Origin of the sequence: Streptomyces sp. NPDC088910, assembly GCF_044749865.1 — a bacterium.
GTDB lineage: Bacteria > Actinomycetota > Actinomycetes > Streptomycetales > Streptomycetaceae > Actinacidiphila.
Genome location: NZ_JBIVIV010000024.1, coordinates 1 through 54,959 on the forward strand (window position 1 = coordinate 1; position 54,959 = coordinate 54,959).

Sequence of the window (54,959 nt, forward strand, 5' to 3'; positions counted from 1 at the left end):
GGTGCGGCGGTCTCGGGTGACGCGCTGCCCTCGCCGATGCAGGGCACCATCGTGAAGGTCGCGGTCGAGGAGGGCCAGCAGGTCACCGCGGGTGACCTGATCGTGGTCCTGGAGGCCATGAAGATGGAACAGCCCCTGAACGCCCACCGGTCGGGCACCGTCATCGGTCTCAAGGCCGAAGTCGGCACCTCCGTCTCCTCCGGCGCCGTCATCTGCGAAATCAAGGAGTGAACGGGACTGCCCGACCCGCACCGGCTCAGAGCCAGCCGCGCCGCTTGAACAGGAAGTACAGGAAGGTCACCACCGACGCCATCAGGCCGAGCACCGCCGGATAGCCCCAGACCTGGCGCAGCTCCGGCATGTGGTCGAAGTTCATGCCGTAGATCCCGGCGATCATCGTCGGGGCCGCCGCCATGGCCGCCCACGCGGAGATCTTGCGCATGTCGTCGTTCTGCCGCACACCCACCTGCGTCAGATGCGCCGCCAGGATGTCGGACAGCAGCCGGTCGAGCCCTTCCTCCGCCTCGTTGACGCGCGCCAGGTGGTCGGCGACATCGCGGAAGAACGGCTTGGTGCGCGCGTCCACGAAGGGCGCGTTGCCGCCGGCCAGCCGGGCCATCGGCTCCGAGAGCGGACTGATGGCCCGGCGGAATTCCAGCACCTGGCGCTTGAAGGAGTAGATGACGCCCGCCACCCGCGAGGAGTCGCCGCCGGTGGGGGAGAAGACCTGCTCCTCCAACTCCTCCAGATCCACTTGCAGCTCCGCGGCGATGTCCAGATAGTCGTCCACGACCGCGTCGCAGATCGCGTAGAGCACGGCCACCGGACCGTGCCGCAGCACCTCGGGGGACTTCTCCAAACGGGAACGGGCGTCGGCGGCCGTCTTCGCGTGCCCGTGCCGCACCGTCACCACGAAGGAGTCGCCGATGAAGATCATCAGCTCGTCGGCCGTGACGCGGCTCTTCTCGTCGTCGTAGCGCAACGGCCGCACGACCGTGAACAGTGCCCCGTCGTACGCTTCCATCTTCGGCCGCTGACGGGCCTTGAGCGCGTCCTCGACGGCCAGCGGATGCAGGTCGAACTCGGTGGCGACCCGGTCGAACTCGCTCGTCGTCGGCTCGTGCATGCCGATCCAGACGAAGCAGTTCCCCGACGCGCGGGCCTCGGCGAGCGCGTCGGACAGGTCGTCCGGCGTCTTCTCGCGACGACCGTCCCGGTAGATGGCGCAATCCACGATCACGCGGTGATCCCTTCGGTGAACGTCCGCGGCCGTACCACCCACGCCCGCGCGGCTCCCAGGGCCCGTCCGGCCCTGGCCCGCTCCTGCCCGGAACGCGCCGCTTCATGGCCGGATCGCGCCTCCGCCGCGCCACGCCGCCGCGCGACCCGCCCGGTCGGCGCGGAACCCGGCGGCGCGGCTGACAGACTGGCCGCATGCAGGACACCTCCTTCTCGCTGACCCGTGTCCGGCTGCGGCAGTACCGCAGCATCCCGGAAGCCGACGTGGCGCTCGGCCCGCTCGTCTTCCTGATCGGGCCCAACGGCTCGGGGAAGAGCAACTTCCTCGACGCCCTGCGCCTGGTCTCCGAGGGACTGCGGACCTCCCTCGACGAAGCACTCGACCGGCGCGGCGGCGTCGCGCAGGTCCGCCGCAGGTCGGCGGGACACCCGACCCGCTTCAGCGTCGACCTCGACTTCCGCGGCCCGCACGGCGACGGCGGCTACGGAATCCAGGTCGCGGCCGAACGCGGCGGCGGCTTCCGTATCGTCCGCGAGCACTGCACCGTACGGGCCGCCGCCGCCCGCGACGGCGCGGGCACCGCACCGGCCGAGGCCGCCTACCGGGTGGACGACGGGGTGCTGACCTCCAGCACCGAGTCCGGTATGCCCGCGGCCGACCGTCACCGCCTGCTGCTCGCCGACCTCGCCACCCGCAAGCCCTTCAAGCACGTCCACGACGGCCTCGCCGACATCGGCGTGTTCACCCTCAACCCGGAGGCCATGCGCGAGCCGCGGACGCCCGGATCCGGTCAACTCCTCCAGCGCGACGGCTCCGACATCGCCGCGGTACTGCACCGGCTGGGCCGGAGCGCGCGCGGCCGGGAGGACAAGGCGCGGATCGAGAGCTATCTGCGGCAGATCGTGCCGGGCATCCACGGCGTGACCCGGCGCACGCGCGGGGGCCGCGAGATCCTGGAGTTCACCCAGGACGTGCCCGGCGCCAAGGCGCCCTGGCGGTTCGGCGCACCCTCCGTCTCCGACGGCACCCTGCGCGCACTCGGCGTCCTCACCTCGCTGTTCACCCCCGCGGGCGGCGCCTACAGCACGGCGGCCGTCGAGGAGCCCGAGACCGCCCTGCACCCCACGGCGACCGGCGCGCTGCTGGCCGCGCTGCGGGACGCCAGCGACCGCCGCCAGGTCATCGCGACCAGCCACAGCCCCGACCTCCTCGACACCGACGAGATCGACCCGGCGGAACTGCTCGCCGTCCGCGCGCCCGGCGGCCGTACCGTCATCGCCCCGCTCGACGCGCCCGCCACCTTCGCGCTCCGCGCCCAGCTCCACACCCCCGGCCAACTGCTGCGCGCCGACCAGCTCCTGCCGCACCCGTCCCCGCCCGCAGGGGAAGAGCGCGCGCGTGTGAGGTGAGACGGGCCGCCGTCCGCCCGCCCCGCGCGTCCACCGGTGAGCCGACGGCCGCCACGACGGAGTGAAGGACCGGTCGTGGCGCGCCGGGCGGCGCGGCGGCTGCCCTAGGGTGACGACGATGACTACCACGATCGTGTTCGACATCGGCGAGACCCTGATTTCCGACGCGCGGCACTGGGCGGGCTGGGCCGACTGGCTCGGCGTCCCGTCACACACCGTCTCGGCCCTGGTGGGAGCGGTCGTCGCCGAAGGGCGCGACGACGGCGACGCGCTACGGCTGATCACCCCCGGCCTCGACATCCCCGCCGCCTACGCCGCCAGGGAGGCGGCCGGGCGGGGCGAGCACCTGGACGAGACGGATCTGTACCCGGACGTCCGCCCCGCGCTGGCCCGGCTGCGGGAGGCCGGCATCAAGGTGCTCGCCGCCGGCAACCAGACCGCCCGGGTCGGGGAGCTGCTGCGCGGCCTCGACCTGCCGCTCGACCTGGTCGCCACCTCCGCGGAATGGGCCGTCGCCAAACCGAGCCCCGGCTTCTACGCGAAGGTCGTCGAGGTCGCGGGGGCCGAACCCGAAGAGATCCTCTACGTTGGCGACCACCCCGGCAACGACGTCTTCCCCGCGAAGCGCGCGGGACTGCGCGTCGCCCACCTGCGCCGCGGGCCCTGGGGCCACCTGTGGGCCGACGACCCCGACGTGGCCGCCGCCGCGGACTGGCGGATCAACTCCCTGACCGAACTCGTCGCCATCGCGTCCCGCTGACCGGCATCGGCACCGGCATCGGAACCGGCACCGGCATGGGCACCGGCATCGGAAGCCGTACCGCGCGCGGACCGCGACGGGATTGATCATCCGTTCCGTGGGGAGGCGGAGGAATGAGGAGAGAGGGCGGGGACATGAGCACGAGCTACCAGGACGGCTGGATCGAGTGCACACCTGACGCGCTCCGGATCCGCGGCTACTACTTCCCCTGGGGCACGAAGACGATTCCGTACGCGTCGATCCGCACGGTCACCCGCGTGAAGATGGGCGTGTTCAGCGGGCAGGGCCGCATCTGGGGCACCGCGAACCCCCGCTACTGGGCCAGCCTCGATCCGCGGCGGCTGTCCAAGACGGAAGGTCTCGTCCTGGACACCGGGAAATTCGTCCGGCCCTTCATCACCCCGGACGATCCGGCGGCCGTCGAGAGCATCCTGCGCGAGCGCTCCGGCGCCGGACCGGACGACCGGGCTTCCTAGGGCCTGTAGGGCCTGACCGATCCCGTACGCCTGTCCCCTGCGGGGGCCGGTCGTACGGAGGGCGTCAGCCGAGCGCACCCGCCACCGTCACGGCGGGCCCGGTCCGGCCGACGTCACCGGTCCCCGCCGCGATCAGCGCCGAGGCGGCGGCCCGGGCGGCGACGGCCGCCGAGGGGTCGCGGTCCATCCGGGCGGAGATCCCGGCGCCGTCGTAGAGCAGATGGAGCTGGCGGCCCAGCGACCGCGGGTCGGCGGCGCCCGCCTCACCGGCGAGGCGGGTGAACAACTCCCGCAGCCAGGCACGGTAGTTGTCCGCGGCCTCCTCCACGAGACTGCCGGGACCGGCCTCCGCGCCGGCCCGGACGAAGGCGCAGCCGTGGAAGTCCGGTTCCCCGAAGAGCGCGCCCTGCGCCTCGAAGACCGCCAGCAGCCGCTCGCGCGGAGTGTCGCGGCTGTCGACCGCGTCGGTGATCCGCTGGGTGATGCCCGCGTGGCGGCTGTCGAGGTAGGCCCGGATGAGCTGTTCCTTGCCGCCGAAGGTGTTGTACAGCGACGCCTTGGCCACGCCCGCGTGCTCGATGACCCGGTCGATGCCGACGCTCCGCACGCCCTCGGCGTAGAACAGCTCGTCCGCGGCGGCGAGCAGTCGCTCACGCGCCGACGGCTTCGTGGTGGTCCGGGAAGTCGCCATGGCCGTCACCTTTCGGACAGATCTGTCTGCATTATGCCCCGGCGGCGGGACAAGCCCGGGGGCGACGAGCCGGGACGGTCGGGGGGCGGTCGCGCCCGGCCCGGAGTCCGAGGTCACACGGCCGGCCGGGGGGACTGCTCGGAGGCGGCCCAGGTCAGTTGCTTGAGCTCCATCCGGGCGGCCGGAGCCGTTCCGGGCAGCGACGCCCAGTAGGGATGGGTGGAGATCCGGACGGAGAGCCTTTGCAGGCGGCGCCGGAGCACGGTGGTCTGCGTACCGGCGGGAGCGTCGGCGAGCAGGCGGTAGGTGATGTACCAGTCGCGCTGCGCCTCGATGAGATCAGCGGGGAAGTCGTGCTGCTTCATGGGGGCAATCCTGGCACGTGTTCGAATATTTGTGCGAGTCCATCTCGTCACGTTCGTACGACAGCCGCCCCTCCGCCGCCGGTGGCCGGGGACACGGCCGGGTGGAGAGGCGGTGGAGGGGCGGAGAATGGGGGAGAGGGGGACAATCGGGGTGTTCGCCCGCGTGTCGCGGCTCACGCGCCGCGGCTCGCCCCCGGTGGAGGAGGTCCGGACATGAACGAGGCAACGCGACGGCAGGGCGCGACCGTGTGGGACCCGGCGACGGAAGGCGGCACCGCGGGCCATGGCATGGGGGACCGGCCCAAGGGGCCGCACAACATCCAGAACCACTCCGAGGAGTTCGACCAGTCGGTCCGGGACGCGGAGACCGAGGCCGCCACCGCCGACCGGGCCCGCTTCCACGGCGTGTCCGTCCGGCTGCTGGAGTCGGGCACGGCGGTGCACGACATGATCCAGGCGCTGTTCAACAGGGAGACGACCGCCCCGGCCGATCTGCGGCCGGTGGCCGACGCCTTCCGTCGGCACTGCGCCGCCAAGGACGCCACGGCGGGGCGCGCGCTGGAGTCACACCCGCCGGTCGCCGAGGCGGTCAGGCGCGACCGCGAGGAGGGCGCGTACCTCCTCGCCCTCCTCGACGGCTCCATCGCGTCGCCGGGTCCGGCCGGAACGCGCGCCCAGACCGTCAACGGTGTGCTGGCCGACATCGACCAGTTCCTCGGCCACGAACAGCGCGACTTCATCCCGCTGATCGAGCGTGAACTCCCGGTCTCGCAGAGCAACCGCCTGGCCGCCTCCTTCGACGGCTGACGGCTGACTACTGACGGCCGGAGGACGACGCGTACGCCTGACGCCTGCGACGCCTGCGCCTCACACCTGCGCGGACGCCCGAACCCCGCGCTCCGACCGGCGGCCCCGCTGCGGCCTCACTACCTGCCCATCAGCTCCCGCGCCGCGGACGCGACCGCGTCCGCCGTCAGCCCGAAGTGCTCGTAGAGTTCGGCGGCCGACGCCGACGCGCCGAACTCCTGGACGCCGATCGACCGGCCGTCGAGGCCGATCAGGTCGTACCAGCCCTGACCGACGCCCGCCTCGACCGCGATCCGGCGGCGTACGCCCGGCGGGATGACGCTGTCGCGGTACGCCGCGTCCTGCGCGTCGAACCACTCACGGCACGGCATCGACACGACGCGCGCCCGTATCCCGTCCGCGGCCAGCGCCCGCGCCGCGGCGACGGCGAGCTGCACCTCGGACCCGGTGGCGATGACCACGACGTCCGGGTCGGCCGGACCGGCCGACGGGTCCGCGACGGGCGCCTCGTACCGTACGTAACCGCCCCTGACCGCCTCGGCGGCCGAGCCGAACCCGTCCGTGCCGTCGGGGAAGACCGGCAGGTCCTGACGGCTGAGGCTGAAACCGGTCGGCCCGGCGGACCCGGCCGCGCCGAGCACCTTCCACAGGGCGACGGCCGTCTCGTTGGCGTCACCGGGCCGCACGATGTCCAGGCCCGGAATCGCGCGCAGGGACGCCAGGTGCTCGACCGGCTGGTGGGTCGGGCCGTCCTCGCCGAGGCCGATGGAGTCGTGCGTCCACACGTAGAGCGTCGGCAGCTTCATCAGCGCGGCGAGCCGTACCGCCGGGCGCATGTAGTCGCTGAAGACGAGGAAGGTGCCGCCGTAGGGACGGCTGAGGCCCGACAGCGCGATGCCGTTCATCGCGGCGGCCATGAAGTGCTCGCGGATTCCCCAGTGGACGGTGCGTCCCGCCGGGTCGGCGCCGGGCTGCGCGCTCGACGCCGGAAGGAAGGACGAACTGCCCTCCACCGTCGTGTTGTTGGAGTCGCCGAGGTCGGACGAGCCGCCCCACAGCTCGGGCAGCTCCGCCGCCGCCGCGTTCAACGCCCGCCCGAACGCCTTCCGCGTGGCCACCTGGGTGTCCGCCGCGAAGACCGGACGCGCGTCCTCGAAGGCGGCGGGGAGCCCCTTGGCCGTCAGCCGGTCGAGCAGCGCCCGCCCGTCCGGATTTCCGCGCGCCCACGCGTCGAACGCCGCGTCCCACTCCCGGTGGGCCGCCGATCCCGCCGCGCGCGCCGCCGACGTCAGCCGGTCGTGGAGATCGGCCGAGACGTCGAAGGCGGTGTCCGGGTTCACGCCGAGGACGGACTTCGCCGCGCGGACCGCGTCCGCCCCGAGAGCGGAGCCGTGCGACTTCGCGGTGTTCTGCGCGCCGGGCACCGGCCAGGAGATGATGCTGCGCATCAAGACGATCGACGGCCGCGTCGTCTCGGCGGCGGCCTCCTCCAGCGCCCGCGACAGGGCGGACACGTCGATGTCGCCGTCGGCCGCGAGGCCGACCCGCTGCACGTGCCATCCGTACGCCTCGTAGCGGGCGCCGACGTCCTCGCTCGTGGCCAGGTCCGTGCTGCCCTCGATGGAGATCCGGTTGTCGTCGTAGACGACGACGAGGTTGCCCAGGCGCTGGTGCCCCGCGAAGGAACCGGCCTCGGCGCTGATGCCCTCCTGGATGTCGCCGTCGGAGCACAGGACGAACACCCGGTGGTCGAAGGGGCTTGTCCCCTCGGGCGCGTCGGGGTCGAGCAGGCCGCGCTCGCGGCGGGCGCCCATCGCCATCCCGACCGCGGTGGCGATGCCCTGGCCGAGCGGCCCGGTCGTGGTCTCCACACCCGGCGTGTGCCCCCACTCGGGGTGCGCAGGGGTGAGGCTGCCGCGCTTCCGGTAGGCGCGCAGGTCGTCCAGCGTGAGCGGATATCCGGCGAGGTAGAGCTGGATGTACAGCGTGAGGCTGGAGTGACCGCAGGACAGGACGAACCGGTCCCGCCCGCGCCACCGGGGGTCGGCGGGGTCGTGGCGCAGGAAGCGCCGGAATATCAGATGGGCGGCGGGCGCCAGGCTGACGGCGGTGCCGGGGTGACCGTGGCCCGCCTCCTGCACGGCGTCCATGGCCAGGACGCGGGCGGTGGTCACGGCCCGCTGGTCGTCCTCGGTCCAGGGTATGTGGGCATGCTGAACGTACGTGCTCGTCACGAGCGCTCCTTCGACACGAAAAGAGGGTGCGGGCGGGGCGGGGCCCGCCGGCTCACCAGAGGGTGTAGCCGCCGTCGATGACGAGGATCTCGCCGGTGACGAAGGACGAGGCGGGGCTGGCCAGGTAGAGCGCGGCCGGGGCGATCTCCGACGCCTGCGCGTACCGCTGCATGGGCACTTCGTCGATCCAGTAGTGCTTGTACTCGGGCAGGTCGATGTCCGAGATCTCGGTCTTCGTGTAACCGGGCGCGATCGCGTTGACCCGTACCGACCTCGGCGCCCACTCGGCGGCCAGGGACTTGGTCAGGTGGTGCACCCCGGCCTTGGACACGGCGTAAGGGGCGTGCCACTGCGGGCGGTTGATGATCATGCCGGACATGGAGCCGACGTTGACGATCGATCCGGTGCCGCGCTCGACCATCGACTCGCCGACGACCTGGCTGACCTTCCAGACCGCGTCGAGGTTGGTGGCCATCACACGGTCCCAACTGTCGTCGTCGATGCTCAGGGACTCGCCGTGGATGCCGATGCCCGCGTTGTTGATCAGGACGTCGACCGGGCCGAGCTCCGCGGTGACCAGCTCGTTCATGGCCACGATGTCCGCGCGGCTGGTGACGTCGGTCCTCGTCGAGATCGCGGTGGCGCCCAGCGCGGTGAGTTCGGCGACCGCCTCGGCGTTGCGCGCCTCGTCCCGGCCCGCGATGGCGACGGACGCGCCCGCTTCCGCCAGCGCGGTGGCGATGGCCTTGCCGATACCGCGGTTTCCGCCGGTGACGACGGCGACCTTGCCGTTCAGCCGGAACTGGTCCAGGACACTCATGCCGATTGCTCCTCGGTTGACGTCGGCGCTGACTGCGCGTCGGGCACCCGGACGATCCGGTCCGCGCGGGTGCGGGTTGCGTGAATGAGTTCTGCGTTGCGCTGGTCGGAGCCGTGCGACCGCTCGTACGCCTCCGCCGCCGACCGGCCGTACCGCATGTGCCGGGCGATCAGCCGTTCCATGCGCACGTCCTCGTCGGGGTCGACGTACCAGCACGCGTCGAGCAGCGGCTGTACGGCTCCCCACCGGGGCCCGTCGACCAGCAGGTAGTTGCCCTCGGTGACGACCAGCGGGACGTCACGGGGGACGGGCACCGCGCAGGCTATGGACTCCTCGATGGCGCGGTCGAAGAACGAGGCGTAGACGACCTCCTCGTCGCGGGCGCGCAGCCGGCGCAGGAGGTTGATGTAGCCGGCCGCGTCGAAGGTGTCGGCGGCCCCCTTGGAGGCGTGGCGGCCGAGCCGGTGCAGTTCGGCGTTGGCCAGGTGGAAGCCGTCGAGGCTGACGAGCACCGCCTGGTCACCGAGCGCGTTCACCAGGGCTTCGGCGAGAGTGGACTTCCCGGAGCCGGGCGCGCCCGTGATTCCGAGGATCCGGCGCTGCCCGGAAGTGATCAGCGCCCGGGCCGAGTCGATGAGGGCGTCGTAGTCCGCGCCGTCGGCCCCGGGATTGTGCTGGGGGTCGGCGGCCGGTCCTGGGGGGTTCAATTTTCGCCTTTCGAGAGATCCGTCGGTGCCGCGTGCGCGCCCTGCGGGGCGGAGTCCCCGGCGGGTGCTTCCACGCCCACGAGGGTGTCCGGCGCCTTGGCGCCGGTCATGACGGCGACGGCTTCTTCCATGCTGGTGTCGTTCTTGTCGACCAGGGCGATACGCCGCCCCAGCCGGTGGATGTGGATCCGGTCCGCGACCTCGAAGACGTTCGGCATGTTGTGGCTGATGAGCACCACCGGCAGGCCGTTGTCGCGAACGCGCAGGATCAGGTCGAGGACCTGGTTCGTCTCGCGCACGCCGAGCGCGGCGGTCGGTTCGTCCATCACCACGACGCGGGTCGCCCACGCGGCGACGCGCGCCACCGCGACGGCCTGCCGCTGCCCGCCGGAGAGCGTCTCGACCTTCTGCCGGATGGACTGGACGCGGATGCCCAGGTCGGCCATCTGCTGGGCCGAGCCGCGGCGCATGGCGCCCTTGTCCAACTGCCGGAAGACCGTGCCGAGTACGCCGCGACGGCGCTGCTCCCGGCCGAGGTAGAGATTCTGCGAGATGTCCAGGGCCGGGGCCACGCCCAGCTCCTGGTACACCGTCTCGATGCCCGCCCTGCGCGCGTCGAGCGGGCTGCGGAACTGCACTTCCTCGCCGTTCAGACGCAGGGTGCCGGAGCCGGGGACGACCGCGCCGGTCAGCGATTTGATCAGCGTCGACTTGCCCGCGCCGTTGTCCCCGATGACGGCCAGGATCTCGCCGGGCCGCAGGTCGAAGTCGGTGTTGTCCATGGCCACGACGTGGCCGTAGTGCTTGGTGAGGCCGCGGCCCTCCAGCACCTTCGGATGGGACCCGGACTCGGCGGGCTGGGACCCGGTGGGGGTGTACCTGCCGGGAGCGGACCCGTCGGGCAGGGATGCGGAGTGCGTCATCGCGACTGCCTCCTTCGTACGAGTTGGTCGACGCCGACCGCGACGACCACCAGGACGCCGGTGGCGACCTGCTGGTAGAGCGAGTCGATGCCGGCCTGGGTGAGGCCGTTCTGCAGCACGGTCACGATCAGCGCGCCGATGAACGTTCCGATGACGCCGCCGCGACCGCCGAACAGGCTGGTGCCGCCGATGACGACCGCGGTGATGCTGTCGAGGTTGGCGGTCGAGTAACCGCTCGGGTCGGCGGTCGGGGTACGGCCGAGCGCCTGCCAGGCGGCGAAGACGTAGACGACCGCGGCGACCATGTACACCCCGAGGAGCAGGCGCTTGACCTTGATCCCGGCGAGTTCGGCGGCCTTGTGGTTGTCACCGAGGGCGTAGACCCGCGTGCCCCAGGAGGTCTGTCCGAGGGCGTAGGCCAGGACGGCGGTGAGGCCGATCCAGAGCATCACGCCGTAGGTGATCGTCACCCCGCCGACCGTCACACCGTTGTTGAGGCAGGTCAGCAGGCTGGAGTTGATCGGGTACGTCTGCGACGAGGTGTAGAGCCTGGCCGCCGCGGCCACCACGGACATCACGCCGAGGGTGACGATGAACGGTGGCAGTCTCAGCAGCGAGACCAGCGCGCCGTTGACCGAGCCGACCGCCACGCACACCACCAGGCCGACCAGCAGCGCCAGGGCCGGGTTGTTGTGGACGGCGATCTTGCCGATCACGACAGAACCGAGCACCATGATCGCGCCGTTGGCCAGGTCGATCCCCGACGTCAGGATGATCAGGGTCTGTCCGAGGGCGAGGGTGCCGACCACGACGGACTGCTGGGCGATCAGCGACAGATTCTCCGAGTTGAAGAACGTGCTGGTCGACAGCGTGAAGACGATCACCGCGACGATCAGGGCGGCGAGCGGTCCGGCGATCTGGTTGCCGGCGAAGGCGCGGAGCAGGCTGCCGCGCGAGATCCCCGTCTCCAGCGCCTCCGCGTCCGCGTCATGCGTCGTCGTTCCTGTCACTTCGGACCCCAGCAGTGGTCGAGGCCCCAGGCGGAGGTCTCGGAGGCGATGCCCTTGACCGGCTTGTCGGTGATCAGGACGGTGCCCGAGTCGGTGACGCCGGCCTTCGGCTTGGTGCCGTCCTTGATGTAGGCGGCGGCGGCCTCGACGGCCATCTCACCCATCTTGCTGGGGAACTGCATGGCGGTGGCGCCGATGACGCCGTTCTTCACGTCCTGGACGCCGGAGCACGCGCCGTCGACCGAGACCAACGTGGTCTTGCCCGCGAGGCCCTTGTTCTTGATGGCGGTGTAAGCGCCGTGCGCGGTCGGCTCGTTGATCGTGTAGACGACGTTGATGTCGGGGTGGGCCGACAGCAGGTTCTCCATCGCGGACTGCCCGGTGTCGATCGTGCCCTGGGTGAGCGCGGTGCCCGCCACCTGCGGCGACTTGGCGGTGATGCCGTAGCCCTCGAGGAAGCCGTCGTGGCGTCCCTTGGCCGGACCGTCGGACAGGTCGAAGTCGAGCATCGCGATGTGCGGGTCCTGCGGCGAGGACGCCTTGGCCCACTGGCCGATGAGCTTTCCCGCGGCGACGTTGTCGGTCGCGTAGGTGGCGTCCGCGGCGCTCTCCGGCGACAGCGGCGAGTTGACGGTCATCACGAGGATGCCCTTGTCCCTCGCCTGCTTCACCACGCCGTTGAGCGCGGTCGCGTTGGCCGGGGTGAGCACGATGGCCTTGACCTTGTTGGCGATCATGTTCTCGATGGCGGTCACCTGGGTGGCGGAGTCACCGGGCACCTTGGCCTCGGCCTTCATGACCTTCCAGCCCTTGGCCTTGGCGGCGGCCTCGGTCGCCTTCTCCAGGGTGCCGAAGAACGGGTTGCTCAGGTTCAGCTCGACGATGCCGATCGTGACCGCTCCGCCGGAACTGCCGGTGGTGCTGCCGCTGCTCGAACTGCACCCCGCGACGGCGAGGGCACAGGTTCCGGCCAGGGCCATGACTCCGAGCTGTGCCGGTCTGCTGGCCCATCGGGTGATCTTCATGGGGTTCCTCCTGGATGCGGGGCCGTTAACTCGGCCAGTCGGCAGAGCACGGGGCGATGACAGAGATATTTCGCAATGTTTCACTGACTGTCAAGCAGAAATATTTATCTTTTGTCTTTCCATCGACAAAAGAACGTGCTTCACTAAGCTCTGGCCGACGTCCGAGACCGGGAGTGAGATGACTGCGACGACCAGTACGACGACAGGCGGCCCGTCACCGTGGCGGGCCGACGAGGGGCCTGGAAGAATCCTGGAACTCATCACCACGGGCCAGGCCCGCACGCGGTCCGCCCTCACCCAGGTCACGGGCCTGTCCCGGTCCACGGTCGGCCAGCGGCTCGACGCGCTGTTCGCCGCCGACCTGATCCGCGAGGGCGCGGAGAACGTGCCCTCGCGCGGCCGGCCGTCCAAGACGCTCCAGCTCAACCACGCGGCGATGCTGATGATCGGCGTGGACATCGGCGAGGAGCGGACCCGTATCGCGGTCACCGACCTCAACACCAACATCCTGGTCGACCGGGTCGAACGACTCGCCCTCGGTGAGGGCCCCGATGTCCTGCTCGACAAGATCACCGAGACCGTGCGCGACATGATCGTCCAGGCCGGACTGGGCGACATACCGGTGGCGGGCATCGGCCTCGGCCTGCCCGCGCCCGTGGACTACGACGCGGGCAAGGTGCTCGGCTGGTCGATCATGTCCGGCTGGGACGGCTACGACATCCGCGGCCACCTGCGCAGGACCTGGCAGGTCCCGATCCTGATCGACAACGACGTCAATCTGCTCACCCTGGCCGAGCACCGGCGGTTCTGGCGCGACGAGCCGCACCTGCTCTACATCAAGGCCGGTACGGGGGTCGGCAGCGGCATGGTGATCGGCGGCCAGATCAACCGCGGCGCCCAGGGCGCGGCGGGCGACATCGGCCACGCGCACATCGGCGGCTTCGGCGACCCCCAGTGCCGCTGCGGGAACCTCGGCTGCCTGGAAGCCCTGATCGGCGGCTGGGCCCTGGCCCGCGACCTGCGCAGCCGCCAGCACAGCGACAGCCACGACGCGCGCTATGTCGTCACCCAGGTCAAGCGCGGCGACACCGAGGCCGTCGCCAGCCTGCGGGCCGCGGGCCGCGTCCTCGGCGAGATGGTCGCCTACGCCACCAGCCTGCTCAACCCCGACGTCATCGTCCTCGGCGGCATGCTCGGCACCACCGGCGACCACCTGCTGGCAGGCGTGCGCGAGGTGATCTACCAGCGCTCACTCCCGCTGGCCACCCGGCAGTTGCGCATCGTGCCCACCCGCTACAAGTCCCGCGCCGGGATCGCGGGCGCGGGCTATCTCGTCCGCGACCACGTCCTGAATCCCGCGACCCTCGACATCACCCTGGCCGCCGGAGGCTCCCCGATCGCGGTGACGTGACCTCCGGCCCCCGCGGCTACGTGGTCGCCAGCAGCGTGGCGACCAGGCCGCGCGCCCATGCGCTGGAAGCGGGGCGGGCGCTGAAGATCGCGCGGTAGTACAGCGGGCCGAGCAGCGTGTCGACCGCGCGCTCCAAGGACGGGACCTTGCCGCCGCGCGCCTGCTCGCGCTCGATGATCGCGCGGAGCTGGTCGTGCCGGTCGGCCGTGCACGCGCAGCCGCCCTCCGGGCCCGAGCCGATCGTCGCGCGCATCAGGGCCAGCACGTCGGGGTCGGCGAGGTCGGTGGCGACGTCGCCCATCCACCGCTCCAGGTCACCGGCCAGCGAGCCGGAGTCGGGTACGACGATGTCACCGCTGAACCTGCTGGTCGCGACATCGGCCAGGAGCTGCGCCACCGAACCCCAGCGCCGGTAGACGGTGGTGGGGTGCACCCCGGCGCGCGCGGCGACGGCGGGAATGGTGAGCGCGTCGCCCGGTTCCGTGGCGAGCGATTCCTCGACGGCTCGGTGCACTGCGGCCCGTACGCGTGCGGAACGGCCACCGGGACGGGTCTGGACTGCTTCGGTCATGCGGAAATTATCGCACCAATCGCTGCGTTAGCATGAACGTCGCTAACGCAACGATCACTGCAATCGGAGAGTCGTATGACCGGAGCGCTGACGCCCCAAGAGAAGAGCCCCGCGTCCCCGGGTGTCACGTCCCGGGGCGCCGAGCCCGTGGCGATACCGGGCGCGGGGAACGGCTCCCGGCGGCGCGGCCTGAGCCGTCCCGTCGCCTTCGCCGCCATCGCCGCGATCTTCATCCTGTTCATGGCGGCGTCGAGCGCGCCGTCCCCGCTCTACGTCGTCTACCAGCACGAATGGAACTTCTCCGCGTCCATGCTGACCACCGTCTTCGCGGTGTACGTCGTCGGCATGATCGGCGCGCTGCTGGTGCTCGGGGCGCTGTCGGACCACATCGGCCGCCGCCCCGTCCTCGTCTCGGCCATCGCGCTCGAAGCCGTCGCGATGCTGCTGTTCATCGTCGCGGGAGACGTCTCCGTGCTGCTGGTGGCCCGCTTCGTCCAGGGCATCGCCACCGGCGCGGCCATGACGACACTCGGCGCGACCCTGGTCGACCTCAACCCACCGCACGCACCGCACCGCGCCGGAGTCATCAGCGGCGCGGCCCCCACCTTCGGCCTCGGCGTGGGCGCGCTCGGCTGCGGCTTCCTCGTGCAGTACGGCCCGCACCCGACCCGCCTGGTCTACGTACTCCTGCTCGCCGGTCTGGTGCTCGCGGGCCTGCTCGTCTCCCTGCTGCCCGAGACTTCGCAGCGGCGGCCCGGCGCGGCGCGTTCGCTGCAACCGCGCCTCGGCGTCGCCCCCCGGCTCCGCGCCGACCTCGTCGGACTCGTGCCGATCCTCGTCGCGAGCTGGGCGCTGGGCGGTCTGTACCTCGCGCTCGGCCCCTCGGTCGCGGTGGGACTGTTCGGCCTGTCCAGCCACGTCATCGGCGGACTCGTCGTCACCCTGCTGTGCGGACCGGCCTCGGTCACCGCCTTCGCCCTGCGCGGCTGGCCCACCGAACGCACCCTCGCGCTCGGCGCCGCCCTGCTGGTCACCGGCACCGCCGTCGGCCTGGCCGGAGTGCAGGCCGAGTCGGTCACCACGGCCGCCCTCGGCACCGCCGTCGCCGGTGTCGGCTTCGGCGCCGCCGGTCTGGCCAGCTTCGGCACCCTCGCCCGGATCGCCGAACCGGCCGAGCGCGGCGAGCTCTTCGCCGTCGCCTTCGTGATCTCCTACCTCGCCTTCAGCATCCCCGCCGTGGTCGCCGGATTCGCCACCACCGACGTCGGCCTCCACCGCACCGCCGTCGTCTACAGCGCGGCCGTCATCGTCTTCGGCGCCCTCGCCCTGATCGCCCAACGCGTCCGTATCAGCCGCACGGCGGCGAACGCGTAGCACCGACGCGCGGCGCCCACCCGCAGCACCCGCGGTCCTCGGCCCCACGGCCGAGGGCCGCCGGGCGTCAGCGGGTGAGCAGCGCGGCGACCGCCCGGGCGGTGGGGAGGGATTCGCCGTGGGTGAAGACCGCGTTGACCGCCTCGGGCAGGACGTCCTCGGTGCCCGGCCAGCCGAGGCACACGACGACGGCGCCGGGGGAGAGGGCCAACTGCCGTGCGAGCGCCGCGTCCTGGGCGGGATCGCTGCCGGGAGTGCCGACCAGGACCACATCGGCCGGGATACCGGGGGAGGCCGTACCGTCCTGCGCCTCGCCCGGTGTCAGGTCCCCCTGCTGGGCCCGGCCCTCGACGGTCGCCGTCCGCGCGAAGACCGCCTCGACGGTCGAGCCGGGCAGCCGTTCGAGCAGGGCGTCCGCGACCAGGTCGGAGAGCCGCCCGGTCGCCACATTGCGCCGCCTGCGCACGTCCACGACGCGCACCGCCCCGCTCAGCGAGCCGGCGACCTGTCCGCGTACGCGCAGTGCCCGCCGCGCCGCGGCGGCGTTGGCGTCCGTCACGTCCGACGTCACCGAAGCTTCCGAGACGTCGCCGCCTCGGGCCCCTCGGGCCCCTCGGGTCCAGTCCGCGAGGGCGTGGACGCGGGCCGCCGCCTCTTCGAGCCGGGCCACCGGCAGGCGGCCCTCGGCGACCGCCCGCGTCACCGCGTCCAGCACCGTGCGGAATTCCTCCTCGTCGGTGGGCGTGCCACCGGTCAGCGGCAGGCCCGGATTGCCCAGGCACACCAGATCGACGCCCGCGGCCAGCGCCCGTACCGCGCTCTCGGCGAAGCCGATGGTCTCGGCGACCGCCAGCATGCTGATCGCGTCGGAGACGATCACGCCGTCGAAGCCCAGACCGTCGCGGAGCAGGGCGACGACGGCGGGACTGACGGTCGCCATGGCGCTGTCCAGCGCGGGGAAGACGATGTGCGAGGTCATCACGCAGCGCACCCCGGCCTCCACCGCGCCCGCGAACGGCACGAGGTCCCGGCTCCGCAGCGTCTCCAGATCGACCCCCACGACCGGCAGGCCCACGTGCGAGTCGACCTTCGTGTCGCCGTGACCGGGGAAGTGCTTGGCGCAGGCCGCGACCCCCTCGGCCTGCATCGCGGTCACGAACGCGGCCGTGTGCGTGCCGACCAGATCGGGGTCCGCGCCGAAGGAGCGCACCCCGATCACCGGGTTGGCGGGGTCGGAGTTGACGTCCGCCACCGGCGCGAGCGCCAGGTCGATGCCCGCCGCCCGTACGTCACGGGCGATCCCGCGCGCGACCGCCGCGGTCAGCGCGAGGTCGTCGGCGCGGCCGAGCACCGCCGCGCCGACGTGCGGAGAGCCGCCGCGCACATGCAGCCGGGTGACACCGCCGCCCTCCTCGTCCATCGCGATGACCGCCCGCCCGGCCGCGTGGATCCGCTTTGACAGCGCCGCGGTCTGCTCGGGCGACTCCAGATTGTGCCCGAAGTAGCAGACGGAGCCCAGGCCGTCGCGCAGGGCGTCGAGCAGCCACGGCGGCGCCGACGTACCGGTGAAGCCCGGCATGAGGACGGCATGGACCAGCCGCCGGGTCCGCTCGTCCACGGCGGGCGCCGTGCTCGTGGTGCTCCCGGAGGTCCCGGTGTTCACAGATGACATGGAGTCCTCACTTCACGGCGCCGGCCACCAGGCCCATGGTCAGCCGTCGTTGGGCCAGCACGAAGACGATCACGACCGGAATCGTCACCAGCGTGGAGGCCGCCATCAGGCCGCCCCAGTCGTTGGTGTTCTGGCCGAGGAACTCCGCGAGGCCGACGCCGACGGTCATCCTGTTCTGGTCGGACAGGAAGGTCAGCGCGAAGGTGAACTCCTCCCAGGCCAGGACGAAGGAGAACGCGCTGGTGGCGATGAGTCCCGGCACGACCAGCGGCAGCAGGATCGAGCGGAACATCCGCCACCAGGAGCAGCCGTCCAGGTAGGCGGCCTCCTCCAACTCGACCGGCACCGCGGCCACGAAGCCCCGCAGATTCCAGATCGCGAACGGCAACGCGAAGGCCGTGTAGACAACCGCCAGGCCCAGCAGCGAGTTGAGCATCCGCAAGTCCTTCATCTGAAGGAACAGCGGGATGACCAGCGCCTCGGCGGGCAGCATCTGCACCACGAGGATCAGCACCAGCACGGTGGTGCGCAGCCGGAACCGGAAGCGCGCCATGGCGACCGCGCCGAGCAGCGCGAGCACACCCGAGGCGACCACCACGATCACGGTGACGATCGCCGAGTTGACCATGTAGCGGCCGAAGCCGCCCGAGGCCCCCGAGGACATCACCTTCGAGAAGTGCCCCATCGTGAAGTGGGTGGGGAACAGGCTGTCCGTGCCCGAACTCGCCCGCCCGTTCAGGGCCGTGGAGAGCATGAAGTACACCGGGAACAGTGTGAACAGCAGGACCAGCGCCGTGGCCGCGAACTTGCCGGTCCTGACCCAGTTGGAGGATCTGGCAGTCATCGGATCTCATCCTCTTTGAACAGCACCCGCAGGTACACCGCGGTGATCGCCAGCAGTACGACGGTGAGCAGGACGGCGATGGCCGCGCCCAGCCCGTACTGGTTCTGGTTGATCGCCTTCATGTAGGACCACACACCGAGGTTGAGCACGTCCGGGTTGGAGCCCGCGCCGCCCGGCATCAGGTAGATCTGGGTGAAGACCTTGAAGTCCCAGATCGTCGAGAGCACGGTGACCACGGCGAACACCGGCCGCATTACCGGCACCGTGACGTGCCAGAACCGCTGCCAGGCGCTCGCGCCGTCCAGCCGGGCCGCCTCGTGCAGTTCCTGCGGCACTGTGGTCAGCCCGGCGAAGACGGTGATGGCGACGAACGGGTAGCTGTGGTGGATCACGTTCAGCTCGGCGATCGAGTAGAACGACAGCCGGTCGGTGAACCAGTTGTACCCGTCGGGACCGAGCAGCCCGACACTCTGGAAGGCCCGCCGGGCCAGGCCCGAGTCCGGATCGAAGATCCACACCCAGACATAGGTGCCGGTGACCGCGGGCAGCGCCCACGCGATGAGCGCGGAGGCGATGACGGCGGCCCGCGACTTGGGACCCAGGGTCTGGAGCAGCAGCGCCACCAGCGTCCCGAAGACGATGGTGCCCGCGACGGCGACCAGCGCGAAGAGCACGGTGTTCGGCAGCACGGTGTGCCACAGATACGAGCCCGCCAGCGCCTCGCGGTAGTTGTCCACACCGATGTACGTCGGGTGGCCGGAGATGATCTCCTTCAGGCCGTAGCGCTGGAACGACAGATAGGTGACGCGCACGATCGGGTAGAGCAGCAGCGCCGCGATCACGGCCAGCGGCGCGGCGAGCAGCAGCCACGGCCGCAGCCGGGCCACGAGCGGCGGCGTGCGCCGGACCGGACGGCGCGCGTCCTCCGCGAGTGCGGGGACGGTGCGCACGCCGTCGGTCACGGTGACGTCCTCCACGTCAGCTCCCCTGGAGCGTCTTGGTGATGGAGTCAGAGGCTGTCGTGGTGGCCTTCTGCACCGAGGTGCCGGTAAGGATCGACTGGAGCATCTGCGTCACGGTCTGGTCGCCCTCGACGGCGCCCCACTGCGGCGCGCTCGGCACGTTCTTGCCCGCTTCGAGCATCGTCTTGGCGAACGGCGCCACCAGCGGGTCGGGGCTGTTGGCGTACTGCTTGAGCTGCGTGGTGGTGCTGGGGAAGTAACCCGCCTGGTCCGCCCACTGCTTGCTCAGGCCGCCGGTGGTCATCATCTTGATGAACTTCCAGGCCAGATCGGGGTTCTTGCTGGTCTTGAGGACCGCGAGGTTGGAGCCGCCGAGGAACGCGGGCGCGATGCCGCCGTCCTTGCCCGGGATCGGGAAGGCGCCGATCTTGTCCTTGAGGGTGGGGTCGGTGGCGACCGCGGTCTTCGGGGTCCAGTTGCCCTGGATCACCATGGCGGCCTTGCCCTTGACGAAGGAGTCGAGCAGGTCGGTCTCCTTCCAGGTCGAGGCGCCGACGCTGGAGGAGTCGTCCTTGAGCGCGAGGTTGGTGTAGAACTCCAGGCCCGCCCGGGCCTGCGGCGAGTCGAGGGTGCCGGTCCACTTGCCGCCGCTGTCCTTGGCGAAGTCACCGCCCGCACCCCAGATGAAGGGCGCCGAGGCGTACGAGCTGGCGCCGGCGATCGGCATGGGCATCATGTCGGGCTTCTTCTGCTTGAGCGTCTTCACGGTCTGCTCGAGCTCGGCCCAGGTGGCCGGGGTCTTCAGGCCCAGCTCGGTGAAGACGTCCTTGCGGTAGACGATCGCCCGCACACCGGCGTACCAGCCGACGCCGTACTGCTTGCCGTCGTAGGTCGCGGAGTCCTTCAGAGCGGGGATCAGGTCCTTGGAGATGCCCGCGGAGTCGATCTGCTGGGTGAGGTCGGTGAGCCCGCCCGCGGCGGCGAACTCCGGGGTCCAGGTGGTGCCGATCTCCGAGACGTCGGGACCGCCGCCGCCCGCGAAGGCGCGGACCAGCTTGTCGTGGGCGTCGGCCCACTGCACTTCCTGGATCTTCAAGGTGGCGCCGGTCTCGGCGGCGAACTCCTTCTTCGCCGCGGCGTAGAAGGCCGTCGCGTCCGGGTTGGTGCCCTTCATGACCCACCAGGTCAGCGACTTGCCGTCGGCGGAGGAGGGGGAAGAGGAGGACGAGCCGTCGTTCCCGCACGCGGTGAGCAGGAAGACGGCCGCGGTGAGCCCGGCAATGCCTGCCTTGCACATAGATCTCATCGAGCTGTGTCTCCTTCGCGGTGCGGTGCCAGAGGTGTCGGACGGGGACCCCGGCGGCGCCGTCCCCCGTACGCGCAGCCCCGCCCGCCGGGCGTACGGCATGGCCGGACGGTCCGGCTGCGGACCGCCCTTGGGCTGCGGTGATTCGGCAAGTATGGAGATGACGGCCTGACGCGTCAATAACTACCGCGAGCGGCGGTCATAGTGTTCGTTTTTAACATCATCTCCGGGCTACGCTGTCGCTGACGTCATCTGGAGGAAGCCATGGCCAAGCGCGCACTGTTGCCCGTGCCCACCGCGCAGGACGCGTCCGCCGCGGTCCCTCCGACCGCGGCGGCCCCTCCCGTCTCCGGCGTCACGGCGCACCGGGCGCCCGACGACGCGCGCGCCGGTGACGTACTGGTCAGGATCCGCGGCGCCGTCCCCTCCCTTCAGCCCGCGGAGAAGCGGGTCGCGGCGGCGATCCTGAGCGATCCGGCCGGGGCGGCGCGGCTGTCCAGCACGGCGCTGGCCGGGCAGGCGGAGACCTCGGTGACGACGGTGATGCGCTTTTGCCGGACGATCGGGCTGCGCAATTACCCGCACCTGCGCGTGGCGCTGGCCGGAGCGGCGGCGCGCGAGGACGCGCAGAGCGCGGACCGGCTACGGGCCAGCGGCGACATCAGCGAGGCGGACACCCTCGCCCAGGTCGTGGACAAAATCGTGTACAACGAGGCGCGGGCGCTGGAGGAGACCGGTGCCAACCTCGACCTCGACACCCTGGAACTGGCCGTACGGGCGATATCCCAGGCCCGCAGGATCGACATCTTCGGCATCGGGGCGAGCGGCTTCGTCGGCCAGGACCTGCACCAGAAGCTGCACCGCATCGGCCTCATGGCGTTCATCTGGACGGACGCGCACGCGGCCCTGACCGCCGCCGCCCTGCTCGGCAAGAACGACGTGGCGGTCGGCATCTCCCACTCCGGCGCCACCGTGGACACCGTCGACCCCCTGGAGGCCGCCGCCGAGCGCGGGGCGACCACCATCGCCCTCACCAACTTCGCGGGCTCGCTGCTCACCCGGTCCGCCGACCTGGTGCTCACCACCGCGGTCCGCGAGATGCCCCTGCGGTCCGGCTCCACCGCCAGCCGGATCGCCCAACTGGCCGTGGTCGACTGCCTGTTCGTCGGCATCGCCCAGCGCTCGTACGACCGCGCGACCGCCGCGCTCGCGCAGACCTACGGCGTGGTGCACCAGCGCCGCCCCCACCCCCACCCCGGCCGACGCGCGTCAGCCGAGGACCACTGACCCCGCCACACCGCTCGACTCGCCCGCCGCCACCGCCCTGCCGCCTTCTGCGCCGACGCCCTCCGTGCGCGGCACTGCCCTCAGCCCAGCGCTCCGGTGCCGGCTCCGCGGCCATTCGCGTCGCCTTCGAAGCACCTGACGAGGCCCTGGCGGCCGGGCAGAACGTGAACTGACGGTGACGCCCGGTCAGTCCGGCTGCTTCTCGATGTGGTCCAGGATTCTCTTGGAGATCAGAGCGAGCGTGCTGAGCTGACTCGGGGTCAGGGCATCGACGAACAGGCGCCGTACGCGCTCCACGTGCATCGGCGCGGCGTCTTCGATCGCCTTGTAGCCGGCGGGAGTCGCGACGACGAATGCTCCACGGCCGTCGTCGGGGCATTCCTCCCTGACGGTGAGCCCGCGTTTCGTCATCCGCGAGACCTGGTGGGACATCCGGCTCTTCTCCCACTCCACGGATTTGGCCAGATCCAGGAACCGCATGCGCCCCCCGCCCCTTTCGGTGAGGCTGGAGAGCACGATGTAGTCGGACGCGGACATTCCGGAGTCGGTCTGGACGTGGCGGGACAGCCGTCCGATGAGGGTCTCCTGCATGCGGATGAAGCTGTCCCAGGCGGCCTTCTCTTCCGGCTCGAGCCAGCGCGGCGTCACGTCCATACGCACAGTCTATCGATGTTGTTGACATCTCATCTGCTCCCGTGGCAAGCAGGACGCGACCCGATGTCCCCACGTCAGGCCCGCGGATCCGCCGTATGAGTCGCGGGCGCGAGCGGGGTCGGCTGAGCGTGGGACGGCTCCTTCAGTTTCCGTTCGCGGCCGAGCGTGATGACTGCCGTTCCTCGTTCCGGAACTGTGCGGGCGATGAGCCGACGACGCGGCGGAACGCGGTGCTGAACGCGCTCTCGGACCGGTAACCCGTGGCGCGCGCCAGCTCGGAGATCGACAGAGTGTCGCGGGCGAGGGCGTCGCGGGCGAGGCTGATGCGCCATTGGATCAGGTACTCCAGCGGCGGGACCCCGACGTGGCTCTTGAAGGCATGGGCGAACGCGGAACGTGACATGTGGCTGATCTCGGCGAGCTCCTTGAGGGTCCAGGAGTGGGCCACGTCCGCGTGCACGGCGCGCAGGGCGGCACCGATGCCGTCCTCGTTCAGGGCGCCCAGCCAGCCGGTGGGCCGGTCGGTCTGACCGGCGTGGGCGCGGAGCATGTGCACGAGCAGGATCTGCGCGAGGTGGTTCTGCACCAGCGGGCCACCGGCGGCGGTGATCCCGACCTCGGTGGCGAGGAGATCGATCAGCCGGGCGAGCGGCCCGCCATGAGGATCGCCGGCGCGGACGATCACGAGCGGCGGCAGAAGATCGGTCAGGAGTGCCGCGTTCCTGTCGTCGAACGCGATGTGCCCGACGCAGAGGTAGAGGTCCTCCTCGGACTCCGGGCCGATCCGCACGAATCCGTCGTCGGCGCCCGCCCACACCGGCTCCGCGGGGCGCGGGCTTGCGTCGAGCGTGCTGGCCAGCACGTAAGGCGGCGGGTTGCCCAGCATGAAGGTGTCACCCTCCCGCAGGAGCACCGGCTCGTGCCCTTCGAGGATCAACCAGCACGTGCCGCGTACGAGGCCCCCGACCCGCACGTGAGGAAACGTGTCGAAGCGCAGAGCCCACTTTCCCGAGGCCCGGAGATTGGGCCCGATCACCGTGCGGGGCCGGAGCAGGCTGATCGCGTCGGCCACCGGATCCCCGAACCCGAGCATCGACGACATCTCCTGGACGATACGTAAACAATGGAGGACTATCCGTGATTGATCGTACTCCTCTGCTCCCGCAGTATCGATGTCGTACAGATGGGCACCGGGACGGTGAGGGAGACATCCACATGGGACAGCTGGAAGGCAGGACGGCGGTGGTCACCGGGGGCAGCACGGGTATCGGTCTGGCCACCGCGGTACGGCTGGCGGACGAGGGCGCGTACGTCTTCGTCACCGGTCGCCGCGCGTCCGAGTTGGAGGCCGCCGTCAAGACCATCGGAGCGGACCGGGCCACCGCGGTCGTCGGCGACATCGCGAAGCCGGAGGACCTGGACCGGCTCTACGCCGCCGTCCGGGCGCGAGGCAACGGTCTGGACGTGCTCGTGGCGAACGCGGCGATCGGCGCGTTCGTGACACTGGAACAGACCACCGAGGAGCACTTCGACCAGACCTTCGGGGTCAATGTCCGAGGCACCCTGTTCACCGTGCAGAAGGCGTTGCCGCTGCTCAACGACGGAGCGTCGGTCGTCCTGGTCGGCTCGACGGCCAGCGACCGCGGCGTGGAAGCGTTCGGCGCCTACGCGGCGTCGAAGGCGGCCGTCCGGTCCTTCGCGCGGACGTGGTCCAACGAGCTCAAGACCCGCGGCATCCGGGTCAACGTGGTCTCGCCGGCATGGATCGAGACGCCCGGGGGCACCGCCGCCTTCGGCGACGAGGAGACCGCCCGGGCCGTCAAGGAGAACGTCGCCGCGACCGTGGCCAAGGGCCGCATGGGCCAGCCCGAGGAAGCCGCCGCGGTCGTGGCCTTCCTCGCCTCGGAGCAGAGCAGCTACGTCGTCGGCGCGAACATCTACGTCGACGGCGGCACCAACCAGATCTGACGTGGACGGGACGATCCCGAGGTCGCCTTCGGCGTCGCAGCCGACGAGCCCGTACGGAAGCGCCACCGGGCGTGCGATGTCGGCCCCCAGGGCCGAAGCGGCCGAGACGTGCGGCGGCTCGACAGCGCGTCGGGTTCGGGCACCAGGTCGACCGGGAACGGTCCGTCGTGCGAGAGCGCCCGCCTCCGCAGTACCCCGGCATCTGCTCGGAGGTGCTGATCATCTCGCGGTATTCGCCGCACTCGACGAACAGCCGTTCCGGGTGCGTCTCCTGGAAGAAACCGGTGCCGATCTGACGGGACGGGATGGGTGAGGCGAGTGCCAGCACGGGTGCGCCGGAGCGGTGCGCGTTCCTGGTGCGAGCCGAGTCACAGGCCGGGCGGTGGGGAGGGCCGGCATGAACGCGTGAGCGATCAGTCTTGAGGAGCCTTGAGTTCGAGACTCGCCGGGAGCGCGGCGACGGTGCGGTTGAGGAGAAGGACGAGACTCTCCGCGCTGTCGCCGTCTTCCGGGCGCCGCATCCAGACTCGTTGGGCGTCACGCGAGGCGACGAGGAAGAGGTCGAGCAGGAGCCTGGGCCTGGGATCGTCCGCATCCGAAATGCCCAGGACCGGTGCCAGGGTGCTCAGCGCAGCCTGAACGGCCTCGTCGCAGAACCGGAGATTGTGCGCGGCGAACGACGGGTGGACGGCGTCGAGCCCGAGCGCAAGGAGCGTGAGCCGGGTCCAGTTCGCGTCCCGAGCCGCACATTCGCGGATGGAGGCGACCAGGGTGTCGCGCAGGACGGAGAGGACTGTCGCGTCGGCGTCGCGGGACTGCGGCTCCGAATCCAGCCGCCGCAGGAACTCGCGCCACAGATCCTGCAACGGCGTCATCGCCGCGTCTTCCTTGCTGGTGAAGTACCGGAAGAACGTGCGCTTCGAGACGCCCACCTGAAGGCACAAGTCGTCGAGGGTGACAGCATCCGCGCCGTGAAGGGTGAAGGACTCCAGCGCATGGACCACCAGGTCCCGGCGGGTCTGCGCCTTCTTGCGCTCCCTGAGTGTCTCCGGCCGGGCTCCGCCCTGCCCTCCGACCGGTCTGGCGCCATCCACGCGTGCAGCCTACCGTGAAACCCTCGATGTGCCACTTGGTAGCATGTGCCTCTCAGGGGCACATTGAGGAGGGCTTCCGTGAGGGCACTGATGGTCGACCACACACGCGGTACGGCGCTCCGGGTGGGCGAGGCCGAACCACCTCGGCCCGGCCCTTCCCAGGTCCTGGTGAAGGTAGACGCGTTCTCGCTCAACTACGGGGAGATCGTGACCGCGCGCGAACTGCCCGACGGTGCCATTCCGGGGTGGGAAGCGGCCGGACATGTCGTCGAAGCCGCACGCGACGGCTCCGGGCCCCCGGTGGGTACGCCTGTCATCACACTCGACGAGGCGAACGGCTGGGCCGAGTACAGGGTCGCGGACACCGCGATGATCGGTGTGGTTCCCCGGGACGCGGATCTCGGCGGAGTGAGCACCATCCCGGTCGCCGCCAACAGTGCTCTGCGCGCGCTACGGCGCATCGGCCCCATCCTCGGCCGAACCGTCATGGTCACGGGCGCCACCGGGGGAGTCGGACGCTACGCGGTGCAACTCGCGCGCATGGGCGGGGCCACGGTCGTCGCCGTCACCGGCTCGGCCGCGCCGTACGCCGACGAGCTGCGCTCTCTCGGTGCCGCCGAGGTGGTCTCTCGCCCCAGTGAGTACGCCGGATCCGTGTACGGAGTCGTCGAGTGTGTCGGTGGCGCGCTCCTCGTGGAGGCGTTCGGCCTCCTGGAGCGGGACGGGGTGCTCGTCGCCCTGGGGCACGTCGCTCCCGAGCCGGAGTCGTTCCCGCCGGGTGCCCTCATCGCCGGTCCGGCGCGTCACAACCGCAGCATCGTCACCTTCCACCAGCTCGACGGCGCTCCGCTGCCTCCCGACCTCAGCTGGTTGAGCGAGCGGGTCGCCATGGGGGACCTGACTCCGTCAGTGGCGTGGCGCGGCTCCTGGCACCGCGTCGACGAAGCGATCGACCGGCTCCTCACGCGCACCCTCCACGGCAAGGCGGTGGTCGAAGTCGGCCGCACAGAGGCTGACGGAAGCATCCGGCCGACCTCTGGCGCGTGAGGCGGGCGGAGTCGTTCTCGGCGCTGCTGACGAGAACTCAGCCGAGCGGTGTCCCCACTGCGCGGGCCGGGGCGCCGGTCGCGTCACTCACGGCAGGGCCCCGCGTGGTCGCAGTACGGCTGGAGGCGGCTCTGACCGCAGCCGCACAACACGGCCCTGGTCTCGGCGCGCACCCCTTGCGGCGTTGTTGGCGGTGGTGGTGTGCGGCAGCATCCACGCGCTGGCGGGATAGATGAGCCCGACCGCGCCCGGGCCTCCCGGATTGGTGAACAGCACACCCCGGACTTGGACGGCTGATCACTGGCCAGTCTGGAAACCGCGATCTCGATCTGGCGACCGTCGGGCCGGCTGTAGTCCAGGGGGACGTGCAGGGTTCCGCACTCCAACCGCGGCGCGGCGGCTCCTTTCGGGCACGGTTCCCACTTCAGGGGTGCCGCGGTGTCCTTGGGCGTGTCCGTCGTCGCCGCGGAAGCGGCCGCGAGCGCGGTCGCCGCGATCGCGACGACGGTGAGGGTGAGAGCGAGCACCTTCCGGCGGGGCCGCAGCGGCCCCCGCCGGTGGGCGGCACGGCCATGCGGGCCCGCGTCAGGCGAGGAATCCTCGTCAGGGGTCGGAGGTCTGTGCCCGGCCTCCCCTCGATCCACTGCTGTCGAGGGTGTCGCACCGGAATCTAGTTGACATCTCAACCATGAGAGTGGCATGGTTTACATGTCAACTAAAGCGACGGCGGTGCGGTCGCTGCACCTGACCGGCGGGGAGTCCGCGCACAGGTCGCCAGGGACGGATGTCCCGCCCGGCGGTCACGAGCCACGCATCGCCATGCCCCGACCCAACGAAAGCGTTGAGCGAGTGAGCACGATGGACGTTTCGCAAATCGAGTTCGGCATCGACAGCTTCGGGGACCGGCCCCGGGACGACCAGGGCGTCATCGTCTCGCACGCCCAGGCCATCCGCGCCGCGGTGACTGAAGCGGTCCTCGCCGACCAGGTCGGTATCGACGTCGTCGCGTTGGGCGAGCACCACCGACCCGAGTACGCGATCTCCAGCCCCGAGACGGTGCTGGCGGGCATCGCGACGGCCACGAGGCGCATCCGGCTCGCCTCGGGCGTGACCGTGCTGTCCTCGGACGACCCGGTGCGGGTGTTCCAGCGGTTCGCCACGGTCGACGCGCTCTCCAACGGCCGCGCCGAGGTGATTCTCGGGCGCGGTTCCTTCACCGAGTCGTTCCCGCTGTTCGGGTACGACCTCAAGGACTACGACGTGCTGTTCGAGGAGAAGATCGACCTTTTCCATCGACTCCTGGACGAGAAGCCGGTCACCTGGGACGGCACCACGCGTGCCGCCCTGCGCGATGCCGACGTGTACCCGAAGACGGAGTCGGGACGTCTCAACACCTGGGTAGGGGTGGGCGGGACACCGCAGTCCGTGCTCCGCACCGCGCGATACGGCTTCCGGCTCATGCTCGCCATCATCGGCGGCGCTCCCGACCGGTTCGCTTCCTACGTGGATCTCTACCGGCGTGCCAGCGACGAGTTCGGCACAACGGCCCAGCCGATCGGGACTCATTCGCCCGGTTTCGTCGCCTCCACCGACGAAGAGGCCAAGGAGCTTTTCTACCCCGGGTACAAGGAGATCCGCGACCGCATCGGGAGGCAGCGCGGCTGGCCGCCGCTCCGCCGGGAGGAATTCGACGCGGAGGTGGACCGCGGGTCGCTGTACGTCGGCACGGCCGAGACGGTCGCGGCGAGGATCGCCCATGCCGTACGAGTCCTGGACGCGGGCCGGTTCGACATGATCTACTCCGCCGCCGGCACCGTTTCGGCCTCCGCGCGCCTGCGTTCGGTCGAGCTGTACGGCACCCAGGTCATCCCTCGGGTCCGTGAACTTCTGTCCGAGCGGCCCGCGGCCTCGGCGGGAGCCACGCGATGACTGACCCTGTCACCACGATCGGAATCCTGGGAGCCGGGAAGGTCGGCACTGTCCTGGCACGCCTGGCGGTCGCCGCCGGCTATCGAGTCCTGATCTCCGGGTCCGGCGACCCCTCGAAGGTCGCGCTCACCGCCAGGGTCCTCACGCCCGGAGCGACCGCCGTATGGCCGGCCCGGGCCGCCGATGCCGCCGACGTGGTGGTCCTGGCCCTCCCGCTCGGCAAACACCGTGACCTCCCGGTCACGGAGCTGAAGGGCAAGCTGGTCGTCGACGCGATGAACCACTGGTGGGAGGTCGACGGTCCCCGCGACGAGATCCTCCCGCCCGACACGTCGTCGAGCGAGGCCGTTCAGCGGTTCCTGACGGGCGCACGTGTCGTGAAAGCCCTCAACCACATGGGCTACCACGATCTCGAGGACGGGGCCCGTCCGGTCGGCTCCGTCGGACGCAAGGCCATCGCGATCGCCGGGGACTCGCCCGAGGATCTCGCCGTCGTCGCTGACCTGATCACCGCACTCGGATTCGACCCCCTCGCCATCGGCGGCCTTGCGGCGGGCGTCCGGCTCGAGCCGGGAACCCCCGCCTTCGGAGCCAACGTCGACATCGACCGGCTCCGCGCGCTCACCGCCGCCCCCGAGTCCGGCACGGCTGCTTGAGCACTCGTCGCAGAAGAACAGCGGCGCCTCGACCGGACCCGAAAACCGCGGTCACCTCGTCGCCTTCCGCGCGGAAGGACAGTCAGACACACCGTCGTGCGGCGGTGCCCGACGCCGATTGCGCATGGAGGACGAATGCGGCCGATCATTCCCGACTATCGGGCAGAGGCACTGCGCCCTCTCAATCCCATGATCAACGTTGGTGCGATCACCGTGCACGCACTCGCCGGCGCGGTGAACCTGCTTCCGGCGGAGCGCGTGGCCTCACCGAGGACCCCGAGGCCGTCGTGGACGGTTGCATCCGGCAGTGTTCCGTGCGCGTCACCACGCGGGGTCGGCATTCCGGCGAAGAGCGGGGTGGCAGGGGGCCTGATAGGCGCGCTCCCCGGACAGATCGGCATGGCCACGTTCTCACCACGCCTGGATCGTCACGGGAACAGCGTTCGCGGGGTGTCCCTGTTCGAACGACTCTCCGGGGGCATGGGACTGCGTGTGATGGAGGTCCCCGCCGCCGCGCGTGCGGTGGCGCGGTCCCACCATGACGTGGGCAGCGGACCGAACGCGCTCCGGGTCCTGCGACTGCAAGGCCGCATCGGCTTCGCCATGGCCGAGAGGGTCGTTCAGGAAGCCATGGCCGTTCCGCCTTCGGCCGTAAGGGTGGCCTTGGACCTGACGAGGGTCCATTCGATGGACGGCGCGGCGCGGCGCGTGCTGCTGGAGGTCGTGCGTCGGCTGACGCTGAGTGGTCACGAGGTGTATCTCGCCGACCCGGAATCGATCATGCCCGATCCCGATCCCGGCGACGGCGGCCGCGTCACCGTCGTGGACACCGTGGACCAGGCCGTGCGTCCGCCGAGGGGGGGCCCGGCACGGGAAGCGGTCGGCGGCGGAGCGGGGAATCATCCGACTCGCCGCCGGTGAAACGGAGTTCTCGCACAGAAATCGAGCCATCGGGCTCAAAGACACGGGTCGGCGTTCGGTTCGTCGGCCGGAAAGGGAAAGAGACCATGGGTTACATCACCGTCGGCACGGAGAACAGCACGCCGGTCGAGCTCTACTACGAGGACCAGGGTTCCGGGCAGCCGGTCGTCCTGGTCCACGGCTACCCGCTGGACGGGCACAGTTGGGAACGTCAGACGCGCGAACTGCTGGCCCAGGGTTATCGGGTCATCACCTACGACCGCCGAGGCTTCGGCCAGTCCTCGAAGGTGAACTCCGGTTACGACTACGACACCTTCGCCGCCGATCTGAACACGGTCCTCGAGACCCTCGACCTGCGGGACGTCGTCCTTGTCGGTTTCTCGATGGGCACGGGGGAACTCGCCCGCTACGTGAGCCGGCACGGTCATGAGCGTGTCGCGAAGCTCGCCTTCCTCGCCTCACTGGAGCCGTTCCTCGTCGCCCGCGACGACAACCCCGACGGCGTGCCGCAGGAAGTGTTCGACGGCATCGCGGCGACCGCGAAGGCGGACCGGTACGCCTGGTTCAAGCAGTTCTACGCGGACTTCTACAACCTCGACGAGAACCTCGGCACCCGTATCAGCGAGGAGGCGGTGACCGGTAGCTGGAACGTCGCGGTCCTCAGCGCGCCGGTGGCCGCGTACGCCGCGGTCCCGGCATGGATCGAGGACTTCCGCGCCGATGTCGAGGCGGTCCGTGCGAGCGGCAAGCCCGCGCTGATCCTGCACGGAACGAAGGACAACATCCTCCCGATCGACGCCACTGGCCGCCGATTCCACAAGGCGTTCCCCGAGGCCGACTACGTCGAGGTCGGAGGAGCACCGCACGGCCTGCTCTGGACCCACGCCGACGAGGTCAACACCGCGCTGCGCGACTTCCTCTCGAAGTGACGGTGGCCTGACGGACGCGGCGCGGGAGCCGAGGCGCTGGAAGGCATTGCCAGGAGCCGCGTCTCCCAGACGATGTTGCGTCAACCAGCGCCGCATGGGCCGTCGTCTTTGGTGTCGCGCAGGGAATGGATCATGCTCTGCAGGATTCGGAACGCGCCTGACTGCTCGGTGTCGGTCAGGCCGGCCAGCATTCTCACCTCGACGGAACGGACGGCCACGGTCGCCTTCTCCAGGCTCCGTCGGCCGCGCGGTGTGAGCCGCGTGGGGAGGACCTTCCCGACGGGCGCCGCCGCGGGCCTGGTCACGTAGCCGTCCCGTTCCAGGGTCTGGAGCAGCACGTTCATCGACTGCCGTGTGACGAACGCGCCGCGCGCGAGGTCGGAGTTGGACAGGCCCGGCCGTTGAGCCAGCAGTTCCAGGCAGGAGTAGTGCGTCACGGTCATTCCGAGGGGGCGCAGTACCTCCTCCATGGCCGCGCGCAGAGCGCTCGAAGCCTCTTTGAGCAGGTAGCCCAGTGATTTCTCCAGGTCGATGCCCGTGCCGTTTTGACTCATGTCAGTATTCTGACATACGTTGGTCTGTGTCAGGAATCTGACATGAAGAGAACGGAGCATCGCCATGCCCGCCACCGGTCCCGACTTCATCTCGCTCCAGGCGAGCGACCTCGGCGCCTCACAGGCGTTCTACGAGCAGTACCTCGGCCTCGTCCGCTCGCAGGCCGGACCTCCGCACGCCGTCGTCTTCGAGACGAAGCCGATCGCGTTCGCACTGCGCGACATCGTTCCCGGCACCGATCTCGCGTCCGTCGCCCAGCCCGGCATCGGTGCCGCGATCTGGCTGCACGCCACCGACGTCCAGGCCGTCCACGACGCTCTCGTCGCCGACGGTCACACCATCGTCTCCGCGCCGGTCGACGGCCCCTTCGGCCGGACGTTCACCTTCGCCGACCCCGACGGCTACCAGATCACGCTCCACGACCGCGCCTGATCGGCCGCTCATCGGCGCACGGCTCAACGGCGCACGGCTCAACGGCGGTACGCACAAGGCGATGCCGCCCAGCGTGTCCCCCCGCGGGCCGGCGGCCGTCGCCAGGCGGTACGGGTCAGACCGGCGGCAGGACGGCGAGGCGGCGCGGGCTCGGGGCCGGTTCCGGCAGCCGGAGCGGCGCGTCGCCCGGAGTGATCCGGCCCAGTACCCGCGGGGTCGAGGAGCCGGTCGCGCCGGGGACCACACCGGGAATCCCGTGCCAGGTGAGGAAGCCCAGCAGCGCCATCAGATACGCCTCCTTGTCGCCTGCGGGCAGCCCGCGCTCGTCACTGGTGACGAGGACCGCGGGGCTCAGCCGCTCGCGCAGCGCCGCCATCAGCGCCGGATTGCGCACCCCGCCCCCGGAGGCGACGACCTCGGTGAGCCCGTACCGGCGGCAGGCGTCCGCGACGGTCACGGCCGTCAGCTCCGTCAGCGTCGCCATCAGATCCTCGTCCGACACCGGCGGCAGCCCCGCGCACCGCGGCTCGACGTAGTCGGCCCTGAACAGCTCGCGGCCGGTGGACTTCGGCGCCTCCCGCCGGTAGTACGGCTCGTCCAGCAGCCGGGCCAGCAGGTCCGGGCGTACGGTCCCGGCCAGCGCGAGGCGGCCGTCGAGGTCGCTCCCGGCCCGGCCCCCGGTGACGCGGTGGGCGGCGGCGTCGAGCAGGCAGTTGGCCGGGCCGGTGTCGAAGGCGACGACCGGCTCGTCCCGGCCGCCGACCACCGTCACATTGGCGATGCCGCCGAGGTTCAGCGCGGCCCGGCGGGTCGGTACGGTCCCGGCACCGGCCGACGTGTCGTCCGCGAGCCACAGCGTGTCCAGCGTGCTGGCGAGCGGCGCGCCCTGGCCGCCCGCCGCGATGTCGCGGGCCCGTACGTCCGAGACCACCGGCAGCCCGGTCGCCTCGGTGATCCACGCGGGCTGGCCGAGTTGCAGGGTGCCGAGGGCGCGGCCGTCGGTGATCCAGTGGAACACCGTCTGGCCGTGCGAGGCCACGAGGTCGGCCCGGCCGCCCGAGAACCGCTCGATCGCCCTGACGACCGCCGCCGCAGACGCCTGCCCCACCAGCGTGTCCACCTCGCACACCTCGGCGAGTCCGACAGCGGACGGCGGCAGCAGCCCGAGCAGCCGCTCCCGCGTCTCGGGCGGCCACGGGTACTCCTCGGCCCCGAGCGGCCGCAGCGTCAGCACCTCCCCGTCGAACCCGAACTCACCGACGGCGACATCCAGGCCGTCCATCGAGGTGCCCGACATGAGACCGACGACGATCACGTGACTTCTCCAGGAGTGCGGGGTCTGCGGTCGCCCCAGTATGAGCGGACGTGTCCTCCCCGCTCACCCGGGGCTCCGCGCCGTCACGCGGCCGAGGCGGCGTGGACGAGCGGACGGCGAGCGGGGAGCACGGCGCCTCGGGTCTGCTCGGGCACAGGCCGCCGGGTCGCCGCGCTCGACGGCGAGGTCACCGCGTCCAGTCCGGTCGGCGGACCGACCGTCATCCAGGCGGAGTTGCCGTGCGCGTGGTGCTCGCCGAGGACAACGCGCTGCTGCGCCAAGGGCTCGTCCTGCTGCCCACCTCCTCGGGGCACGAGGTGGTCGACGTCGTCGGCACCGGCCCCGAGGCGCTGCCCGCGCTGCTCGAACACCGCCCGGCCATCGCCGTGCTCGACGTCCGGATGCCGCCCGGCTTCCGGGACGAGGGCCTGCGCGCGGCGTGCGAACGCGAAGTCCTCGCACTGATGGCGGAGGGCCACGACAACACCACCCTGCGGTCGTAGCGAGGCGGACCTGTGCGGGACCTAGCCGCTGAGGGCCTGGGTGATCTGGCGGGTGGTCTGTGCGGCGACTCGCGGATCGTCGGCGGCGTAGGACACGTAGGCGTTCAGGCCGGTGGCCAGTGCCCAGCCGCGACCGCGTGTCCAGGTGGCGTCGTCCACGCCGAGCGTGGCGCGGAAGGCGGCCCGGCTCCCGGCCGACATCAAGGTGAAGGCGACCATCAGATCGCAGGCCGGGTCACCGAGGGCGAGGCCGCCGAAGTCGATGACCGCGCTGAGGCGGCCGTCGACGGTCAGCAGATTGCCGGTGTGGAAGTCGCCGTGCGCCCAGACCGGCGGCCGGCCCCACGCGGGGGTGCGCAGCGCCGCGTCCCACAGGCCGGTCATCGCCGCCGCGTCGAAGGCGTCGCCGACCGTCGCGACGGCGGCCCGGGTCGCGCGGTCCCGCGCGGCCAACGGGCTTGCCGCAAGGCCCGTTGGCCCGTCCGCGACCGCTTCCGGCGGCGCGAATCGCTGTAGGGCCAGCAGGAACTCCGCCAACTTGACCGCAGCGCCCACCGATTCGCCGAGCCGCTCGACGGTGGCCACCTCGCCGTCCAGCCACCGGGTGACCGCCCACGGCCACGGATAGCCGAGGTCGGGTCGTCCGACAGCTACGGGTACGGGGACGGCCAGCGGCAGGTGCGCGGCGAGCCGGGGCAGCCACCGCGCCTCCTTCGCAGCCTGGCCGATGGCGCCGCGGTGGCGGGGCAGGCGGACGGACAACTCGCGGCCCAGTCGGTGGATCACATGATCGGAACCGGCCGCGCCGAGCGGTTCCAGGGGAAGCCCGGCCCACCGCGGGAACTGTCTGTCGACCAGCCGTCGTACCAGCGCGATGTCGATCGCGGGGCGGAAGTCCGCGGTGTCCGGGGTGTGCTGCGTGGTCAGGACGGCTCCTTGAGGCGGTGCGATCGATGTGGCTGGCGATCTCGGACGACCGCGACTGTTCCAGCGGGCGAGGCGCGGTCTGTCGAGGGGATTTCCGCGCGGGCCCGGTGACGACCCGCCCGGCCCCGCCGAGGCGGCGGTTCACCTCAGGGCGCGAGCCGTGCGACGGCTCCCACCTCCAGGGCCGACCAGACAGCGCCGTCCGGACCCACGGTGATGCCGTGCGGCTCCGATGAAGCGGTCGGCAGGTCGTACGCGGTGATCTCGCCGCTCGCCGCGCGGTGACCGATGCGGTTGGCTCCCCATTCGGTGAACCAGCAGTCCCCGACGCCGGCCGCGACGACGGCGTGCGGTTTGGCCGTACGGTCCGGGAGCGGGAACTCCTCGATCCGCCCGTCCGTCGTGATCCTGCCGATCTGCCCCGCCGCGATCTCGACGAACCACAAGGCGGCGCCGTCACTGGCGATGCCGACCGGCGCGGCACCCGGAGTCGGCAGGGGGTACAGGTCGACCGCGCCCTCGACGGTGACGCGGCCGATCGCGTTCGCCTGGTTGAGCGTGAACCACAGCGCCCCGTCCGGGCCTTCGGTGATCGCCGAGGGACAGCCGCCCTGTACGGGAAGGGCGTACTCGGTGATCTCTCCCTCGACGGTGATCCGGCCGATCCGGTCGGTGTTCATCTGCGTGAACCACAGCGCGCCGTCGGGGCCGGTGGTGATGCCGAAGGGGCCGCTGTCGGGCGTCGGCAGCAGGTAGGACCGCAGTGCGCCGTCGGTGCCGACGCGGCCGATCGCGCTCGCCAGATGGAGGGTGAACCACAGCGCGCGGTCCGGGCCCGCAGTGATGACCGTGGGGCGGCTCTCGGGCGAGTCCAGCGGGAATTCGCTGAATTCGCCGTCGAGGGTGAGACGCGCGACGCTGCCGCTCTGCGCGAGGGTGAGCCACAGGGCGCCGTCAGGTCCTGCCGCGATGCCGTAGGGGCCGGCCTCCTTGTCCGCCACGGGGATCTCCGTGACGGCCGGGCCTTCAGAACGCTGCACGGCGAATCCTCCTGCGGAAGCGAATGCGGGTAGCGCATACGGACGGCGGATACGGTTGGCGGATACGGAGGGGGACGCCGATACGGTCGCGGCTCGACCGACGTCCGTGGCCGGTGCGGTCCCCGTCCCGATCACCCCCGCACCCTGCTGACACGAGGCCACCGGGCGCAACTGATTTCCCGTACGGGCCCGGCACGGGAACGGCCGGGCAGCGCGCTCAGCGGCCGGTGACCATCCCGTGCCGCCGCGCCCACGCGGTGATCGCGTCCGCGATCGCCTGCGGCTGGTCCTCCGGGGCGTGGTGCCCGGCGGGACCGCAGTGCCGGGTCTCCAGGGCCGCGATGTTCGCCGCGCACCAGTCCGCCGTCTCCGGGCCGATCAGCAAGGTGGGCGAGGAGTCGAAGGTGAGCAGCAGTTTGGGGACCTGATCGCTGCTCGCGAGCCACTTGTCGTACTGCTCGACGCGCTCGGTGACATCGGCCGGCTCGCCGTCCAGCGGCAGTGAGCGGGCCCACGCGAGGATCGGGCGGCGGCTCTCGGGCGTCGGGTACGGCGCCCGGTAGGCCCGCAGGTCGTCCTCGCCCACCGGGTGCAGCACCCCGCCGGTGAAGGCCGACTCCAGGAAGACGTTCCGGTCGAGCACCAGGGCTTCGCCCTGCGGCCCGCGCATGGTCTCGGCGCGCGAGCGCGGTCCCTCGCCCAGTTCGCTCCAGGACATCGGCCGCACGATGGTCTCGAAGAAGGCCACACCCAGGACCCGGTCGGGGTGGCGGGCCGCCCAGTCGAAGGCGAGGGCCCCGCCCCAGTCGTGGCCGACGAGCACCACCTTGTCCAGGTCCAGCCGGTCGAACCACGCGTCCACGTAGCGCGCGTGGTCGGCGAACCGGTACGGCACGTCGGGCTTGCCCGAGCGGCCCATGCCGATCAGGTCGGGCGCGAGCAGGCGGGCGGGCAGGTCGATCGCGGGCAGCACCTTGCGCCACAGGTGGGACGAGCCGGGATTGCCGTGCAGGAAGACGACGGGAGTGCCGCTGCCCGTCTCCTCGTGGAACATCGTCGAATCGAGCACCTTCGTCACGGGCATGACTCTTCTCCGCATCGCTAGTCACACTAACGGTTATCTCGTGTCGAAGATAATCCGTTAGTGGCACTAATGCAAAGGGTATGATCGCGGCATGAGCAACGGCGCACGTGACACGGCACCCCCGACCGCACCGCAGGCCACCGTCGCGGCCACTCCGGCGCGGCTGCGGAATCTGCGGACCCGGCTCCTGTCGCTCGCCGCGATCCGTTCGGACCGCCTGGTGAACGAGGAGCTGACGCGGGAGGGCGCCCGCAAATGGCACTACGCGGTGCTCGCCACCCTGGAGGAGTTCGGGCCTGCCAGCCAGGCCGAACTGAGCGGCCGTACGGGCATCTACCGCAGCGACATGGTCGCGGTCGTCAACGAACTGGCCGAGAGCGGGCTGCTCGAACGCTCGCCCAACCCCGCCGACCGTCGGCAGAACATCATCGCGCTCACCGGGCCGGGCCGCCGCCGGCTCCTGAAGCTCGACGGACTGCTGACCGAGGTGGAGGACCAGGTGCTCGCCCCGCTGTCCGAACCGGAGCGCGCCGAGCTGGCCCGGCTCCTCACCGCCGTCGTGGACCACCACGGGCAGCACATGTGAAACCGGCCCGTGCCCGCGCCCTCTAGCGGCCCCTGGCTACGGCTTCCAGTCCGCGGCCAGGAGCCCGAGCAGGACCTCGTCCAGGAACTCGCCCATCACCCACGCGGACGAGCGCAGCACGCCCTCGCGGACGAAGCCGTTCCGCTCGGCGGAGCGCAGCATCGCGTCATTGTCCGCCAGCGTCTCGATCTGCAACCGGTGCAGGCCGCGCACGACGAAGCCGTACTGGCACAGGGCCGCGACCACGTCCGTCCCGTAGCCCTTCCCGCGAGCGGACGGCAACAGGCCCAATCCGATGTGCGCCGACCGGTTGTGGGTGTCGATACCCCAGAGCGTCGCGGTGCCGACCAGGGCGCCGCCGTCCAACTCCACGACGGAGAAGGCGACGTGCCCCTCCTCCTTGTCGTCCACGAACAGCCGCGGATCCTTCGACTCGGGCGAGACCGGCCGCCACGGGCCGCCCTCCGCTCGCGCGGCGTTGACCACGTCGTTGTAGAGCTCGGTCCGCAGGACCGGGATGTCATCCGCGTGCCGAGCCCTCAGCCCGACCTTGTTCCCCTTGAGCATGCACGTTTCCTATCCGAGCCCGTCGGCCGACGGCAAACCGAATACCGGCGTCATCGACCGAAGGCGACGCGTCGCGCGCGAGGCCGACTCCGGTTGTCCGGTTGTCCGGTTGTCCGGGGGGGGTATGCGGGCGAGCCGCGGCCTGGCCCGTGAGGCGGTTCACCGCACCGATAAGCTGCCTGATCATGATGCGTGCGTGGTTGCTGCCGATGCTGCTGGTCCTCTGCGGCGTGGCCGCCGCGGCCGGGCTGATCCTCGGCGGGAGCCCCGGCCGGGCCGCGACCTTCCTGCTGGCCTTCGTGCTGCTCGCGGGGCTGAACTCGCCTCTGGTCTTCCCCCGGTCGATCGGCGCGTCCGAGGCGCAGCGCCTCAGCGCCGCCGACGGCCGGCCGATCGTCTACTGGCGGCCGGGCTGCAAATTCTGCCTGCGCCTGCGCTTCCGACTCGGCCGCCGGGCCCGCCGGTTGCACTGGGTCAACATCTGGCGTGACCCGGCCGCGGCGGAGGCGGTGAGGGCGGTCAACGAGGGCAATGAGACCGTCCCGACCGTCGTCGTCGCGGGCCGGCCGTACACCAACCCCGATCCCGCGTGGGTGCGCGAACAGCTCTCCCCGTCCGCTACGGCGTGAGGGCGCGGCGGTACGTCAGGCCGGGGCGGCCGGAGAACTGGTGCTCGCCGACGACGGTGAAGCCCGTAAGGGCCAGTACGGCTCGGGAGGCCGCGTTGTCGAGGGTGGTTCCGGCGCGCAGGACGGTCAGCCCGTAGTCGGTGGCGGCCGTGCGGCACAGTTCCCGTACCGCCCAGGTGGCCAGGCCCCGGCCCGCGGCGCGTTCGGCGATCCGGTAGCCGAGGTCGGCGCCGCCGTCGGCGACATCGACGAGATTGATCCGGCCGAGGACGTCGCCCTCGGTGCCGGTCACGACGTGGAAGTAGCAGGCGCCGGTCTCCTGCTCGGCCAGCCGGTCACGGAGGTGGTCGTCGAAGCGGGCGAAGAAGTCGTCGCCCCGGTCGGGGATCGTCGCGGCGAAGTAGGCCCGGTTCTCCCGCTCGAAGGCGAGCAGCGCGGGGGAGTGGTCCGGATGGAGCAGTTCGATCTGGGGCATGGCCAGGAATATAGGCAGTTGGGCCGCCGCGCGGCCTGTGGTTTTCCGCGGGCCGAGGCGCGCGGGGCCATCGCGGGTCGGTCACGGCTCACGCCGTGGGCCCCGCAGACAGGTCGCCAGGAGGCGGCGGCAGGTGCCGTCCCAGCCGGGTCGGACGGCCGGAGCATGTGCGCTCCGGCTGGGCAGGACGAGTTCTTCACCCTCTTCGGTGGGCCGGTCGCGACGCGGACCCAGCCGCCGCAGCCGCTCGACGCGGCGGCCGAGGCCGCTCTCCTCGCCCCGACCCTGATCGGCGCCGGTCATCTGCTGTTCGCCGACCGCGACGGACCGCCGCCGACACCCGCCGCGATCCGCAAGGTCGTCGCGGCCGTCCTCCCCGGCGCCTGAGGGGACGGCTCACCGCGGGCTCCGGCCGGTCGCGGTGCGGGCTCGCTCGCCTCGCGGGCGCGGTTCAGGCCGCGGCCACCATGCGCTGCCGCGCCCACTCCTCGAAGCCGGTGAGCGGGATGCCGAGGTCCCGCGCGTACTGCGGGCGGCCCGGCTGGTCGACCGCGTTGAGCCATTCATGCGAGGCGCCCATGGCCGGCATTCCGGCGGCGAGCGCCTCCTGCTCTGTCATGTCCGGCGCGGGCAGGTGCGTGCCCAGGGCCCGCGAGAGGACGTCGGCGATCTGAGTCATCGACAGATAGTCGCCCGCCAGCTCCAGTTCGACCCGGTCGAACCGCTCCGGATCGGCGAAGGCCGCCGCCGCGGCGCGGCCGATGTCGTCCACCGCGATCAGCGACAGATGGGTGTCCGGCCTGAGGACGCTCACCAGGCCGCCCTCGATGCCGCGCGGGAACAGGAACGCCATGGACGGAAGGAAGTTCTCCATGAAGAAGCCGGGCTTGAGCAGCGTCCAGTGGGGGAAACCCGCCGCGCGGACCGCGTCCTGGATCGCGCTCTTGGCGCCCAGGACGGGTTCCATGTAAGGCCAGCGGCCCTCGGCCCAGCCGGGCGCCTCGGTGTGCTGACCGGCGCCGGTCACGGAGGTGTGCACGAACTGCGGCACTCCTGCGGCCTTCGCGCCCTCGACGAGGTTGACGCCTTGCGTCACCTCTCCCTCGAAGTCGAAGCTCTCCGCCGTCATCTCGGGCATCTGTACGGAGAAGACGGCGCGGACTCCCTCGGCGGCCCGGACCACGGAGCCGCGGTCGCGCAGGTCGCCGGTGACCAGTTCGGCGCCGAGCGCCTCGACGGCCTTGGCCCGGTCGGCGGCCGGATCGCGGACCAGGGCGCGGACGGGGACGCCGGACGCGAGCAGGGCGCGGGCGGTGGCGCCGCCCTGCCGGCCGGTGGCGCCGGTGACCAGGACCGGTGCGGGGCGTGCGGACATGATGCTCCTCGGGTGCTCGTGCTGGGAGACGCTAAACGGCGGGGCCCGCCGTTTCTCTTCCGTGTACGATATGGCGGACCCCGCCACTTGGCAACCATGGAGGTAGGCCATGCCGGATGGCCAGCGCGCCGACGCCCGGCGCAACTACACGCGCATCCTCGCCGTGGCCCAGCAGGAGGTCGCCGCCCACGGCGCCGACGCCTCGCTGGAACAGATCGCCCGCACGGCGGGAGTCGGCTCCGCGACCGTGCGACGGCACTTCCCCACCCGCCAAGCGCTGCTGGAGGCGGTCTCCCGGGAGCGGATCGAGGCCCTGCGCGTCCGCGCGCACGAGCTGACCGGCGAAGGCGAGAGCCGCGGCGCGCTGCTGGAGTGGCTCGGCGACGTCCTCACCTACTGCGTCTCCGCCCGCGGCCTGGCCACCGCGCTGTCCTACAACGCCGCCGGAGTCGACCCGGTGCACAACAACAGTTGCTCGGCCACGCTCGAAGAAGCGGTGGGCCCGCTGCTCCGCCGCGCCGCGCGGGACGGCGCGGTGGCCAAGGACGTCACCGCCCTCGACCTGATCACCCTGCTGGTCGGCATCGCCCTGGCTACGGAGCACGCCCCCGACCCCGCCGCCCGCGCCCGCCAACTCTTCGACCTGTCGGTGGCGGGCCTGAGCCCCCAGCGCTGAGCAACGGCGCCTGTCGCCGTCGGCCGCGCGGGCGCTAGGTCAATACGACGAGGGCCTGTCCGGCGGATCGGGAATGGCCCCTTCGGCGTCTGGCACGCACGCCCGTCGCGTTGCCGGAATACCCGAATGGCTCCGCTGTGCGGGCATCCCGGTGCCTTCCGCTCAGCGGGTCCCCCCGGACGGAGTCCGGGGCAGCACCAGGCGCCGCCTGGACCGCCCATGATCCGCCGGGCAGGCCCTAGTCGGGAGACGGCCCGTCGGCGAGCCGGTTGTTGCGGTCGATCTCCGGCATGTGGGTCTCGGCCCAGTCGCGCAGGGCGGCGAGGGGGTGTTCGAGGGACAGGCCGAGGTCGGTGAGGCGGTAGTGGACGGCGGGCGGCACCGTCGGTTCCACGCGGCGCGTGACCAGGCCGTCGCGGACCAGGCTCTGCAAGGTGGCGGACAGCATCTTCTGCGAGATGCCGGGGATGCGGCGCCGCAGTTCGGCGAAGCGGACCTCGCCCGGAGCCTGCTCGGCCAGCGTCTTGACCGCCATCGACGTCCACTTGGTGCCGATGCGGTCGAGCAGCTGGCGGGTCGGGCAGCGCGGATCCAGCAGGTCACCGCGGTCGCCGGGCCGCGGCCCGTACGTGCCCGATGCGTCGGGCCCGGACGTGGTCACCTGGGGCTCACCACCTGAGGGGAAAGTGCCGTCTTGGGCGGACCAGGTTAGTTCCCTAGCGTGATCTTGTCACCATTGGTTACCACTCCTGGAGTCCCGTCATGCCCGAACTGCGCCGCGTGCCCGTCAACGGTGTCGAACTGAACGTCGCCCTCGCCGGATCGGGTCCCGCCGTCCTGCTGCTGCACGGCTTCCCGCACACCTGGGAGGTGTGGACGGACGTCATGGCCGATCTGACCGGCCGCTACCGCGTCATCGCGCCCGACCTGCGCGGCTTTGGCGCGAGTGGTCCTGCCCCGTCCGGGTACGACGCGGGCACCCTGGCCGAGGACGCCGCGGCGCTCCTCGCCGCGCTCGGCGTGTCGTCCGCCGCGGTGGTGGGCATCGACGCGGGCGCCCCCGCGGCCTTCCTTCTCGCCCTGCGCCACCCCGGCCTCGTCCGCCGCCTGGTCGTCATGGAATCCCTGCTGGGCGCGCTGCCCGGCGCCGAGGACTTCCTCGCCGCCGGACCGCCGTGGTGGTTCGGCTTCCACCGCGCGGCGCCCGGCCTCGCCGAGACCGTGCTGGAGGGTCACGAAGCCGAATACGTCGACTGGTTCCTGCGCTCCGGCACGCTCGGCGAGGGAGTGCGCCCCGCACTTCGGGACGCGTTCGTGCGCGCGTACACCGGCCGCGAGGCGTTGAGCCGCGCGTTCTCGTACTACCGCGCCCTGCCCGAGAGCGCGGCGCGGATCGGTGAGGCGGTCGCCGCCCACCGCCTGACGGTGCCGACGATGGCCCTGGGCGCCCAGCCGGTCGGCGACGTGCTCGCACGCCAACTGCGCCCGCTGGCCGACGATCTCACCGCACACCTCATCGAGGACTGCGGCCACATCATCCCGCTGCACCGGCCGCGCGCCCTGCTCGCGCTCCTGCGCCCGTTCCTGGCCCGCGACGACGCGGGCAGGGCGTGACCGGGGCAGGGCGTGAGCGGGGCGGGCGTGAACGGGGGGCAGGGATGACCGCGGACGAGGCGTGACCTGGGCGGCGCACCACGGATCCCACACCTCCCGCACGCCCCACTCGAATCGTTCACTGTGTGAATCCGGTGCATGTGCTTGACGGCTCGCCATGGCCACTTGACACTGCCTTACGGATTCGGGATTACCGCCATCCGCAGATTGAGAGCGTTTTCAAGAGACTGAATCAAAGGGCCAAGGCGGGACCTTGGCTCTGAATGTGCAGTGCCGAGCGCGATCCACCCCCACATCTCCGCGCTGACCCTGGTGTTCACTTCGCGAACCCAGGCGAAAGGACCCCCACACATGCGCAGATCCATCCTCCCGGCCCGTACCGAGGGCACGCCGCGTCGGCAGCGACGCGTGGTCGCCCTGCTCGGGGCCCTCGTCCTCGTTCTGGCCGGGATCATCGGCCTCACCCAGACCGTCGGCACCGCCTCGGCGGACGCGTCCGACTACACGCAGAGCGTCGCCCAACTGAACTCCACGCAGGCGCAGATCACGTTCAAGCCCACCACGGCCGCCGCCTACGTCGATGTCCACTACCTGGTCAACGGCGCGAATCAGCAGAACGTCCGGATGACCAACAACGCGGGCGTCTGGACCCAGACCGTCAGCTCGCTGACCACCGGCACCGTGCTCGACTACTGGTTCACGTACGAGAAGAGCGGCCCGCAGTACGACACGCCGCACTTCTCGTACACCCAGGGCAGCGGGAGTACGACCGGCGGCGGCACCGGCGGTACCGGAACGACCGTCGCCACGCCGACGTTCAGCCCGGCGGGCGGCACCTTCAGCTCGGCGCAGAGCGTGACGATATCCGACGCCACCTCGGGCGCGAGCATCCGCTACACGCTCGACGGCTCCACGCCGACCGCCTCCTCCACGCTCTACAGCGCGCCGCTGAACATCTCGGCGAGCACCACGGTCAAGGCGATCGGCATCAAGTCCGGGTCCACCAACTCGGCCGTGGCCACCGCCAGTTACACCATCGGCTCGACCTCGGCGAGCTGCCCGACGCAGTCGGACACTCCCAACTTCGGGTCGAACGTCCACATTTACGACCCGTCGATGTCCAGCGCCACCATCCAGGCGCAGCTCGACGCGCAGTTCGCGCAGCAGAAGGACACCCAGACCGCGCAGTTCAGCAACAACCGGGTCGCGCAGCTCTTCAAGCCGGGCACGTACAACGTGTCCGACAACGTCGGCTTCTACACCTCGGTGGCCGGTCTCGGCCAGAACCCCGACGACGTCACGATCAACGGTGACGTCACCGTGGACGCCTTCAACGCCTCCGACGCGGGCAACGCGACCCAGAACTTCTGGCGGTCCGCGGAGAATCTGGCGATCAACCCCTCCAGCGGCACCGACCGTTGGGCCGTCGCGCAGGCCGCGCCCTTCCGCCGGATCGACGTGCACGGCGGGCTCGCGCTCTACCCGGCCAGCTACGGCTACGCCAGCGGCGGCTACATCGCCGACACCAAGGTCAGCGGCCAGGCCGCGTCCGTCTCGCAGCAGCAGTGGTACACCCGCGACAGCAACCTCGGGAGCTGGGCGGGCGGCGTGTGGAACATGGTCTTCTCCGGCGTCAACGGCGCCCCGGCCAACACCTTCCCGAACCCGCCGGAGACCACGCTGGCCACCACCCCGGTCTCCCGTGACGTGCCGTACCTGTACGTCGACAGCGCGGGCAAGTACCGGGTCTTCCTGCCGTCGCTGCGCACCAACGCGTCCGGACCGAGCTGGGCCAACGGCAGCACCCCCGGCACCTCGCTGCCGATGAGCCAGTTCTACGTGGTCAAGGCCGGGGACACGGCCGCGACCATCAACACCGCCCTGTCCCAGGGCTGCAACCTCTTCGTCACCCCCGGCGTCTACCACCTCAACCAGACGCTCAACGTGACCAAGGCCAACACCACCATCCTCGGCATCGGCTACCCGACGTTCGTGCCCGACAACGGCGTCAACGCCATGCAGGTCGCCGACGTGGACGGCGTACGCCTCAAGGGTCTGCTCTTCGACGCGGGCACCACCAACTCCGCCGCGCTGCTGACCGTCGGCCCCTCCGGCTCCACCGCGAGCCACGCCGCCAACCCGACCACCATCCAGGACGTCTTCTTCCGGATCGGCGGCCAGGTCGCGGGCAAGGCCACCACCAGCCTCATCGTGAACAGCGCCAACACGATCATCGACCACATCTGGGCCTGGCGCGCCGACCACGGCAGCGGCGTCGGCTGGACGTCCAACACCGCCGACACCGGTCTGATCGTCAACGGCGCCAATGTGCTCGCGACCGGACTGTTCGTCGAGCACTACCAGAAGTACGAGGTCGTCTGGAACGGCCAGGGCGGCAAGACGATCTTCTTCCAGAACGAAATGCCGTACGACCCGCCGAACCAGGCCGCCTGGGTCAACCCCAACGGGCAGAACGGATACGCCGCCTACAAGGTCGGCGCGAACGTCACCACCCATGAGGCGTGGGGGCTCGGCAGCTACTGCTACTTCAACGTCAACCCGGCGGTGAACAGCTACCACGCGTTCGAGGTGCCCAACACCTCCGGCGTGAAATTCCACAGCGCGCTGACCGTCTCGCTCGGCGGCGTGGGCACCATCACCCACGTCATCAACGACACCGGAGCGGTCACCGCGTCCAACACCACCCCCAGCAACGTCGTGTCCTATCCGTGACCCGCTGATCCCCTCACCGTGAGCCCACGGTGACGGCGGCCCGGTGCTCCCGCGCAGGCGGGAGCGCCGGGCCGCCCCCGCGAACGGGTGAAGACGGGCCCGTGACCCCCACCCGCGTGTGCGTCGGCGCCGCGCGCCGCCTACGCTGCGCCAGGGGAGTTACGTCACGGGAGGCCGACCCTGCTGGTGCTGTGTGTGTTCTTCGCGTTGCTCGGTGCGGCCAGCAACGCGGTGGGAACCGTCCTCCAGCGCAAGGCCGCGCTCGCCGTGCCGCCCAACGACGCGATGCGCCCGCGTCAGATGCTCGCGATGATCCGGCAGCCGGTGTGGCTGCTCGGCATCTGCGGAGTGGCGGGCGCCGCGGCCTTCCAGGCCCTCGCCCTGGTGGCGGGACCGCTGGCCCTCGCGCAGCCCGTCTTCATCCTGGAACTGCCGCTCGCCCTGCTCTTCAGCGTGCCGCTGCTCGGGCGCGCCCTGCCGCGCGCGGGCTGGAGCGGCGTCGCCTGCATGGTCGCGGGTCTGGCGCTCGCCCTGGGCGCCGCGGCGCCGGGCGGCGGCGGCGCCCAGGCGTCCATGGCGCACTGGGTGCCCGCCGTCCTGCTCTGCGTGGGCGCCATCGGCTGGGCGGTCGTCATCGCCCGCCACAGGCCCTCCGGCGCGCCGAGGGCCGCCCTGCTGGGCGCCGCCTCCGCGGTGGCCAACGCGCTCACCGCGGCGCTGATGAAGTCCGCCGCCGACACCTTCTCCGCGCACGGCGGCGTCGCCTTCCTGACCGCCTGGCAGACCTACGGCTTCGCGCTGTGCGGCGTCACCGCGATCTTCCTGCTGGAGAGCGCCCTCCAGTCCGGGCCGATCATCGCCTCGCAGCCCGCCCTCACCCTCGGCGACGCCACGGTCAGCCTGGCGCTGGGCATCACCGTCTACGGCGAGCACATCCGTACCGGCTGGTGGGTCGTGCCGCAGTTGGCGGCCGTCGGCCTGATCGCGTACGGCACTGTCCGGCTCTCCCGCGCGGTCCCGTTGATCAGGGAACTGGCGGGCTGACCGCACGGGCCGCCCGGCACCGACCTGACATCCGCCCGGCACCGGCTCGACAACGGCCCGGCAGCGGCCCGGCAGCGGCCCGGCAGCGGCCCGGCCCTGGCGCGGACCGCGAAGGGGAGCTTAAGGGAACCGGTAGCCGCTTCGGCTTCATCCCCGGAGCGGTTCGCCCAAGCATGGGGCCGTGACCGAACGATTCCTGCACCTCAACGTCAACGCCAACGGGCTGGCGAAACCGCCGAACAGCTGGCGGCACAGCTCGCCGCCCACCTGGTTCCTCGACGTCGCCTCCTGGGAGAAGCTCGGGCGGATCGCCGAGCGCGGCCTGCTGGACGCGGTCTTCCTCGCCGACCACCTCGGCGCCACCGACTTCAGCAAGCCGTGGCACGCCTTCGACCCGTTCATGCTCCAGACGGCGGTGGCCCGCGCCACCCGCCACATCGGTCTGGTGACGACCCTGTCCGCGACCTTCTACCAGCCGTGGGACATCGCGCGCCGCGCCGCGACGCTCGACATCGCCTCCGGCGGCCGGGCGGCGGTCAACATCGTCACCTCCGGCGAGGACGCGGCCGCGGCCCTGTACGGGCGGGGACCGCTTCCCGCACGCGAGGTCAGGTACGGGCGCGCCGAAGAGGTGCTGAACGCCGTCAAGCGGCTGTGGGACTCCTGGGACCCGGACGCCCTGGTCGCCGACCCGACGACGGGCGAACTGGTGGACGACGGCCGGGTCCCGACGGTGGACTTCGACGGCGAACACGTGGGCTTCAGGGGGCGGTTCCAGTTCCCGCGCTCCGTGCAGGGGCGGCCGGTCATCGTCCAGGCCGGAGCGTCGCCCCTGGGCATCGAACTGGCCGCGCAGCACGCGGACGCCGTGTTCTGCGCCTCCAACACCCTGTCGACCGGGCAGGAGTTCTACCGCGGGCTGAAGGCCCGCGCCGCCGCCCACGGGCGTGACCCCGAGGAACTCCTGGTCCTTCCCGGCCTCAACATCACCCTCGGCGGCACCGAGGCAGAGGCGATCCGGCGCCGCGCCGAACTGGTCGGCCCCGTGGAGGCGGACGACGCCGCAGTGCGCGCGCTGGCCGTCCAACTCGGCGTCCCCGTCGACCTGCTGAGCCTGGACAAGGCCCTGCCCTGGGACTACATCAACTCGCCGCGGTGGAGCCCGCGCAGCGTCGGCGCCGCCAACGGCGTGCTGTCCGTGGCACGCCAGGGCGACCTCACCGTGCGCGAGGTCCTCGAACGCCGCGCGAACGCGCAGAACGCGATCGTCGGCACGCCCGAGCAGGTCGCCGACGAGATCGAGAGCTGGTTCACCCAACGCGCCGCCGACGGCTTCAACATCAACTTCGACATCTTCCCGTCCGGCCTGGAGCAGGTCGTCGACCACCTGGTGCCGGAGCTCCAGCGGCGCGGGATCTTCCGCAGGGAGTACGAGTCCACCACGCTGCGCGGCCACTACGGGCTTCCGCCCCTGGTGACCGACGCGAGCCGCGCCACCGCGCGCACGGCCTGATCAGGAGACCGCCACCAGTGAGCACACGCCGACTGCACTTGAACGTCAACGCCAACGCGCTGGGCCGAGCACCGGGGGGCTGGCGCCTGCGCGACGACCCGCTCGGCTTCCTCGACATCGACGAATGGGAGAACCTCGGCCGGACCGCGGAACGCGGCCTGCTGGACGCGGTGTTCCTCGCCGAGACCCTCGGATTCTCCCAGCAGGACTTCACCAGGCCGTGGAACGCGATCGACCCGTTCGTCGTGCTGACCGCGATCGCCCGCGCCACCACGCACGTCGGCCTGGTGGCGACCGTGTCGTCCACCTACCGCCACCCGTACCACATCGCCCGGCTGGGCTCCTCGCTCGACCTGGTCTCGGGCGGCCGGGCCGCGGTCAACGTCGTCACCACGCAGTCGCCGCGCGCCGGGGCCCAGTTCGGCCTCGACGCGCACCCCGACCGGGACGCCCGCTACGGCCGCGCGGACGAGGCGATCGCGGTGATCAGGGCGCTGTGGGAGTCATGGGACCCCGACGCGCTCGTCGGTGACAAGGCGTCAGGTGAGCTGACCGACCTGACGAAGGTGCGCGAGGTCGACCACGTCGGCGAGCACCTGCGGGTCAAGACCTGGTACCAGGTGCCGCGTTCGCCGCAGGGCCACCCCGTCGTCCTGCAAGCGGGCGCGTCGGAGCAGGGCATCGACCTGGCCGCGAAGTACGCTGACGCGGTCTTCTGCGCCGCGCACAACCTCCAGCAGGGCAAGGACTTCGCCGCCAAGGTGAAGGCCCGGGCCCGCGACGTTCACGGCCGCGACCCCGACGACGTCCTGATCCTGCCCGGACTGTGGCCGGTCATCGGCAGCACCGAGGCCGAGGCGCGCGAGCGCCGCGACCTGCTGGCCGGTCTGAGCACCGACACCACCGACGCCCTGACGTCGCTGGCGGCGCAGCTCGGCCTGCCGGTGGACAGCCTGGAGCTCGACCGGCAGCCGCCCTGGGACCTGATCAACTCGCCGGAGTGGAAGCCGAGCAGCTACGGCTTCGCCAACTCCGTGCTCCAGTCCGCCCGCAACGAGAACCTGACGGTGCGCGACCTGCTCGACCGGCACATCGCCGGCGGCGGTCACCGCATGGTGGTGGGCACCCCGGAGCAGATCGCCGACGAGATGGAGGCGTACTTCACCGAGGGCGCCGCGGACGGGTTCAACCTGAACCACGACCTCTACCCCGACGGCCTCGACCTCATCGTCGACCACCTGGTGCCGGAGCTCCAGCGGCGCGGGATCTTCCGCAAGGAGTACGAGGCGAGCACGCTGCGCGGCAACCTCGGCCTGCCCATCCCGGCGGCCACCCCGGTCTGAGGCCGGGCGGCAGCACGGCGCGACGGAGCCGCCCGACGTACCGACCCCCATCCCACGGGGCCGGTACGCCGGGCGGCTCTTCGGGCTGCCGCCGGATCAGGAACCGGCGGCGTCCGGCAGGCGCGCCTCGGCCCCGATGGCGCCGGGCCGCAGCGCCCTGTCGCCCTCGACCCGCTCGGCGATACCGGCCAGCCGCGCGGCCTGCTCCGGTGTGAGCGTGACGTCGAACGCGCCGACGTTCTCCCGCAGATACGCGGCGTGCCGGGTGCCGGGGATCGGCACGACGTCCTCACCCCGCGAGAGCACCCAGGCGAGGGCCACCTGACCTGGCTCGGCGCCGAGTTCGGCCGCGACGGCGACGACCTCGTCGGCCAGCTTCACATTCGTGTCGAAGACCTCCTCGGCGAACCGCGGGTGCTCCAGCCGACGGCCCGTCAGATCCGCACGGCTGCGCAGCCGACCGGTCAGCCACCCGCGGCCCAGCGGCGAGAACGGCACGATGCCGATGCCCAACTCCCGCGCGATGGACAGCGTTTCGGCCTCGATGTCGCGGGTGAAGAGCGACCACTCGTTCTGGATCGCGGTGACCGGATGTGTGGCATGGGCGCGGCGCAGGGTCCGCGGACCCGGCTCCGACAGGCCGATCCAGCGGACCTTGCCCGCCTCGACCAGCTCCTTCAGCGCGCCGACCGTCTCCTCGATCGGCACCGCCGGATCGACGCGGTGCTGGTAGTAGAGGTCGATGTGGTCGACGCCCAGGCGCCGCAACGAGCCCTCCACCGCCGACCGTACGTACTCCGGACGGCCGTCGATGGGGCGGGCGTCGGGGTTGGTGGCCCGGTCGAGCGGGTTGCCGAATTTGGTGGCGATGACCAGGCCGTCACGGCGGCCCTTGACCGCCTGCCCGAGCAGCGTCTCACTGATGGCCGGGCCGTAGATGTCGGCGGTGTCGAAGAAGTCGATGCCGAGGTCGATCGCCTCGCCCACCAACGCCGACGCGCTGTGCCGCTCGTCGGCGTCGGTGGACCGCGCGAAGCTCATGAAGCCCAGGCCGAGGGCCGAGACCTCCAGCCCCTCGGTGCCGAGCCTGCGTCGAGTGATGTCGGTCAATGGTTACTCCTCAGCCGGTGGTTCGGGAGCGGCGCCGTGTCAGCCGGTCGTCACGTCGTCCAGCGCCGTGGTGTAGTTGAATCCGAGCTTGGACGTGACATTGGTCTTCAGCCCGCCGTACTTGTACGCGGCCTCGACGGTCGCCTGCTGGATCCGCAGGAACTCCGGGTCACCGATCTTGTAGAAGGTCGAGTGCCGGGCGTTCTCCCAGTTGACCTTGGCCACGTCGGGCGTCTGGCTGAGGACCTGCTGCTCGACCTTCTCGTACGCGGTCTCGTGACCGGGGACCCACTGCTCGTAGAAGGTCCGCAGCCGGCCGTAGAAGTCCTTGAGCGCCGCCAGCTTGGCCGGGTCGTCGAGCACCTCGGTCCTGGCGATCCAGCCGCTGCCGCCGAGGATGCCGAGCGTCGCGTTGTCGGCGATCTTGATCGCCTTTCCGGCGTCGACGGGCTTCTTCACGTTGCTGTAGCTGGTCACCACCGCGTCCAGGCGCCCGGCGTTGAAGGCGTTGGCCGCGGCCTGGTTGCTCGGGAACTGCACACCGTGGACGTCCTTGGGGCCGAAGCCGCCCTTCTCCAGCGCGACGACGTAGGCGGCGTAGATGTTGCCGCCGTAGTTGTAGCCGATCTTCTTGCCCTTCAGCTCGGCGAGCGTCGTGATGCCGGAGCTCTTCGTCACGTACACGGCGGCCGGGTAGGGCGCGTCGGGCGTCCAGGTCACCGCGAAGCCCTGGATCGGGGCGCCGGTCTTCGTCCAGTCGGCCGAGGCGTTGGCGGCCTCGAAGGCGGCGGTGTTCTCACCGACCTGGCCGACGTCGATCTGCTTGCCGTACAGCGCCGCCAGTTGGTTCGCCGGGCCCGCGATGATCGGGACCTTGTACTTGTACGGAGTGTCCTCGAACAGGCCCGACTCCTTCAGCAGCGCGGGGAAGTCGGCGGTCTGGTAGCTGATTGTGAGATTGACGCCGGACAGGTCGACCGCGGCGGCGGAGGAGGAACCGCCCGTCGAGCCGCCGTTCGACCCGGAACCCGCGTTCTTCGCGGAGGTCGAGGCGCCGCCGGAACCGCCGCAGGCGGTGGCGACCATGGCGAGGGCGACGGCCGCGAAGGCGGTGAACGTGCGCTGGACGAAGGGGGAGTGCTTGCCGGTGCTGTACATGTGCGATGACTTCCTCGGGATGTGTCGGGTGAAGACGGTTCGTGGTGCTGTGATCTGACGGGCCGTCAATGGCCGGCGGCCACCTCCTCGTCGCCGCCGCCGCCGACGGTGCGGGCCACGCCGAGCTGGTCGAGCAGCGCCGCCCGCAGTTCGAGGAACCGCGGATCGTCGCGGTGGCGGGGCTTGTCGATCTCGACCCGCTGGTCCAGGGCGATCGAACCGCGCGAGAGGACCAGGACACGGTCGGCGAGCAGGATCGCCTCGTCCACGTCATGGGTGACCAGGACGACGGCGGGCTCGTGCTTGGCGCACAGCGCCGCCAGCAGGTCGTGCATCTTGATCCGGGTCAGCGCGTCCAGGGCCGCGAAGGGCTCGTCGAGCAGCAGCAGATCGGGCTCGGTGACCAGCGCGCGGGCGAGCGCGACACGCTGCGCCTCACCGCCGGACAGTGTCCTGGGCCAGGCTTTGGCGTGGCTCTCGATACCGACCTCGGCCAGCGCGGCGAGCGCTTTGCCGTACGCGGCTCTCGGACGCCGCGCGCCGAGCACGACATTGCGCCACACCTTCTGCGCGGGAACCAGCCGCGGCTCCTGGAAGACGGTCGACCGCACGCGGGGCACGACGACATTTCCCTCGTCGGCGGTGTCGAGTCCGCCGACGATACGGAGCAACGTCGTCTTACCGGTGCCGGACGCTCCGAGCAGCGCGACGAACTCCCCCTTCCGCAGCCGGAGATCGACCCCGTCGAGCACCGCACGGCCGTCGAAGACCCGTCGGACCCCCAGCGCGGTGACGGCGTATCCCGCGCTGTCCGCGGCGAGGTCGCCCGGCGATTCAGTTGATACCGACACGGGCCCTCCAAGGCAGGACGAGACGCTCGACGCCGCGCATGACGAAGTCGATGAGGATGCCCAGCACGGCGTAGATCCAGATGCCGGCGATGACGATGTCCGGGCGCTGGTTGTTCTGGGCGTTGATGATCAGATAGCCGATCCCGGCGGTGGAGTTGACCTGCTCGGCCAGCACCAGCGACAGCAGCGAGAAGGAGCAGGCGAAGCGCAGACCGGTGAGGATGCCGGGCAGCGCCGTCGGGAAGATGATCCGGCGGGCGATCCGGAAGCCGCTGAGCCCGAAGGTCCTGCCCGCCTCGATGAGCTTTTGGTCGACGCCCTTCACGGCGTGGAACGTGTTCAGGTAGAGCGGGAACAGCGCCGCCGCGGTGATGAGGGCGAGCTTGGACGGCTCGTCGATGCCGAACCAGGTGACGAACAGCGGGACCAGCGCGATGAACGGCACCGTCCGCAGCATCTGGAGGGTGGCGTCGAAGATCTCCTCGCCGATCTTCCACAGACCGGCGAAGATCCCGAGCACCAGCCCCGCGCTGCCGCCGAGCAGCAGCCCCTCACCGGCCCGCCGCAGCGACACCGGTACGGCGGCCTGGAGCGAGCCGTTGTTCCACAGGTACTGGTACGCCTCGACGATGGTCTTCGGCGAGGGCAGCACGTCCTCGGTGGTCCAGCCCCAGGTCAACGCGAGCTGCCAGAGGGCGATCAGTGCGACGGGCACGCCGACGCGCAGGGTCCAGCCGCTCCAGAAGCGGACCCGCTTGCGCACGCTCTCGCGCCCGCGGTTGCGCGGGCTGAGGTCGATGAGCCCCGCCGCGCCCCGCGGAGTCCTCGTGGCGGTCGGCGCACCCGGCGCGGGCGCGGTGTCGGTGACGGAAGCGGCGCCGGTCACCGCGTCACCTCGGCGGCGGTGTCGACCGGCCGGGTGGTGAGGGGCCTGGCGATGGCGGTCATGAGCGTGTCCTCACAGGGGGTCAGTGCCTCAGGCGAACTTCTTGAACGGAACGGTGTCGTCCTGCGCCAACTCGGCGACCAGGCCGAGCTCCCAGGACAGATAGCGGCGGAATCCGGCCTTGCGGTCCTCGGGGTCGCTCTCGCGCCAGCCGGAGGCGACGACGTCCTCCGGGGCGTGCAGCCACTCGGCCCGGTCGGTCTCCACGGGCAGACCGGCCGCGCGCCACGCCGCCGTGCCGCCGTCGAGCACCCGCACCGGACGGTCGGTGGCCGCCGCGAGGTCGGCGGCGGCGTAGCGCGCGAGCACCCCGTCGGAGGAGGTCAGCACGACCGGCCCGGTGCCGGGCAGCTCGGCCGCCGACGCGGCGAGGCGGGCGCGGATGGCGAACCGGGCACCGGGGACGTGGCCGATGCGGTACTCCGGGCTGGGCGCCACGTCGAGCACGAGCCGGGTGTCGGCCGGGGCGCCGTCCAGCTCCTGCGCGGTGACCGTCTCGAAGCCGCCGGACGGCGGGTCGAGGACGGGCCGCGGCACCGGGCCGGTCTCCAGGTCGACGCCTTCCAGGGCCCGGTCGAGGACGAACACCTGCGCCCAGCCGATCTGGGCGATCCAGGAAGCGGCGACCGCGGCCCGTACGCCGTCGTTGTCGACGAGGACCACACGGGAATGGTGCGTGCCGACGTGCCGGAACACCCACGGCGCGACATCCCAGCTCGGCGCCGACAGGGAGCCGGGCAGGTGACCGGCCTCGAACTCCTCGGGCGTGCGCACGTCCAGGACGTACAGCGAACGCGTGTCGTCCTTGCCGAACGCCGCGAGCGCCGCCGCGTCGATGTACTCGATCCCGAAGCGCTCGCCGAAGCGGACCGCGCTCTCCCGCGCCGCCTCCAGCGCCGCGCCGGTCGGCGGCGCCACCGAGGACGTCTCGCCGTGGTCGAGTTCGTGCCCCTCCAGCACCCACGACTGGGTGCCGCCCTCCAGCGACACCACCCGGTTCGGCAGGCCCGCGTTGATGAGCACCTGGGCGCCGAGGATGCTCCGCGTGCGCCCGGCGCAGTTGACCACGACGAGCGTGTCGGGCGACGACACCGCCTCGGCCGCGCGGTAGACGAGTTCGGCGCCAGGTATCGACGTCCCGCCGGGCAGGCTGTGGTCGCGGAACTCGCCGATGGGGCGGCTGTCCAGCAGCACGATGTCCTCACCGGCCGCGCGGCGGCTCAGGAAGTCCGGCACGCTGATGTGCGGCGTCTGGTAGACCTCCTCGATCCACTCGCCGAAGGCCTGCCCGATGACGTGATCGCCGCCGCTGTGGACCTTGTGCCCGGCCGCGGCCCACGCGGCGAGGCCGCCGTCGAGCACCCGGACGTCGGTGTAGCCGAGCGCGCGCA

The 54,959-nt window shown here is 71.3% G+C and carries 54 protein-coding genes and 3 pseudogenes (1 of these 57 running past the window's edge); 26 read left to right on the top strand and 31 right to left on the bottom strand.

Annotated elements, in window-relative coordinates; translation table 11 throughout:
• The coding region (locus ACIP4Z_RS34800; protein ID WP_401314525.1) for an acetyl-CoA carboxylase biotin carboxyl carrier protein subunit at positions 1–231 on the top strand (231 nt) is incomplete at its 5' end.
• A 25-nt stretch (positions 232–256) separates the two neighbouring features.
• Here ACIP4Z_RS34800 and corA read toward each other — a convergent pair.
• Entirely contained in the window at positions 257–1,240 is a 984-nt protein-coding gene (gene corA, locus ACIP4Z_RS34805) for a magnesium/cobalt transporter CorA (protein WP_355347640.1), read from the bottom strand.
• A 194-nt stretch (positions 1,241–1,434) separates the two neighbouring features.
• Here corA and ACIP4Z_RS34810 point away from each other — a divergent pair, with 194 nt between their 5' ends.
• The 3 genes from ACIP4Z_RS34810 (at position 1,435) to ACIP4Z_RS34820 (ending at position 3,885) form a co-directional block, all read left to right on the top strand.
• Positions 1,435–2,649 carry an AAA family ATPase gene (locus tag ACIP4Z_RS34810; protein WP_401314527.1) on the top strand — a complete coding sequence of 405 codons (1,215 nt, stop codon included), beginning with the start codon at positions 1,435–1,437 and terminating at the stop codon, positions 2,647–2,649.
• 118 nt (positions 2,650–2,767) lie between these two features.
• The gene (locus tag ACIP4Z_RS34815) at positions 2,768–3,409 is read left to right on the top strand and encodes an HAD-IIIA family hydrolase (RefSeq protein WP_355347634.1); all 642 of its coding nucleotides are present in this window, start codon (positions 2,768–2,770) and stop codon (positions 3,407–3,409) included.
• Positions 3,410–3,543: 134 nt separating this feature from the next.
• Positions 3,544–3,885 (top strand): hypothetical protein, encoded by a 342-nt coding sequence (locus ACIP4Z_RS34820; protein ID WP_391164284.1) that lies wholly within the window; start codon positions 3,544–3,546, stop codon positions 3,883–3,885.
• A 64-nt stretch (positions 3,886–3,949) separates the two neighbouring features.
• Here the strand turns inward: ACIP4Z_RS34820 and ACIP4Z_RS34825 are convergent, their stop codons facing one another.
• Together ACIP4Z_RS34825 and ACIP4Z_RS34830 are read right to left on the bottom strand one after the other, a co-directional pair.
• A complete protein-coding gene (locus tag ACIP4Z_RS34825; protein ID WP_401314529.1) occupies positions 3,950–4,576 on the bottom strand; it encodes a TetR/AcrR family transcriptional regulator in 627 nt (208 codons plus the stop codon).
• Positions 4,577–4,689: 113 nt separating this feature from the next.
• Positions 4,690–4,941, bottom strand: coding sequence for a hypothetical protein (locus ACIP4Z_RS34830; protein WP_355347625.1), 252 nt, complete (start codon positions 4,939–4,941; stop codon positions 4,690–4,692).
• Positions 4,942–5,154: 213 nt separating this feature from the next.
• On the opposite strand from ACIP4Z_RS34830, the gene ACIP4Z_RS34835 reads away from it, so the two are divergent.
• On the top strand, positions 5,155–5,748 hold the full coding sequence (locus ACIP4Z_RS34835; RefSeq protein ID WP_401314531.1) for a hypothetical protein: 594 nt from the start codon (positions 5,155–5,157) through the stop codon (positions 5,746–5,748).
• 119 nt (positions 5,749–5,867) lie between these two features.
• Here ACIP4Z_RS34835 and tkt read toward each other — a convergent pair whose 3' ends face one another.
• From tkt to ACIP4Z_RS34865, 6 genes are all read right to left on the bottom strand, one after another.
• Positions 5,868–7,982: a transketolase gene (tkt, locus tag ACIP4Z_RS34840; RefSeq protein WP_391052500.1), complete on the bottom strand. Its 2,115-nt coding sequence runs from the start codon at positions 7,980–7,982 to the stop codon at positions 5,868–5,870.
• A gap of 52 nt (positions 7,983–8,034) precedes the next feature.
• Positions 8,035–8,802: an SDR family NAD(P)-dependent oxidoreductase gene (locus ACIP4Z_RS34845; RefSeq protein WP_401314533.1), complete on the bottom strand. Its 768-nt coding sequence runs from the start codon at positions 8,800–8,802 to the stop codon at positions 8,035–8,037.
• Positions 8,799–9,509: a nucleoside/nucleotide kinase family protein gene (locus ACIP4Z_RS34850; RefSeq protein WP_355347614.1), complete on the bottom strand. Its 711-nt coding sequence runs from the start codon at positions 9,507–9,509 to the stop codon at positions 8,799–8,801. The genes ACIP4Z_RS34845 and ACIP4Z_RS34850 overlap by 4 nt, the downstream gene beginning before the upstream one ends.
• On the bottom strand, positions 9,506–10,291 hold the full coding sequence (locus ACIP4Z_RS34855) for an ATP-binding cassette domain-containing protein (RefSeq protein WP_391128062.1): 786 nt from the start codon (positions 10,289–10,291) through the stop codon (positions 9,506–9,508). Before ACIP4Z_RS34855 ends, ACIP4Z_RS34850 begins: the two co-directional genes overlap by 4 nt.
• A 137-nt stretch (positions 10,292–10,428) precedes the next feature.
• Positions 10,429–11,442 (bottom strand): ABC transporter permease, encoded by a 1,014-nt coding sequence (locus ACIP4Z_RS34860; RefSeq protein WP_355347608.1) that lies wholly within the window; start codon positions 11,440–11,442, stop codon positions 10,429–10,431.
• Positions 11,439–12,467, bottom strand: a complete 1,029-nt coding sequence (locus ACIP4Z_RS34865) for a substrate-binding domain-containing protein (RefSeq protein WP_355347605.1) — start codon at positions 12,465–12,467, stop codon at positions 11,439–11,441. The genes ACIP4Z_RS34860 and ACIP4Z_RS34865 overlap by 4 nt, the downstream gene beginning before the upstream one ends.
• Before the next feature lie 178 nt (positions 12,468–12,645).
• Between ACIP4Z_RS34865 and ACIP4Z_RS34870 the strand changes: the two genes are divergently transcribed.
• Positions 12,646–13,878 carry an ROK family protein gene (locus ACIP4Z_RS34870; RefSeq protein ID WP_355347602.1) on the top strand — a complete coding sequence of 411 codons (1,233 nt, stop codon included), beginning with the start codon at positions 12,646–12,648 and terminating at the stop codon, positions 13,876–13,878.
• 16 nt (positions 13,879–13,894) lie between these two features.
• Here the strand turns inward: ACIP4Z_RS34870 and ACIP4Z_RS34875 are convergent, their stop codons facing one another.
• Complete coding sequence (locus ACIP4Z_RS34875; RefSeq protein ID WP_355347598.1) at positions 13,895–14,449, bottom strand: TetR/AcrR family transcriptional regulator C-terminal ligand-binding domain-containing protein; 555 nt, start codon at positions 14,447–14,449, stop codon at positions 13,895–13,897.
• A 75-nt stretch (positions 14,450–14,524) separates the two neighbouring features.
• Between ACIP4Z_RS34875 and ACIP4Z_RS34880 the strand changes: the two genes are divergently transcribed.
• Positions 14,525–15,823, top strand: coding sequence for an MFS transporter (locus ACIP4Z_RS34880; protein WP_401314537.1), 1,299 nt, complete (start codon positions 14,525–14,527; stop codon positions 15,821–15,823).
• Positions 15,824–15,890: 67 nt separating this feature from the next.
• Here the strand turns inward: ACIP4Z_RS34880 and ACIP4Z_RS34885 are convergent, their stop codons facing one another.
• From ACIP4Z_RS34885 to ACIP4Z_RS34900, 4 genes are read right to left on the bottom strand one after another with little or no spacing between them, the layout of a single operon-like run.
• Positions 15,891–17,495, bottom strand: coding sequence for a glycoside hydrolase family 3 N-terminal domain-containing protein (locus ACIP4Z_RS34885; protein WP_401314539.1), 1,605 nt, complete (start codon positions 17,493–17,495; stop codon positions 15,891–15,893).
• A gap of 7 nt (positions 17,496–17,502) precedes the next feature.
• Positions 17,503–18,339: a carbohydrate ABC transporter permease gene (locus ACIP4Z_RS34890; protein WP_355347589.1), complete on the bottom strand. Its 837-nt coding sequence runs from the start codon at positions 18,337–18,339 to the stop codon at positions 17,503–17,505.
• A complete protein-coding gene (locus tag ACIP4Z_RS34895; RefSeq protein ID WP_391164280.1) occupies positions 18,336–19,316 on the bottom strand; it encodes an ABC transporter permease subunit in 981 nt (326 codons plus the stop codon). The genes ACIP4Z_RS34890 and ACIP4Z_RS34895 overlap by 4 nt, the downstream gene beginning before the upstream one ends.
• 1 nt (position 19,317) lies before the next feature.
• Entirely contained in the window at positions 19,318–20,607 is a 1,290-nt protein-coding gene (locus ACIP4Z_RS34900) for a sugar ABC transporter substrate-binding protein (RefSeq protein ID WP_355347582.1), read from the bottom strand.
• A 264-nt stretch (positions 20,608–20,871) separates the two neighbouring features.
• Here ACIP4Z_RS34900 and ACIP4Z_RS34905 point away from each other — a divergent pair, with 264 nt between their 5' ends.
• Positions 20,872–21,894 (top strand): SIS domain-containing protein, encoded by a 1,023-nt coding sequence (locus ACIP4Z_RS34905; RefSeq protein ID WP_391052478.1) that lies wholly within the window; start codon positions 20,872–20,874, stop codon positions 21,892–21,894.
• Between the two features lie 186 nt (positions 21,895–22,080).
• Here ACIP4Z_RS34905 and ACIP4Z_RS34910 read toward each other — a convergent pair whose 3' ends face one another.
• Both ACIP4Z_RS34910 and ACIP4Z_RS34915 read right to left on the bottom strand, forming a co-directional pair.
• Positions 22,081–22,548 (bottom strand): MarR family transcriptional regulator, encoded by a 468-nt coding sequence (locus ACIP4Z_RS34910; RefSeq protein WP_391052476.1) that lies wholly within the window; start codon positions 22,546–22,548, stop codon positions 22,081–22,083.
• Between the two features lie 142 nt (positions 22,549–22,690).
• Complete coding sequence (locus ACIP4Z_RS34915) at positions 22,691–23,650, bottom strand: AraC family transcriptional regulator (RefSeq protein WP_401314545.1); 960 nt, start codon at positions 23,648–23,650, stop codon at positions 22,691–22,693.
• A 113-nt stretch (positions 23,651–23,763) separates the two neighbouring features.
• On the opposite strand from ACIP4Z_RS34915, the gene ACIP4Z_RS34920 reads away from it, so the two are divergent.
• Entirely contained in the window at positions 23,764–24,516 is a 753-nt protein-coding gene (locus ACIP4Z_RS34920; protein ID WP_401314547.1) for an SDR family NAD(P)-dependent oxidoreductase, read from the top strand.
• A gap of 413 nt (positions 24,517–24,929) precedes the next feature.
• Here the strand turns inward: ACIP4Z_RS34920 and ACIP4Z_RS34925 are convergent, their stop codons facing one another.
• The gene (locus ACIP4Z_RS34925) at positions 24,930–25,610 is read right to left on the bottom strand and encodes a TetR family transcriptional regulator (protein ID WP_391052465.1); all 681 of its coding nucleotides are present in this window, start codon (positions 25,608–25,610) and stop codon (positions 24,930–24,932) included.
• 123 nt (positions 25,611–25,733) lie between these two features.
• Here ACIP4Z_RS34925 and ACIP4Z_RS34930 point away from each other — a divergent pair, with 123 nt between their 5' ends.
• The 5 genes from ACIP4Z_RS34930 to ACIP4Z_RS34950 all read left to right on the top strand — a co-directional run bounded on the left by ACIP4Z_RS34930 (position 25,734) and on the right by ACIP4Z_RS34950 (position 31,092).
• Positions 25,734–26,657, top strand: coding sequence for a zinc-binding dehydrogenase (locus ACIP4Z_RS34930; RefSeq protein WP_401314549.1), 924 nt, complete (start codon positions 25,734–25,736; stop codon positions 26,655–26,657).
• Positions 26,658–27,515: 858 nt separating this feature from the next.
• The gene (locus tag ACIP4Z_RS34935; protein WP_401314551.1) at positions 27,516–28,586 is read left to right on the top strand and encodes an LLM class flavin-dependent oxidoreductase; all 1,071 of its coding nucleotides are present in this window, start codon (positions 27,516–27,518) and stop codon (positions 28,584–28,586) included.
• Positions 28,583–29,242, top strand: a complete 660-nt coding sequence (locus tag ACIP4Z_RS34940) for an NADPH-dependent F420 reductase (protein WP_401314553.1) — start codon at positions 28,583–28,585, stop codon at positions 29,240–29,242. Before ACIP4Z_RS34935 ends, ACIP4Z_RS34940 begins: the two co-directional genes overlap by 4 nt.
• Before the next feature lie 135 nt (positions 29,243–29,377).
• Entirely contained in the window at positions 29,378–30,163 is a 786-nt protein-coding gene (locus ACIP4Z_RS34945; RefSeq protein ID WP_401314555.1) for a glutaminase, read from the top strand.
• 86 nt (positions 30,164–30,249) lie between these two features.
• Positions 30,250–31,092 carry an alpha/beta fold hydrolase gene (locus ACIP4Z_RS34950; RefSeq protein ID WP_401314557.1) on the top strand — a complete coding sequence of 281 codons (843 nt, stop codon included), beginning with the start codon at positions 30,250–30,252 and terminating at the stop codon, positions 31,090–31,092.
• 80 nt (positions 31,093–31,172) lie between these two features.
• On the opposite strand, the gene ACIP4Z_RS34955 is transcribed toward ACIP4Z_RS34950, so the two are convergent.
• On the bottom strand, positions 31,173–31,646 hold the full coding sequence (locus tag ACIP4Z_RS34955) for a MarR family winged helix-turn-helix transcriptional regulator (protein WP_401314559.1): 474 nt from the start codon (positions 31,644–31,646) through the stop codon (positions 31,173–31,175).
• Positions 31,647–31,710: 64 nt separating this feature from the next.
• On the opposite strand from ACIP4Z_RS34955, the gene ACIP4Z_RS34960 reads away from it, so the two are divergent.
• Positions 31,711–32,079, top strand: coding sequence for a VOC family protein (locus ACIP4Z_RS34960; protein WP_401314561.1), 369 nt, complete (start codon positions 31,711–31,713; stop codon positions 32,077–32,079).
• Between the two features lie 115 nt (positions 32,080–32,194).
• On the opposite strand, the gene ACIP4Z_RS34965 is transcribed toward ACIP4Z_RS34960, so the two are convergent.
• On the bottom strand, positions 32,195–33,394 hold the full coding sequence (locus tag ACIP4Z_RS34965) for an anhydro-N-acetylmuramic acid kinase (protein WP_355347564.1): 1,200 nt from the start codon (positions 33,392–33,394) through the stop codon (positions 32,195–32,197).
• A gap of 239 nt (positions 33,395–33,633) precedes the next feature.
• Here ACIP4Z_RS34965 and ACIP4Z_RS34970 point away from each other — a divergent pair.
• Positions 33,634–33,840 (top strand): annotated as a pseudogene (locus tag ACIP4Z_RS34970) (response regulator transcription factor); the annotation flags it as partial.
• A 78-nt stretch (positions 33,841–33,918) separates the two neighbouring features.
• Here ACIP4Z_RS34970 and ACIP4Z_RS34975 read toward each other — a convergent pair.
• From ACIP4Z_RS34975 to ACIP4Z_RS34985, 3 genes are all read right to left on the bottom strand, one after another.
• On the bottom strand, positions 33,919–34,824 hold the full coding sequence (locus ACIP4Z_RS34975) for an aminoglycoside phosphotransferase family protein (RefSeq protein ID WP_401314588.1): 906 nt from the start codon (positions 34,822–34,824) through the stop codon (positions 33,919–33,921).
• A 146-nt stretch (positions 34,825–34,970) separates the two neighbouring features.
• A complete protein-coding gene (locus ACIP4Z_RS34980; RefSeq protein ID WP_401314564.1) occupies positions 34,971–35,864 on the bottom strand; it encodes a virginiamycin B lyase in 894 nt (297 codons plus the stop codon).
• A 217-nt stretch (positions 35,865–36,081) separates the two neighbouring features.
• Positions 36,082–36,948: a haloalkane dehalogenase gene (locus ACIP4Z_RS34985; RefSeq protein WP_401314566.1), complete on the bottom strand. Its 867-nt coding sequence runs from the start codon at positions 36,946–36,948 to the stop codon at positions 36,082–36,084.
• Between the two features lie 91 nt (positions 36,949–37,039).
• Here ACIP4Z_RS34985 and ACIP4Z_RS34990 point away from each other — a divergent pair, with 91 nt between their 5' ends.
• Positions 37,040–37,534: a MarR family winged helix-turn-helix transcriptional regulator gene (locus ACIP4Z_RS34990; protein WP_401314568.1), complete on the top strand. Its 495-nt coding sequence runs from the start codon at positions 37,040–37,042 to the stop codon at positions 37,532–37,534.
• Positions 37,535–37,570: 36 nt separating this feature from the next.
• On the opposite strand, the gene ACIP4Z_RS34995 is transcribed toward ACIP4Z_RS34990, so the two are convergent.
• Entirely contained in the window at positions 37,571–38,101 is a 531-nt protein-coding gene (locus tag ACIP4Z_RS34995; RefSeq protein WP_391052441.1) for a GNAT family N-acetyltransferase, read from the bottom strand.
• Between the two features lie 185 nt (positions 38,102–38,286).
• Between ACIP4Z_RS34995 and ACIP4Z_RS35000 the strand changes: the two genes are divergently transcribed.
• Positions 38,287–38,730 (top strand): glutaredoxin domain-containing protein, encoded by a 444-nt coding sequence (locus ACIP4Z_RS35000; RefSeq protein WP_401314570.1) that lies wholly within the window; start codon positions 38,287–38,289, stop codon positions 38,728–38,730.
• Here the strand turns inward: ACIP4Z_RS35000 and ACIP4Z_RS35005 are convergent.
• Positions 38,720–39,205: a GNAT family N-acetyltransferase gene (locus ACIP4Z_RS35005; protein WP_401314572.1), complete on the bottom strand. Its 486-nt coding sequence runs from the start codon at positions 39,203–39,205 to the stop codon at positions 38,720–38,722. The two genes, ACIP4Z_RS35000 and ACIP4Z_RS35005, sit on opposite strands and share 11 nt — an antisense overlap.
• Before the next feature lie 258 nt (positions 39,206–39,463).
• Between ACIP4Z_RS35005 and ACIP4Z_RS35010 the strand changes: the two are divergent.
• A pseudogene (locus tag ACIP4Z_RS35010) lies at positions 39,464–39,592 on the top strand (TetR/AcrR family transcriptional regulator); the annotation flags it as partial.
• A gap of 64 nt (positions 39,593–39,656) precedes the next feature.
• Here ACIP4Z_RS35010 and ACIP4Z_RS35015 read toward each other — a convergent pair.
• Complete coding sequence (locus ACIP4Z_RS35015; protein ID WP_401314574.1) at positions 39,657–40,580, bottom strand: NmrA/HSCARG family protein; 924 nt, start codon at positions 40,578–40,580, stop codon at positions 39,657–39,659.
• Between the two features lie 109 nt (positions 40,581–40,689).
• Between ACIP4Z_RS35015 and ACIP4Z_RS35020 the strand changes: the two genes are divergently transcribed.
• Positions 40,690–41,256, top strand: a complete 567-nt coding sequence (locus tag ACIP4Z_RS35020) for a TetR/AcrR family transcriptional regulator (RefSeq protein WP_401314576.1) — start codon at positions 40,690–40,692, stop codon at positions 41,254–41,256.
• Between the two features lie 238 nt (positions 41,257–41,494).
• Here the strand turns inward: ACIP4Z_RS35020 and ACIP4Z_RS35025 are convergent, their stop codons facing one another.
• Positions 41,495–41,917 carry a winged helix-turn-helix transcriptional regulator gene (locus tag ACIP4Z_RS35025; RefSeq protein ID WP_391052430.1) on the bottom strand — a complete coding sequence of 141 codons (423 nt, stop codon included), beginning with the start codon at positions 41,915–41,917 and terminating at the stop codon, positions 41,495–41,497.
• 101 nt (positions 41,918–42,018) lie between these two features.
• Between ACIP4Z_RS35025 and ACIP4Z_RS35030 the strand changes: the two genes are divergently transcribed.
• From ACIP4Z_RS35030 to ACIP4Z_RS35055, 6 genes and pseudogenes are all read left to right on the top strand, one after another.
• Positions 42,019–42,870 (top strand): alpha/beta fold hydrolase, encoded by an 852-nt coding sequence (locus tag ACIP4Z_RS35030; protein ID WP_391052428.1) that lies wholly within the window; start codon positions 42,019–42,021, stop codon positions 42,868–42,870.
• 351 nt (positions 42,871–43,221) lie between these two features.
• A pseudogene (locus ACIP4Z_RS35035) lies at positions 43,222–43,590 on the top strand (hypothetical protein); the annotation flags it as partial.
• A 135-nt stretch (positions 43,591–43,725) separates the two neighbouring features.
• On the top strand, positions 43,726–45,603 hold the full coding sequence (locus tag ACIP4Z_RS35040; RefSeq protein ID WP_391164289.1) for a chitobiase/beta-hexosaminidase C-terminal domain-containing protein: 1,878 nt from the start codon (positions 43,726–43,728) through the stop codon (positions 45,601–45,603).
• A 180-nt stretch (positions 45,604–45,783) separates the two neighbouring features.
• A complete protein-coding gene (locus ACIP4Z_RS35045) occupies positions 45,784–46,647 on the top strand; it encodes a DMT family transporter (RefSeq protein ID WP_355347646.1) in 864 nt (287 codons plus the stop codon).
• Between the two features lie 181 nt (positions 46,648–46,828).
• Positions 46,829–48,160, top strand: a complete 1,332-nt coding sequence (locus tag ACIP4Z_RS35050) for an NtaA/DmoA family FMN-dependent monooxygenase (protein ID WP_401314579.1) — start codon at positions 46,829–46,831, stop codon at positions 48,158–48,160.
• Between the two features lie 17 nt (positions 48,161–48,177).
• Positions 48,178–49,503 carry an NtaA/DmoA family FMN-dependent monooxygenase gene (locus ACIP4Z_RS35055; RefSeq protein ID WP_391164256.1) on the top strand — a complete coding sequence of 442 codons (1,326 nt, stop codon included), beginning with the start codon at positions 48,178–48,180 and terminating at the stop codon, positions 49,501–49,503.
• 96 nt (positions 49,504–49,599) lie between these two features.
• On the opposite strand, the gene ACIP4Z_RS35060 is transcribed toward ACIP4Z_RS35055, so the two are convergent.
• From ACIP4Z_RS35060 to ACIP4Z_RS35080, 5 genes are all read right to left on the bottom strand, one after another.
• Positions 49,600–50,604, bottom strand: coding sequence for an aldo/keto reductase (locus ACIP4Z_RS35060; RefSeq protein ID WP_401314591.1), 1,005 nt, complete (start codon positions 50,602–50,604; stop codon positions 49,600–49,602).
• Positions 50,605–50,652: 48 nt separating this feature from the next.
• Entirely contained in the window at positions 50,653–51,771 is a 1,119-nt protein-coding gene (locus ACIP4Z_RS35065; protein WP_401314581.1) for an ABC transporter substrate-binding protein, read from the bottom strand.
• Between the two features lie 65 nt (positions 51,772–51,836).
• Positions 51,837–52,622: an ABC transporter ATP-binding protein gene (locus ACIP4Z_RS35070; RefSeq protein ID WP_401314583.1), complete on the bottom strand. Its 786-nt coding sequence runs from the start codon at positions 52,620–52,622 to the stop codon at positions 51,837–51,839.
• Positions 52,606–53,508 carry an ABC transporter permease gene (locus tag ACIP4Z_RS35075; protein WP_355347516.1) on the bottom strand — a complete coding sequence of 301 codons (903 nt, stop codon included), beginning with the start codon at positions 53,506–53,508 and terminating at the stop codon, positions 52,606–52,608. Before ACIP4Z_RS35075 ends, ACIP4Z_RS35070 begins: the two co-directional genes overlap by 17 nt.
• Positions 53,509–53,598: 90 nt before the next feature.
• Positions 53,599–54,959, bottom strand: the 3' portion of a protein-coding gene (locus tag ACIP4Z_RS35080) for a rhodanese-like domain-containing protein (protein WP_401314585.1). 253 nt of this gene lie beyond the right edge of the window; 1,361 of the gene's 1,614 nt are visible here — the last part of the coding sequence; the start codon falls outside the window, past its right edge; its stop codon occupies positions 53,599–53,601.

Coding starts and splice junctions, on each gene's coding strand:
- ACIP4Z_RS34810 (WP_401314527.1), top strand. CDS start 1,435: ATGCAGGACACCTCCTTCTCGCTGACCCGTGTCCGGCTGCGGCAGTAC.
- ACIP4Z_RS34815 (WP_355347634.1), top strand. CDS start 2,768: ATGACTACCACGATCGTGTTCGACATCGGCGAGACCCTGATTTCCGAC.
- ACIP4Z_RS34820 (WP_391164284.1), top strand. CDS start 3,544: ATGAGCACGAGCTACCAGGACGGCTGGATCGAGTGCACACCTGACGCG.
- ACIP4Z_RS34825 (WP_401314529.1), bottom strand. CDS start 4,576: ATGGCGACTTCCCGGACCACCACGAAGCCGTCGGCGCGTGAGCGACTG.
- ACIP4Z_RS34830 (WP_355347625.1), bottom strand. CDS start 4,941: ATGAAGCAGCACGACTTCCCCGCTGATCTCATCGAGGCGCAGCGCGAC.
- ACIP4Z_RS34835 (WP_401314531.1), top strand. CDS start 5,155: ATGAACGAGGCAACGCGACGGCAGGGCGCGACCGTGTGGGACCCGGCG.
- ACIP4Z_RS34845 (WP_401314533.1), bottom strand. CDS start 8,802: ATGAGTGTCCTGGACCAGTTCCGGCTGAACGGCAAGGTCGCCGTCGTC.
- ACIP4Z_RS34855 (WP_391128062.1), bottom strand. CDS start 10,291: ATGGACAACACCGACTTCGACCTGCGGCCCGGCGAGATCCTGGCCGTC.
- ACIP4Z_RS34865 (WP_355347605.1), bottom strand. CDS start 12,467: ATGAAGATCACCCGATGGGCCAGCAGACCGGCACAGCTCGGAGTCATG.
- ACIP4Z_RS34870 (WP_355347602.1), top strand. CDS start 12,646: ATGACTGCGACGACCAGTACGACGACAGGCGGCCCGTCACCGTGGCGG.
- ACIP4Z_RS34875 (WP_355347598.1), bottom strand. CDS start 14,449: ATGACCGAAGCAGTCCAGACCCGTCCCGGTGGCCGTTCCGCACGCGTA.
- ACIP4Z_RS34880 (WP_401314537.1), top strand. CDS start 14,525: ATGACCGGAGCGCTGACGCCCCAAGAGAAGAGCCCCGCGTCCCCGGGT.
- ACIP4Z_RS34885 (WP_401314539.1), bottom strand. CDS start 17,495: ATGTCATCTGTGAACACCGGGACCTCCGGGAGCACCACGAGCACGGCG.
- ACIP4Z_RS34890 (WP_355347589.1), bottom strand. CDS start 18,339: ATGACTGCCAGATCCTCCAACTGGGTCAGGACCGGCAAGTTCGCGGCC.
- ACIP4Z_RS34900 (WP_355347582.1), bottom strand. CDS start 20,607: ATGAGATCTATGTGCAAGGCAGGCATTGCCGGGCTCACCGCGGCCGTC.
- ACIP4Z_RS34905 (WP_391052478.1), top strand. CDS start 20,872: ATGGCCAAGCGCGCACTGTTGCCCGTGCCCACCGCGCAGGACGCGTCC.
- ACIP4Z_RS34910 (WP_391052476.1), bottom strand. CDS start 22,548: ATGGACGTGACGCCGCGCTGGCTCGAGCCGGAAGAGAAGGCCGCCTGG.
- ACIP4Z_RS34915 (WP_401314545.1), bottom strand. CDS start 23,650: ATGTCGTCGATGCTCGGGTTCGGGGATCCGGTGGCCGACGCGATCAGC.
- ACIP4Z_RS34920 (WP_401314547.1), top strand. CDS start 23,764: ATGGGACAGCTGGAAGGCAGGACGGCGGTGGTCACCGGGGGCAGCACG.
- ACIP4Z_RS34935 (WP_401314551.1), top strand. CDS start 27,516: ATGGACGTTTCGCAAATCGAGTTCGGCATCGACAGCTTCGGGGACCGG.
- ACIP4Z_RS34940 (WP_401314553.1), top strand. CDS start 28,583: ATGACTGACCCTGTCACCACGATCGGAATCCTGGGAGCCGGGAAGGTC.
- ACIP4Z_RS34945 (WP_401314555.1), top strand. CDS start 29,378: ATGCGGCCGATCATTCCCGACTATCGGGCAGAGGCACTGCGCCCTCTC.
- ACIP4Z_RS34950 (WP_401314557.1), top strand. CDS start 30,250: ATGGGTTACATCACCGTCGGCACGGAGAACAGCACGCCGGTCGAGCTC.
- ACIP4Z_RS34955 (WP_401314559.1), bottom strand. CDS start 31,646: ATGAGTCAAAACGGCACGGGCATCGACCTGGAGAAATCACTGGGCTAC.
- ACIP4Z_RS34960 (WP_401314561.1), top strand. CDS start 31,711: ATGCCCGCCACCGGTCCCGACTTCATCTCGCTCCAGGCGAGCGACCTC.
- ACIP4Z_RS34985 (WP_401314566.1), bottom strand. CDS start 36,948: ATGCCCGTGACGAAGGTGCTCGATTCGACGATGTTCCACGAGGAGACG.
- ACIP4Z_RS34990 (WP_401314568.1), top strand. CDS start 37,040: ATGAGCAACGGCGCACGTGACACGGCACCCCCGACCGCACCGCAGGCC.
- ACIP4Z_RS34995 (WP_391052441.1), bottom strand. CDS start 38,101: ATGCTCAAGGGGAACAAGGTCGGGCTGAGGGCTCGGCACGCGGATGAC.
- ACIP4Z_RS35000 (WP_401314570.1), top strand. CDS start 38,287: ATGATGCGTGCGTGGTTGCTGCCGATGCTGCTGGTCCTCTGCGGCGTG.
- ACIP4Z_RS35005 (WP_401314572.1), bottom strand. CDS start 39,205: ATGCCCCAGATCGAACTGCTCCATCCGGACCACTCCCCCGCGCTGCTC.
- ACIP4Z_RS35015 (WP_401314574.1), bottom strand. CDS start 40,580: ATGTCCGCACGCCCCGCACCGGTCCTGGTCACCGGCGCCACCGGCCGG.
- ACIP4Z_RS35020 (WP_401314576.1), top strand. CDS start 40,690: ATGCCGGATGGCCAGCGCGCCGACGCCCGGCGCAACTACACGCGCATC.
- ACIP4Z_RS35030 (WP_391052428.1), top strand. CDS start 42,019: ATGCCCGAACTGCGCCGCGTGCCCGTCAACGGTGTCGAACTGAACGTC.
- ACIP4Z_RS35065 (WP_401314581.1), bottom strand. CDS start 51,771: ATGTACAGCACCGGCAAGCACTCCCCCTTCGTCCAGCGCACGTTCACC.